Below are 57,671 nucleotides of genomic sequence, written 5' to 3' on the forward strand. Positions count from 1 at the left end.
AGAATATACTAGTTAAAACTAAAATAAGTAAAAGTTACTAAATTAAAAATGAACAATAAAAAACAGTAATGTAAAATCACTACTGTTTTTTATTGTTTCTTATAAGTGAATCATTTGTACTCCTGTCTATATAATTTAAACGAATAAATAGCTCCAATAAAGAATACAAAAGCTTCAAATAATATAAAGATTTGACGGAAATTCTCAATATCTTTACCAACTAAAGAAATAAATATAGCATTCATTAGAATTTGAGTAGTAAACATACGAGAAGTAATTTTTAAATAAATAGTATTTGTTCTTTCAACCGGTTTACCAATTTTTTTGTAAATAATAATAAGTGCAATTACTGAACCCAAAAATAGAAGTGCTGTAAGTCCTACAACGATATTAAAATTGGCTGTACTTTCTAACATCCATTTATTTAATAGATCAATCATTATTATCTTCCTTTCCTACATAAGAGAATATTTTGTTCTTCTTTTTCACTATAATAAAAAAAGGAAAAAGAAAACATCGAACTTTCTTACAAACATTCGTGTATTCTTACAGTTTTGTCATTTTGTAAATGTATTCATCGCCCTGTTTTTCACTATTTTCTTTGGAAAACATAGTGAATTACGAGAAAGGGCGCTACAAAATCAACTTCCGAGAACAAAAATTATGTAAATAAGCTGTTCACTGGATTCCCATAGAAAACTGTGGTGAGATGAGATTTTTGATTTTGAAGTACTTCAAAATCTTAGCTAGATGCCTTTTTATTAAGTTTAATATCTATGACCTAAATATAATAGAATTTGAAGCTTCTTTTTATTTTAAATAAATTGAGTAATTAGGTTATAACGTTAATACGTATGATTGAATATCATAATAATATAATGGAGGTGATGTTATATGGCTCTTACTACAGGACCAATTGAAAACGTAGGAAATCAACCTGCTAATGCAAATAAAGTTAGGGTGAAGATCCTTAACCGTACTGCGGGCCCACTTACTGGAGTAGCTAGAGTTTTTAGACTTGACGGTTCATTAGTATTAATTGAACAGGTAAACTTCAATGTGAATTCTAATGCTTCTACTTTTGCAACTCTAAGTTTAGTTCATCCTACTTTTGGACAAGCATTTGAATATGAAGTTCAAATTGTTCCTAATCAACCTGGTGGACTATATAGTGTTTATGGACTAACAGCTGAAAATGTTATTATTACTGCACAACGTGTTGTGAACGCAGAATTGACACAGTTTCTTTAATTAAAATAGATTGGTGCCTACATGGTATCCAATCTATTTTTGTGCGTATTATTCAGGGAAAGAAAGGTTTTACACAAAAATAAAGACAGTTATGGAAAAGGGAAAAGTCGAGCTATCATCTTGATTTTTATTATTTCTGTCTTAGATTGTATCTGTTTTGTGGCACGGTTTTCTTTGAATGCATTTTATTCAAACTGTTTTTTTAAGTATTTATCAAATATGCATTATTGCATAAGTAAATTTAAATTTATAAGTTAATATTAAACTACTTTTAAATTGTAAAGAATATTTTAATAATCTTTATAGGAGAAGGATATTTCTTGTTAAAAGTGAAATTGTTTGGAATGTGAATAAATAAAAAGTTTAGAAGTGATACAGACTGGATAGAGTCTTGTATTAAATAAACAGAAAAGGGGTAGGGGTTTCTAAAAGGTTTCGGGAGTTAGAAAGCATTTTTTAGTGAATAGCTTCAAATTATATTTTAAAGGGGAAATGGGTATATGAAGTTTCGAAATACAAAGCTTGCTATGATTACACTGTCTTCATTTTTTATTTTAGGTTCTGCATCTCTATCATTCACAGATACTATACACGGTGAAGTAGCTTCTGCATCAGCACAAGAGATTATTGTGAAAAATTATGACGATACATATTATAATAATGCAATAGGAAAAACGGGTTTAGAATTAAAGAAGGAACTGCATAATATTATTGATAATCATACAAAGCTATCATACAGTGCGGTTTGGGAAGCGCTAAGAGATACTGATGAGGACCCAAATAATAAAAATAATGTGATACTCTTATATACTGGTCGTTCGCAAGGGAAACTTACGAATGGATCAGGAGTAAATAACTGGAACCGAGAGCATGTTTGGGCAAAATCTCACGGTGACTTTGGAACGACTGCAGGACCTGGAACAGATCTACATCATTTAAGAGCGACGGATGTATCTGTAAATAGTTCACGAGGGAATTTAGATTTTGATAATGGTGGTGTGAATCATTCTGAAGCGACAGAATGTAAATATGATAGTGATTCTTGGGAACCTCGTGATAGTGTAAAAGGAGATATTGCTAGAATGCTGTTTTATATGGCTGTTCGTTACGAGGGGGACAACGGCGAAATAGATTTAGAACTAAATGAAAAAGTGAATAACAATAAAGATCCATACATGGGGAAACTATCGGTTTTATTAAAATGGAATGAACAAGACCCGGTCGATGATTTAGAGCGAAAGCGTAATGAAGTGATTTTTACAAAATATCAACATAACCGCAATCCTTTTATTGATCATCCTGAATGGGTAAATAAAATTTGGAACTAAGATTTTTAAAGGTATTATATTTTGATAGAAGGGATTGATCATTATGATCAATCCCTTCTTATATTTTTACTAGAATAAATGATTTTTATAGGATTGAAGAGGAGAATAGGATAGATATTTTATCAAGTTAATTATATATGGGTATTTTAGTACGGTCCCCACTCAATATTCACCCCAACAATAAGAAAAACAAGTCCAATGATAAACCAAATGAGTGCAAGTGGAGCCATGAAACGAATCCATTTTCCATAAGAAATCCCGCTTGCTGCGAGAACGCCCATTAAAACACCGGAAGTTGGATTAAGGCAGTTTACTACACCCTCGCCGAGCATAACAGCCTGTACTGTAACTTGGCGTGTAATGTGCATGAAATCAGCTAATGGAGCTAATATCGGAATAAAAATAACCGATTCTCCTGTCCCGGATGAAATAAGGAAATGTAATGCAGCACTACTTACGTACATACCGATAACGCCAAATACAGGGCTTTGTCCTTCAAGAGACTGTGCGAGTTGGTTAACGATAGTATCAAGTAATTTGCCTTGTTCTAAAATGACTGAAATACAACGAGCCATTCCAACGATTAGAGCACCGTAGATAAGATTTTGGCAGCCAGTTAGAAAAGTAGATGCGATATCGTTTGCTTTCATACCACCTATTATTCCGGCTGTAATTGCTATGAAAATAAAAGTAGCGGTCATTTCTGCGTCCGTCCAATGTAGACGAAAAGCGCCTATTAAAAATGCAATTAATGATAAAGCTGCAACGAGTAAAATTAATTTATGACGTATCGTCCAAGGAACTTCCTTTTTCTCTGCTTCTTTTTCGCTTGAAAGAGCGTTACTTGGAAACCAGTTGTCGCCAAGGATGCTTCCTTTATTCGATTTTTTCAAGCGCTTTACATACCAATTAATATAAAGGATAGTGGCAAGTAAAAAAGATATATAGATAGCTGTGCGTAAACCAATTCCCGAAAACATCGGAAGTTCTGCGATCTTTTGTGAAATGCCTAAAGGTGAGGGGGATAAAATAGTAGCGTTAAAACCAGCATAAGTGCCTAAATAAATAATTGCTACGCCAACGATAGCGTCCCATTTTAATGTGCGGGCAACGATGATGCCAATGGGGATAAAACCGATAACTGAGTTAACGATAATGCCAGTCGTTCCGAGAATGGAAAAGAGTGCAGCGACAATACATATGAAAAGTAATTGCTGATTACGAAATTTGTTAATAACATGATAGATTAAACCGTCAAGGGCACCTGTCTTTTCAAGAATTGCAATGGCTCCACCTGTAAATAAAATTAGAAAGATAATAGGAGCAGCAAGTGTCATTCCTTTTTCAATAGCGGTAAAAAAAGAAACAAATCCTACAGGTGATTGTGGAACAGAATGATAGCTTCCCGGTATTGTCGTTGTAACGGTCCCATTTGTAACTCTTTTAAATTCTCCAGCGGGAACGAAATAAGTAGCAATGGCGCAAAGTAAAGCAATAAAAAATAGTAGTACGTACGCATCAGGCATTTTAAACTTTTGTTTACTAGGTTGTTTTTTTGCCTCAGTTTGTATTTGCATAAAATCCCTCCTTCTTCACTTGGTTAATTTTTAATATTCTGAATTTAATCTGTGAAATAGATTATAATAAAGGTAGCTTCTTAAGGCAATAGTTTTTGTATCCTTTTCCCGTACATACAAATTATTGCAATATTAGACAGGGAAACGATAATAAGCCAAGAATATGTTATGTAGAAAGAAAAAGGAAAAGAGGGAACAAGATGTGGAAAACTACAGATCTATGTGATGAATTTGAAAAGGAATTACAAATATGTCGCCAGTCTTTTCGGTCTTTTGGGAAGAAAGAACAATTCCACGGGAAAATTGCAACTGTAAAAGTGAAAGATGATAATGTACTAGTGAAGGAAGGATTGCAAACATTACCAGAAGGAACAGTATTAGTTGTTGATGGCGGAGCGTCTAGGAATTGTGCATTACTTGGTGATAATTTGGCAGCTATTGCGGAAGAAAGAAAGCTAGCAGGAATTATTGTGAATGGGTATGTTCGTGATTCTAGTGAACTAAAGAATATTAATATTGGTATTTTAGCGTTAGGGACAATGCCAAATAGAAGTGTGAAAGAAGGAAAAGGAGAACGAAATATTTCATTGCATTTTGGACAAGTGGATTGGAATCCAAATGAATATGTTTATGCGGATGAAGATGGCGTCATTATTAGTGAAAAGAGTTTACATAGTTAAGAGTTAATAAGTTATTATTCTTAGAAAATAAATCCGATAAAGCATGGACAAAATTCTTTGTCAATAGTAAAATAATACAGAAATTTAAAATTTACAGAATGTATAGGTTTATCGTTTTACGATAACTTAAATGGAAGTAAGTTGTGCCAAGAAAAGTGAATGTTATCACAATGATACGTTCATAAACAAAATTATTTTTTCCTATACAAATATAGCCGCGAATAATGCGGGTAGGAGGTGTTGTACATTTTTGTTCGACACTTACAAAAAGAGAGTGTCAATCGCACGCCCTTGAAGGGCCTTTTTTTGTGTAAATGGTAGTAAGGGAGGAAATTTTGGGATGGCAATGTTGAAAAAGTGGCTGCTTACGTCGTTAATGGCAGTGACACTTGTATTTGTTTCTTTTGCGAATACAGTACATATTACGTTTGCTGAAGAAAATACAGCAAAACTTGCAATTATTGGGGAATCACAAAAAGGCATTATGTTATGTCCGAAAGAAGAGCAAATTAAAGATGGGGAAACAGCTTTAAGTTTGCTGCAAAAGGTCATGGGGGACAAGGTAGAATCTGAAACGATGTCGTTTGGAACATATGTAAAAGGCATCGATGGTTTAATGGCCGGGGCTACAAGTGCTTGGCTGTATGATGTAAATGATAAGTCTGCAGAAGTCGGAGCAGATAGTTATAAATTAAAATCTGGAGATGTTGTTGTCTTTCGCTTTGTTTCAGACTGGAGCAATATAAGCCAGGAAACATTGAAAGAAACGTTAGATAAGTTCGGGACGTGTAAAACAGAAGAACCTAACGGTGGCAAAACAGAAGAACCAGAACCAGAAGGTGAAAATGGTAAACCGACAGTCGATCCAAAACCGGAAGATGAAAATGGTAAACCGACAGTCGATCCAAAACCAGAAGGTGAAAATGGTAAACCGACAGTTGATCCAAAACCGGAAGGTGAAAATGGTAAACCGACAGTTGATCCAAAACCAGAAGGTCAAGATGATAAAAAAACAGAACAACCACAGCAAGAGAACATTCAAGTTCCAAGTGCACAATTAAATGAAGCCATTTCTAAAACATCAGACAAGATGTTACAAGATGGAATTGAAAGTGACTGGGTAGCTGTAGCGCTTTCTCGTTCTGGAAAGAATGTGCCAATTGAGGCAAAATTAAATTATGTTAAGTCAGTAACTGAAAAAGTAGAAAAGCGTATTAACCGTTTTTCAGCGACAGATTTAGCTAGAACAATTATTATGATGAATGCAATGAGTGCAGACCCTAAAAATGTAGGTGGACATAATTTAGTTCAAAAATTGTATGAGTCAGATAAAGTGAATTCTGTTACAGGTTATGCATTTGCTTTACTTGCATTTGATACGAAAAAGTATGAGATTCCAGTTGAATCAAAATGGAACAGAGTTGCTCTAGTGGAAGCACTGTTAAATAATCAGCATACAGACGGTGGATGGACTTATAATAGTTCAGGTAGTAAAGATAGTGCTAGTAGCGTTGATGTAACAGGTATGGTTTTATCAGCATTAGCTCCTTATCAAGAGCGATCAGATGTGAAACCAGCTATACAAAAAGCTGTTGCGTATTTATATAACGAACAGTTGCAAAATGGCGGTTTTTCAGCTGATGGACAAGAAAATTCAAATAGTACTGCGCAAGCAATTATTGGATTATCGCTTGTTAAAGATGTAGATCAAAATCGTCTTCATAAGGCAATGCAAAACCTATTATCATATCAACTTTCAAATGGTGAATTTAAATGGTTACCAAGTGATCAAAATGGTAACGGAATGGCTACAGAACAGGCTCTTTTAGCATTACTTCAATTTAAGGAAATGGGAAAATCTATTTATGATTGGTCTAATGTAGACGCTGGTAATGTAATTAAGCCAAAACCGATTGAAGAGCCAGAAAAGGTCGTTGAACAAGAAAATAATGTAGTAGAAAAAGAAGTTATTGAAGAACCGAAAGAACAAAAACAAGTACAACAAGAAACAAAAGATGAAAATCTAAAAGTAGTTGTAGATAACGAACCGGTTAAGAATAAAAAAATCGGAAACGGTAACAGTCTACCAAAAACAGGAGCATCTTCTCATAGTGCAGCAACAGAAGTAGGTATGGGTGTATTATGTATTGCTTCTGCATATGTATTATGGAGACGTAAAGCAGCTTAACAAAAAATTAGGAGCAAATATTTGCTCCTAATTTTCGTATGAAAGGTGAGAGATAGGATGAGTAAGGTGAAATGGTTCATTTCTTTACTGCTTTCGCTCGGGCTACTTGCCGGATGTGAAGAGGTAGCTGTAAAGCCTGAGAAGAAGGTAGAACCGAAGCAAGAAGAGGTAGCGAAACAAGAAGAACAAAAAGATGAAGCGAAGCCGGAAGAAAAAACAGAAGAAAAGCAAGCTGAATCAGAGCAAAAGCAGCAAGAAGAACAGAAAGAGAAACAAGAACAAAAAGTAGAAGAGAAGCCGAAAGAGGAAAAGCCACAGGCACAACCAGAGGTAAAGAAAGAAGAGAAACAACAGGAACAACCGAAAGAACAACCTGCTGTAAATAAGCAACCAGAGCAGCAACAAGTACAAGAAGAGAAACAACAACCGAAAGCATCAGGAGTAAAAGAAGAAGCAAAGGTTGTGAATCAGCCGAAAGAAACACCGAAGCAGGAGCAAAAAGAAGATCCGAATAAAGCGGAGAAAACGATACCGACTCCGGCAGTACCAAAACCTGAACCACCAAAACCAGATCCAGTACCAGTACCGAAACCGCAAGCAAAACAAGTAACAATCTCGGTAAAAGGAAATAACGGATATATAATGGGTGCGAAAAAGATGGATGTACAAGATGGCGATACTGTGTATAAAGTATTACAACGTACAGGATTAGATGTTGATGCAAGCGGATCTAGAGATAGTATTTATGTAAAAGGTATTAATGATTTATATGAAAAAGATATTGCGGATACTAGTGGATGGAAATATCGTGTGAACGGTGCTTTTCCAAACCATAGTGCTGGTGTAGCTACGGTAAAACCAGGAGATACAATTGAGTGGGTATACGTATTACAATAAGAAAGGCATTCGGTAAAGGGCTATGAAAATAAGTTTTTCTTCTTTACATCCTTTTGTGAATTTTTTCTATTATATCGGGGTGATGATACTATGTATGATGTGTCTTCATCCTCTTTTTTTAATTGGAGCAATAGTATTAATTATTATGTTAAATGTGATGCAAGGAAATAGCGAAAAGATAAGAAAGATGCTACCGAGCACAATTGTTTTCTTCTTTATGGTAATTTTATTTAATTCGTTATTAACGCATAGAGGTCGAACTACGTTATTTTGGTTAGGTGATAGCCGTATTAAGCTTGAGGCGATTATGTTTGGAATAGTAATGGGGTTATTACTAGTTGCAGTTATGTTTACGTTTGCGTCATACAATGATATTATTTCCAGTCATAAATTTTTATATTTGTTTTCAAGAATTTCACCGAAAGTTGCATTGTTAACGATGATTACAGTGAGATTTGTTCCTTTGTTTATGAGAAGATTACAGAAAATAACACTCGTCCAAAAAACGAAAGGTGTACAAGTAGATGCAGGTTCCATTATTGAACGCGTGAAAAATGGTATGCAACTATTGCAAGTATTATTAATTTGTTCATTAGAAGATGCACTGCAAACGGCAGATTCTATGCAAGCTCGTGGATTTGGTGTAACGAAGCGCACGACATATATTCGGTATAGAATGGAAAGACGCGATTGGTACACGCTCAGTTATTTAAGTATTTTATTTATAATTGCTATTATATGTAGTACGTATGGCGGAGGAAAGTTAATCATTTATCCGAAAGTCGAATCGATTCTATTTCAGCAATACGATGGGATGATGTTTGTCGTATTTACGATGTTTATTAGTTTACCAATCATAATGGAAGGAAGGGAATGGATATGGTGGCGCATGCAGAAATAAACAATTTATCATTTGTATATGCTGATGAAAACGAAAAAGCGTTACAGCATATTTCTCTTTCTGTTCAAAAAGGAGAGTTTATTGCACTTGCTGGAGGATCGGGATCTGGGAAGACGACTTTATTAAAACATTTTAAAAAGGAGTTACTTCCAATTGGTACGCGTTCTGGAGAGATATTTTATGAGGGTGTTTTAATAGAGGAAGTAGCTGATTTGTTATCTGCCCAAGAAATTGGCATGGTATTTCAAAACCCAGAAAATCAGATCGTTATGGATACAGTAATTCAAGAATTAGCATTTTCTTTAGAAAATATCGGATTACCATCACATATTATTCAAAAAAGAATAGCAGAGCTTATTAGCTTTTTAGGATTTCAAGATTTATTGCATCAATCTGTTCACACGTTATCTGGTGGGCAAAAGCAACTTGTTAATTTAGCTGCGGTATTAGTTATGCAGCCGAAATTGCTATTATTAGATGAACCGACAGCGCAGTTAGATCCAATCGCTGCAAAAGAGTTTTTAGGATTATTAAAACGGATTAATGAAGAACTTGGAATTACGATTATTTTAAGTGAACATCGTTTAGATGAAGTTATCCCGCTTGCAACACGCGTTGTTTGTATGGATAATGGCCGTATTATGTATGATGGTAGTCCTAAAATTGTTATTACGGATATGTGGGGAGTAGAAACATTCCGTCCATTTATTCCGCAAATTCCAAGGCTATTTTTAGAGTGGAATGTGAGAGATATTCCGTTTACAGTGCGAGAGGCGCAAATGAAAATGAATGATTTTGCAGCGATATCATATGTAAATGAGCCAATAACACAAAGTGAAAAGCAAGAGGTAATTTTAAGCGCAGAGCATATTTCGTTCCAATATGAAAAAAATAGTCCGCTTATTTTACGTGATTTATCAGTTTCGATTGAAAAAGGAAAATGGGTAGCACTCGTTGGGAAGAATGGTACAGGTAAGTCTACACTGTTAACAATTTTAGCAGGATTACAAAAAGCGAGAAGAGGGAAAGTAAAGTGGAACGGAAAAGTAATACATAAAATTGATTCGAAAGAACGTTTTAAAAGTATTGGGTATGTATCGCAGCATCCGTATTATCATTTTACATTTGATACAGTATGGGACGAGGTTTATGAACGTGCACGTGAATTATACGGAGAACAAGGAAAAGAAATAGCAGAAGATACGCTAAAACAGTTTTGGTTGTATTCGCTTAAAGAACGCCATCCGCACGATTGTAGCGGAGGAGAGCAACAATTACTTGCGTTATGTACGACGTTATTATCAAAGCCGACTTTATTATTACTGGATGAACCGACAAAGGGATTAGATCCATGGAAGAAAGAAAGAGTAGGAGAGCTATTTAGGAAGCTACAAAAAGAAGGTACAACAATTGTAATGGCAACGCATGATATTGAGTTTGCAGCGAAATACGTTGATCAATGTATGATGCTATTTGATGGAACAGTCATTATGAATGATGCACCGAAAGAATTTTTTAGCGGCAACTTCTTTTATACAACATCTATTAACCGATTCATTCGAAAAGAATTGCCATATGCATTAACGTGGGAGGATGTGTACGAAGCTTGTCCAAACGATATGTTGCATTCATAATAAGTATCTTTGCAGTAATAATCGGCACATTACTTCTTACGACACTTGTCATGGACGGTTATTACATGTTAAGTAGTTTGTTTATATTAGCGGTTATTATGTTACCTTTCTATATCCGTTTTGAAAGAAAGGCGTTTGTTTCACGTGAAATTGTTCTCGTTGCTGTATTAGCGGCAATTGCAGCAGTAAGCCGGGTGCCATTTTCTATTTTACCAAGTGTACAACCAACTTCTTTTGTCATTATCGTTTCTGCAATTGTATTTGGAAGTGAAACTGGTTTTATGATTGGTGCTACAGCAGCAATTGTATCTAATATTTTTTTAGGACAAGGTCCATGGACACCGTGGCAAATGTTTTCGTGGGGTATGATTGGTTTTATAGCAGGTCTACTTCGTAATACATTTTTTATGAAAAAGCTATGGGGAAGACTTCTTTACGGAGTAATTGTTGGCTTTTTATTTGGCTGGATTATGAATTTCTGGGGCCTTCTCGGTTTTATACGAGAAGCAACGTGGGAAACTGTCATTTCGTATTATATCGCAAGTTTTTACTTTGATTTGAGCCATGCGATTTCGAATGTTATTTTCTTATTACTATTTAGTACTTCATGGATTACGATTCTTACAAGATTTAAAAAGAAATACGGTATATTAGATGAGCATAACGTGACATAGAAAAGCATACTCATATAAGGTAGGGTCGCGACTTACATATTCGTTTGCCTCTTTCATGCTTCTTACATATTGTAAGGAGCATTTTTTTGTCAAAAAATCGATTTAATATACATCCGTTATTATATAAAATTATTTGTATAATGGTAGGTGAGAACTTTTTTCAAAAGTGAGGTGTATAGTTAATGAAGTTAGTTATTCCGAAGCAACATGGTGCATGGGCTATGCTTGTTATTCCTTTTTTATTAAGTGTCATACTTGGGAAACCTACTATTTATCATATTCCATTGTTTTTAGCGTGGTTTTTTATCTATTTAGCCACGTATCCATTTCTTACGTACATAAAGCAAAGACGAAAAAAAGAGTTTTTACAAGCTGCCATTGTTTATTTCAGTATTGCGTTCCTATTTGGGATGATTTCTTTATTATATGAGTGGCGAATTCTTTTATTCGTAATAGTAATGATTCCATTATTTATAGTGAATATGTATTACGCTCGTCAAAAAAATGAAAGAGCACTATTAAATGATATTTGTGCGATTATTGTGTTTTGTATCGGTGGATTAATTAGTTATTACTTTTCAATGAAGCAAATCGATCATACAGCTATATTCATTGCACTTATTTCATTTTTATACTTTTTAGGTAGTACGTTCTATGTGAAAACGATGATTCGTGAAAAAAATAACCCGAAGTATCGTCTTATATCTTGGGGATATCATATCGTATTAACAATAATCATATTTGTGATTAATCCGTGGTGTTCTCTTATTTTTATACCAAGTGCCATTCGAGCAATTGTGTTGTATGGCAAAAAAATTTCTATTATAAAAGTAGGAATTTTAGAAATTGCTAATTCTGTATATTTTTTAATTATAACGGCAATAATTATGAAGTATGCCATTTGAAAAAACTTCCCATCAATTGATGGGAAGTTTTTAATCTTTTTCTAAAATGTGAACGGTGTACTCGCAACGTTGAATAGCTTGTTCAACAGCATAAAGTGATTGTTCAATACGAGCGCGATTAAAATCTTTTTCAACTGTTTCGAGCGCTTCTTCTAAACAATTTTTAGCTTCTTGTAATGATTGAAAAGAATCTTGTACATATCCGCGAGCATTTTGATGCATTTAATAATCCTCCTTGCGTGTTCGTATATGGGTAGTATGAACAGTAAGGAAGAAAATATAATTTGTTATATTTATTTGACAATTAAAGTGGAATTACGTATAGTAAGAATTAAGTGAATATTTTCTTATCCAGAGAGGTGGAGGGACTGGCCCGATGAAACCCAGCAACCGCGATGCAGGTGCTAATTCCAGCAGAACATATTTGTTCTGGGAGATAAGACGAAGATATATACGTAACTTCTTCTTATCGGAGAGGTTTTTTTATTGCAAAAAAACCGATTACGAAAATTTATATTAAGAAGAAAGGGGTTGCGCATTACTGTGACACTCGAAAAATACGTAAAACTGCGTAGTACAGTTTATGAATATATGATAGAGCAAGATAAGCCGATATCATTGTTAGATATTCAAGAACATATCGTTTCGCATCATGAAGGAAAATTCACGAAAAAGATGTTGCATCAATTTTATTTATCAAGATTATTAGACGAACTAAAACTGGATGGGAAAATTACATTAGCTGATGAATATCTCTATGCTGAAAAAGGGGTATTGTATAAGGCGAGAAAAGGGAGCTAAGCTCTCTTTTTTTCTTAAAATAACGGAGTATGTAGAGTAAAAGACTGCTAAAGCAGCCTGATACAGGGAATGGTGTTGAGTGTGTAGTGTCAAAAATTGAATGTGCCTGAAAGAGGCAATTCATATCGGCTGCAAATGAAAAGAGACACCTTCGCCGAATAGGTGTCAGTCGTTTTGTCATATAGACTTGCTATTTGACAGTTATTAGAATAACATACAGGATTTTTGAAGTCAAAAGGGAATTAAAGGAAGGCGTACAATTATGTACGCTTACTTATTAGAAGATATAACGAAATGGATTCCAAAGTACATTGTAGATAAGGGATATGAATATTATGAAGATGGACATGTAGAAGATGTTGAAATACATGATAAAAAAGTGTTTGCTTTCGTTACTGGAAATGCAGGAAATTATGAAGTAGTTATCGATCTCGAAGATTTTTCAGAAAGTAGCTGCGAATGTCCATATGAGAATCTTTGTAAGCATATGGCGGCAGTTGTTTATGATATTCAAGGTGCTGGTGAGAGTGCAGTTAAAGAGAAACTGAAAGATTTAGAAAAAGAAGAATTACTTATATTATTGAATCGATTATTGCAAAGTTCGAAAAACGTACAAATTGTAGAGAAGTTATTAAAGAAGGGGAAACTTTAACGTATAGAGGGAGTTGTTATGTAGTGAACGTACTAATTGTATACGCTCATCCTAATCCTTCAAGTTTTAACGCGGCGATTTTAAATCATGTGCAAAAAGGACTACCGGAAACAAATCATTCAGTTACCGTACTTGATTTATACAAAGAACAATTTGATCCAGTCCTCGTATTTAATGAAGAGAAGAAAAGGCTCGTACATTATGAATGAAGTCGACCGTATTATAAACTGTATTCAGTATGACGGCGAACTTTTTCGGCAGTATGTTACGTGTTTACTTCAATTGAAAAAATGTAGTAAAACATTTCAGCAAATTCAAATAGAGTTAAGAAATGACTACTTGATAAGAGGAATTTGTGAAAGAGAAGTTGATGAGGTAGTACAGGGAAGTAAAGAATATGAAATGCATTTTCTTCCTAAAGCGTTACAGTGGAATTTTTTGAGGGAAAATCCACATCTAATTGAAAAAGTGTGTGAAGATTTTTTTGCATTTGAGTCATTACATCTTACGGAGATAGAGTGGGAGAAGGTTGTAAATTGCGTGGGAAATAAGTGATTTATTATGTAAAAAAGCTAGTATAAAACTAGCTTTTTGTTTAAATAAATAAGAAGCATAGACTAATGATAAAACCCGCATATAGTAAGTTCACAACACAAAATCCCATAATGTCACGAGCACCTAAACCAGCTATCGCTAATGCTGGTAATGCCCAGAAAGGTTGAATTAAATTCGTCCAAGCATCGCCCCATGCAATTGCCATTGCTGTTTTTGCAGCAGGTACACCAAGTTCAGCGCCAGCTGGAATCATAATTGGTGCTTGCACAGCCCATTGACCGCCGCCAGATGGAACGAAAATGTTAACAATGCCAGCACTTAAAAATGTAAAGAGCGGAAAAGTCGTTTCATTTGAAATGCTAATAAAGAAATTAGAAATAGCTCCTCCAAGTGAAAGTCCTTCACTATTTGCTCCAATCATCATGCCCATAATTCCTGCGTAAAACGGAAATTGAAGTAAAATGCCAGAAGCACTTTTCGTAGAGTCTGAAAAAGCGCGAATATACTGAATCGGAGTACGGTGGAAAATAAGACCTGCAATTAATAACATGAAAATCACGATATCGAGAGTAAGGTTAAAACCTTTCGTATAAAAGTAATTGAAAATATAAATGAGACCTAACAATCCAACGCAAAGTGTAATAATAATGCTATTTTCCATCTTTTCAGCGAATGTATTTTTTTCTACTTCTTGAGCAGCGGCTTCTTCATGGAACACGCTAGGATCTACAGTGATCGTATGTTTTTCATCTGGATGCATCGCCTTATTAATGAGAGGCATCGTAATGAGAAAAATAATAACTGGAACGAGAGCGTATGGTGAGAATAACGTTTCTGTTATTGGAATCGCCTCTTTAATACTTCCAGCAGTCGTTTTAATTAACGTTTCACCGCCTGTTGCTAACGTAAGAGGGATAGAGGCAGAAAGACCCGCATGCCAAATGAGAAATCCAGAGTAAGAAGAGGCGATTGCTAGTCTATAATCTAATCCGTCCAGCTGCCTTGCCACTTCTTTTGCGTATAAAACAGATACAACAATTCCAAAGCCCCAGTTTATGTATGCACCAAGTAAACTTACAATTGAAATGGCAATAATGCCTTGTCCATTCGTTTTTGGTAGTCTGGCAGCTTTCGTTAATCCCTTTTTAATAAGAGGAGCATTTGCTAAAGCAGATCCAGTCACGAGTACAAGTGCCATTTGCATAGAAAAGGCGAGGAGTCCCCAAATTCCATTACCCCAGTGATTAATCATTTCTACAGGGGTTTGGTGTGTCGCAAACATACCAAAGAAGATAACAAAAACAGTTAGTAAACATGATAAAATAAACGGTTCTGGCAAGAAGCGTTGCACTAAGGCGACGCAACCATTTGTAAAGGAACGAAACAAAATAGATCACCCTCCTTATGTATATGTATTACAATTATTCGAGGTTGTTTAGGAGATAACCTCCAATATAAAGAAAATTCAGATATTTGTAGGGTGGTAATTTATTGATAGGTTGATATAGAGCCTTGTATCAGGTTCTGCTTTTAATATACTAGAAGAAAACGGTTGGAAATGGGGTAGCACTTATAGGGATAGTATAGAGAAAGGTTACTAGCTGGCTTCAAAACAACTGTTGCAAAATGGTCAAAAAATAAAGTTCATCATCCCGGAAGAAACTTTATTTTCATCTATAGAAGAAATTTTCGACCAATATGAACAGACAATCTTTGTAAGGGAAGTGTTTTAATACATTCTCCAAAAGATGTGGATGTATAAGTTAAACGCTCAATTAAAATTGTAAACTGCTTATAAAATTTTCGATAGGTGTATTTTAGGTAATTGTTTTTTCAATCTTTTCTAATAACGAAAAGATAATTGGTATAGTAGTGTAAATAATGTACTGTAATGAAAAAGCTTCCACTACTGTGGAAGCTTTTCTAAATGATGTGCAATATCAATATACATATTTGAGTAAACCGAATGTATTTCATTACTTGGCGTTGCATTAGAAGAGAAATGAACGATTACCATATTTGTTTTCGGATCGATGTAAAGTGTTTGTCCGTAACTACCTAACACTTCGAAAGCACCTTGTTCATTGTGCGGAATCCACCATTGATTATGATAAGAAATGGAAGCTCCAGGGCCAATTGCAAGTTCACCTTCTTGGACATTTTTTACACTTTCTGTAATAGAAGAAGGGAGAATTTGTTTTCCGTTATATTCCCCATTGTTTAATAGTAATTGCCCGAATCTCGCCATATCTCTAGCAGTTGCATTTAATCCAGCACTAGCTTGTTCTACTTTTGTTTCATCTGTAACGTAATACGCGTTTTCTTCCATACCAATTTGAGACCAAATTCGTTCGTTTACATTTTCAGCTAGTGATTTACCAGTAATAGTTCTAATAATCCAAGCGAGCGTTTCTGTTGATCCGTTATTGTAAGAAAAGGAAGAACCAGGCGGTGCAGTTTCTTCGGCTTCTCGTAACATATCATAAATTTTCATCGGACCGTCGTAATTTTTGCCGCGGGGTAAAATATTGCTAGCTAAATATAATTGTGCATCTTGATTTTCTAGCCCAGGCTGCTCATATCCATGAGTAGGATATTCAGCTGACACTTGCATGTCCATTAATTGCTGAAGTGTGGCATTACCGAACGGTGTGTTTTTTAATTCTTTTATGTAAGTGTCAGCTGTTTTTTCTAAGTCAATACGTTTTTCTTCAGCGAGAGATTGTATAATCGCCCCGGTAAAGACTTTTGCTAATGATGCCATACCATGAGGTTCATTCTGTTTATACCCATTGAAATATCGTTCATAAACAAGTTGTCCATTATGTACAACGACAAAAGCATCTGTTTTGTTATCGTCTAAAAGTTTTTTTAGAGGAGTTGTATTTCCGAATCTACGCTCCACAGCAAAATCGTCTAAGTTTTGCAATGCGGAAGGGAAGTGAGCAATTTGGTCAGGATTGTTTTTTACGTTATTAACTAAAGTGAATTCTTTCATATGGGTATATGACCAACGTAAGTAAGGGTCATTTAACCAGTTTTCTTTTGTCACATTATGTTTTGATGGGGTCGTTTTATTTTGTTTGAAGTAAGTAAACCCAAGCCCTGTAATTACAAATATGAATGTTAGTATAAGTAAGAGTAGGGGAGATTTTTTTAGTTTCATATATGGCCCTCCTTTTTATTTCTACTATAAGTATACGCTCGTCTTGAAAGAAATACAAAATAAGGAAAGTAAACGGGGAAGTTTACTTTCCTTATTAACGTTAAGCGGAAATTTTTCCGTCTGTAGGTTGTTTCTTGAATTTTTGTTTTCGTCCGTGTAATCCATAATATAAAAGTAAAGTGAACGCAACGATAATAGCTGCGATAAAATACATATTATGATAACTGGATTTCGCTGCGACAATACCTAAAATGAAAGAACCAAAGCCAATACCACTATCAAAGAATGAGAAATACGTAGCTGTCGCAGAACCACGTCTATGGTTTGGAGCGGCAGAAATCGCAATCGTTTGGAAACTCGGAATTAATGTTCCGTAACCTAAACCGATTAGCATACCTGCGCCAAGGAACCAAAATGAAGTTTGTGCTTGGCTTAATATGAACATTCCGATTGTGAAAATAATGATAGCAGGGTAAACGAGTACATTTTCACCGAAGCGATCAAAAATCTTTCCTGTAAATGGACGAGAAATGACAACAACAAGTGCGTATAAAATAAAGAAGTAACTTGCAATTTCACTTAAACCGAGTTCTTTCGCATAAATAGGAATAAAGGATAAAATACCACTATAAGAAAAGGCTAAAACAAATCCTGTAAGTGCAATTGGAATAGAAGATGGTTCGATTAAGTCTTTCCATTTCATTTTTTCACGTTTTTGTTTGCTAACAGGTGCTTCGTGTGGAATATCTACAAGTAGTCCTAATAAAAATGCAAGTAATGAAAATACGGAACAAACGATAAATAACACAGTAAACGAAAAATGAGAAATAATTGTTAAACCTAAAAAAGGACCAATTACCATCGGCAGACTCATAAATACGCCGAAATATGCAAGTGCTTCGCCTCGTCGATGAGCTGGCGCAACATCAGTTACGATCGTACCAGTAGCTGTCGTTGCCATCCCGAACCCAATACCGTGTAAGAAGCGAAGGGCAAGTAATAAGAATAAACTTTGCGCACCGAAATACATAACAGTAGCGGCTAAAAATAATGAAAGTGAAATAAATAATATTTTCTTTCTTCCTAAATCATCGAGCCATTTTCCTGTGAATGGTCTACATAAAACAGAAGAAATAAGAAACACAGTTGCAACTAAACCAATTTCCTCAGGTTTTCCTTTTAGGCCGTCTATTACATAGACAGGCAGAGTAGTCATAAGCATGTAAAATGTTAAGAAGAGAAATAGACTACTAAAACAAGTTCCGAGGAAATCCTTCGTCCAAAGTTTCTCACTTTGCATCGTCATCCCTCCAATTTAATCTAAATTTTTAATAATTTGTTGTAACACTTGAAATGCTTGATGTAAATCATCTTCGTTAATACCTTCTAGTGTTTTTTCTTCGAAAGTATCAACTTCTTCTTGCCATATTGGAATCATCTTTATCGCTGTTTCGGATAAAGAAATGAGCTTCTCACGGCGATCTTTACCTTCTGTACGAATAATCCATCCCATCGTTTCCATACGTGTTAACGTACGAGTCATCGTTGGTGATTCAACATTTAAATACTGGCACAATTCTGTTTGCGTACAAGAACCAGTTTGATTAATGCGGAAAATAACAGCCCATTGCGCACTAAATAACCCTGTTGGAGATACACGTTCATTAAATTTCTTCGTAAACTTCCGAGAAGTCTGGCTGACGATGTGAAAAAAATGTTGTTTTTCGTCCATGTATTTTGATCCTTTCAAATTAGTTACCTAGCTAACTATATACTTTTTTATAATAATTGTCTAGTAATAGACATGTTGATTTATGTAAAAAATTCTTATAGGTTTTATGTTGCGAACGTATATTCTGCGTGCTATTCTTTAATTAAGTAAAGAATTTTCTTTCTATTAAATAGAATGGGGGAACTCGTGATGATTAAGCCTGCAACAATGGAGTTTATTTCACTATCGAACGGAGAAACGATTGCATATCAGGAAGTTGGAAGGCGAAATACAGATATTCTTGTACTCATTCACGGGAACATGACATCGTCACAACATTGGGATTTAGTTATTGAAAAGTTGCAAGATCAATACCATATTTACGCTCTTGATTTAAGAGGGTTTGGACAATCAACGTATAATCAGTCGATAGATTCATTACAAGACTTTGCAGACGATGTAAAATTATTTATTGACGAGTTAAAGCTAGAGAAATTCTCATTAATGGGCTGGTCAATGGGCGGTGGCGTTGCGATGCAATTTACAGCAAATCACCCAACTTTTGTAGAAAAGTTAATTTTAGTAGAATCAGTAGGAATGAAAGGATACCCAATCTTTAAAAAAGATACGAATGGGCAGCCGATTGTATCAAGTTTAGTAAAGACGAAAGAAGAAATTGCGCAAGATCCAGTACAAATCGCTCCAGTATTAGATGCGATAAAAAATATGAACAAACTATATTACCGTACAGTATGGAATTTATTAATATATACACATAATCAACCTGAACCGGACCGTTATGAAAAGTATTTAGATGATATGTTAACGCAACGTAATTTCGTAGATGTGAATTATGCGCTCATTACATTTAATATTTCAGATGAACATAATGGGGTTGTAGAGGGAAGTAAACAAATTCATCGTATTAAAGCGCCAACACTCGTCATACAAGGTGATAGAGATTATGTCGTACCGCAAGTAGTCGGTGAGGAATTAGCGAAACATTTGCCAAATGCAGAGTTGAAGGTATTAGAAGATTGCGGACACTCGCCGTTTATTGATTGTTTAGATGTATTTATAAAACATGTAGAGGATTGGTTAGAACAGAAATAATCCCCGAAATGAGAAGTGTTGCATATACTATAACATTTGTATGTATAAGGGGAGATTATCAATGCATAAACCATCCTTAATCGCTTATTCGCCATATAATCATCATATCTATACAAAAATAATGATAGATCCGATGTATATGCAAGTTTCACCAGCTGTAGTTCCTTTACAAATGCAGCAGCCACTAACAGCTCATATGCAACATTACTTATATGGACCTTCATTTTATGAAAATCCATATTTTAAACACTTTCATTACAATGTGAAAGCGCAAGTTTGGGAAGGATAGGAAGCTAAAAGGTTCATTCTTTTAGCTTCTTTTTTATTATGAATATTCGTACACGCATTTGCAGAAACAGTTTATAATGAAAAGTGGAAGCGTGAGAAGGAGAGGGAAAGGGATGTCAATGCGTTTTACTTTTTGGATTATGGTTGGGATTGTAGCAATCTCGGGTTTATCACAAGGAATGCTCTTACCTGCCATTGCAATGATTTTTGAACAAGAAGGGGTTAGTTCAAGTATTAATGGTATTCATGCGACGGCATTGTACATTGGGATATTAGTCATTTCGCCGTTTCTTGAAAAACCGATGCAAAGGTTTGGAATGAAGCCGATTATTGTTATAGGTGGGTTTCTCGTTATTATTTCATTATTCTTTTTTACACAAACATTTTCGTTTTGGGTATGGTTTATCCTTAGATTTCTAGTTGGAGTCGGAGATCATATGCTTCATGTCGGAACACAAACGTGGATCACGACAACATCAGACCCAAGTAAAATAGGGAGACAAGTATCGATATACGGTGTATTCTTCGGAATTGGTTTTGCCGTTGGCCCGTATTTAGCAAGCACTGTGCAGTACGGTCTTGCAACGCCATTTATTATATCTACTATACTTTGTTTAATAGGTTGGCTGTTACTATTACCAACAAAAAATGCATTCCCAGCGCAAGATGAAAGAGAAGTGAAGAGTGAATCATCATTTTCTCGTTATAAACAAGTTGTTGGATTAGGATGGATTGCACTGCTAGGTCCACTTGCATATGGCGTACTTGAAGCAATGCTAAACAGTAACTTACCAGTATACGCACTTCGTAAAGGGTGGTCTGTTTCAGATGTATCCTTCTTATTACCAGCATTTGCAGTTGGGGGTATTATTACACAAATTCCGCTCGGTATATTGAGTGATAAATACGGAAGGGACCGTATATTAACGTGGACGTTTAGCATAAGTACGGGCATTTTTCTACTTGCCGCCGTATTTGATCAATATTACTGGATCGTCTTTGCCTGCATGCTTTTAGCGGGTATGGTTATTGGATCGTGCTTCTCTTTAGGGCTTGGATTTATGACTGATTTATTACCGAGACATTTACTACCGGCAGGTAATATATTATCCGGAATCGCTTTTAGTTTAGGAAGTATTATGGGACCTGTATTAGGCGGCGTATTTATAGAAAAAATACAGTATACAAGCTTTTTTATTGCGGTTATGATTATAATGGGAATTCTCGCAATGTTATATATGGTCTACATGAAAAATCAATTTGCATCAAGAAAAATAGAAAGTAGGTTAGGGCATGACAAAACAACCTAATAAAAAGAAATTTGAAGTACTTGAAAATGAAACAATTACAGACTGCTTAGCACGTATGGAACAAGAAGGCTACGCTCCGTCTCGTCGTATGGAAGAGCCAATCTTTCATGAAGTAAAGAAAGACGGCAAAACAGTAGTTGAGCCGTGCGGTAGGAAGATTGTTTTTGAAGGGAAATTGAAATAATCCAATAACAAATTCTCTTTATAGTATAGAGCCATCCAATAGTTGGGTGGCTTGTTTTTTTATTAATCAATGCAGGAATTGAATAGAATGAATCTCTCGTTCATTTCTCCTAATGGGCTTCTTTATATGGGACAAAAGATTGCTACTTTTTTCGTATATTGGTAAAATAAGTTCTTGGGTCTTACTTATTGTTATCGGTATAATGTTTGTCGCTTGAATGAAAGAAATTAGTTACAAAAATTTCGCACTATGCAAAGGGGTACAGCAACGATCCCTTTTTTGGAGGCACTTTAAACATAAAGCGAGAGAAGAGGCTATATGAACGATTCTCCTATCTTGTTTAAATATTAAACGAGTTATTGCAATTGGAATAGGTATATCAAACTATTCGACATCCTGATGGATCATCTTTTTCTAGTAACCTATCACTTCTGATGGAATCGATAGATTGCTAGAAAGCGGAAAACAATTATTAGTATATTCCGAAGCAGGTGTAACAGAGTGTCCTTCCATAATTAAGGGTAAAACCAAAATACGTTGTTTTAAAGAATGATTTGTTAGAACTGGTTATAAGGAATAAAACAGAAAAGAGGATCACATGTTAGATACTTTACAGAGAAGTAAAAAGTTTTTTTTAGTATGTCTTATTTTTTTAGTGCTTTTAACCGCTTGTGGTAATACAGATGTTAAGACATCTAAAGCTTCATTACCACCGGCTGAATCCAATATAGATACATCATTAAAAGCACCAAATTGGGTAGAGAAAAGTCCTATCCAACAGTCTCCTAATTTTACGGAAGATAAAAAAGTACAATCGGTTGTGAATTTAATAGCAACGGGTGATAATTTATATCATGACGCAGTAATTAAAGATGGCAAACAAAAAGACGGTTCATATGATTATAATTATATTTATGAAAATATCAAAAAAGCTGTTAAATCAAGTGATCTTGCTATAGTGAACCAGGAGACTCCGATTGCCGGAAATAATTTAAAAGTACAGGGATATCCGACTTTCAATACACCTGAAGAAGTAGGCCAATCTTTAGTGGACACTGGATTCAATATAGTGACGCAAGCGACAAATCACGCTATGGATATGGGTATTAAAGGTGTTGCGAATACAAGAGAATACTGGAAGAAATATCCGGATGTTATCCCGGTAGGTATTAATGAGAGTAAAAACGAGCGTAATGAAATAAAAACGATTACAAAAAATGGTATTCGTTTTGCGTTACTAAATTATACATATGGTACGAATGGAATTAAAATTCCAGCTGATAAGTCTTGGGCTTTAAATTTAATTGATAAAAAAGCGATACAAAATGATGTGGAAAAGGCAAAGAGTAGCTCTGATATGGTGATTGTTATGGTGCATTGGGGAGTAGAATATACCTCAACACCTTCAAAGCAACAAAAAGAAGTTGCTCAATATTTAACAGATTTAGGTGTAGATGTAGTAATTGGAAATCATCCACATGTAATTCAACCAATTGAGTGGAAACAAAATAAAGATGGACATGAAACGCTAATCTATTATTCTCTTGGAAATCTTATTTCTGCGCAAGAAAAATTAGAAACATTAGTTGGAGGATTATCTTATGTACAATTTGTTAAGTATGAAGATAAAACTTTTGGTATACGACAAGCGGCAATCGTACCGACAGTAACCGACTATGCCGATGGTAAGAAACAATTTAAAATTCAATTTTTAAAAGATTATTCGGATGAAAATTCTAAAAAACATGGAATTAAAAAATTTGTCGGCCCCGTTTCTTTGAAGGATTTCAAGGAGATTCCTAGAGACGTGTTGGGAAATTGGTATAAAGACTAATAAACAAAAAGGGAATGAGATACAATTAAGAAATTTATAATTTTAGCATTGGTATTAGCAATGGGATGGAGTCTTGCTGCTTGTAGTGGAAAACAAACATCTCAGGCAACTACTAATAATAACAATAAAAATAAAAATGAAATACATGCGAAGAAAAAAGATGTTTTACCTATCTCTGATGTTAATGATTGGAGAATTATCCTTGTAAATAGAGAGCATATGTTATCAAAGGAACTAGGAATTGAATTAACAAGTATCACTCAAAATGCGAAGCCAAATATGAAAATAGATAGTAGAATTGCAACTTCCTATCAGGATATGGTAGCAGCTGACAAAAAAAGAGGGAATCAATCTTTATTTAAGATCAGGTTATCGAGCTATAAAATTACAACAAACTTATTATGATGCTTCAGTTAAAAGCTATAAATCTCAAGGTTTGTCGGATAAAGAGGCTAGTGCTAAGGCATTGGAATATCTTCAGTATCCTGGTGCAAGTGAACATCATACTGGATTAGCGTTAGACATTATTTCAGTTGAATGGCAAAATACTGTAGAAGATTTAAATGCAAAATTTGAAACTACCGATGCATTCAAATGGTTAGATAAGAATGCTGCAGAATATGGGTTTACTCTCCGCTATCCAAAAGATAAAGAGAATATTACTGGCATTAAGTATGAGCCATGGCACTATCGTTATGTAGGAAAAGAAGTTGCCGTTTATCTAAAAGAAAAAGGGTTAACTTTAGAAGAATATAACGAAAAAATTAAGTCTGGTAAGTAAAAATATGCTTTAATTTTATTAAATATTATGCACTGCTACAAGAAAAGGTGAATCTGAGGATGTGTTAACCTTCCACCTAGTATTGTAAAAACTGAGTATGATAATTTGAGCACGTACGAACCAGTTATCGTGTAAAAAGATGTATGTATTAAGAAATTAAAGTTAAGGATCTGATATTCATATCAGATCCTTTTTCTATTGTTCTTTTAAGAGCGACTGAGCCAAAATATTGGAATGAATATAGAAACAAAACAGCCCAAGAAATAGTATAACGAATCAGGGAGCCTACTCGTACGCTTCATTGGGATTATCCAGAAATAGTTGTTGATGAAATAAGAAAGAACTGGTCTTACTCTCAAGCAAGGATTTAATACGAATGAATTGGATAAAAGGTAGTAATAAATACATAGTCATATTGATTAAAGTTTCACTTTATTGAAGAAAAATGCGAAAGCCATTCATAAAATATGGAAATGTTAAAATCCCTTTGATAAAATAGCAATATGTAAAAATAATTATTTGTTAATTCTTAATGTAATGAATATTCATGTTTAAATATACGGATTTAACTACATAGTTATTGTGCTAAAGGGGGAGAAAGATGTTAGATGAATTGTACAATGCTTTTTTAAATGCGTCTGGTTTTACAGAAAGTGCGAGGAAACGAGATCGGTATGATGATTTACATGATTATTTAAAAGATAAAGAAAGAGAGTTAAAGCAATTCATTCAAGAGGCTGAATCAGCGAAGAGAGAGTATGAGAGTAAAAGTAATGGCTTAGAAGCTAATAAAATTCCGGCAGTTGAATTTGAACAAAAACGTCATGAAAAGGATGAAGAATTACATACATTAGTATCCTATTTTAAAAGTGCATTAAGCGATGTTGGATCTGCAAAAAGTACAGCTTATGCAAAGTATTTGGAATATAAAGCGAAAGCAGAATCGGAGAAAGCGTCAGCATACGCTGCAGCGACCAAGGCTTTTGAAGAAAAGAAAAAGGAATTTGAAAAACTTATCCATTAAGCATACAAAGAATGGAGGGAACGAACATGAGTGGTAAAGAGGTTGAAATTATAGGAAGTAACACTGCAAGTGCCATTTCTTACGCACAAAACATTGAAAATGGTATGAAGGATTCTTTAAACCAAGCGAAAGACTTAAAAGCATATGTCACAGGTGCGAAATGGAATGGAAAAACGAGAGATGCATTTTTAAGTTATCTTGATTTGATCATTCAATATAATTCAGAAATGGTAGAGGCATTTGAAGGACATACGAAAGCTTTGAAAGAGTTAGATAAAAGCATTCAAACGTACGGAGATAAATCGGAAGTAAGGGCGATAAAACAACTGTGATGGAGAAACGAGGGATAAAAGAATGGGGAAAGAAATGAGTTTTGCACCTGCTGAATTATATGTTCTCGCAGGTGCAGCTGGGGTTACCGATATATTTGGATTGCCAAACCGTGACGCAATTATTTTACTTGATGCAGAATGTGTCACGAAAGCAACTACGAGTTTAAAAGAAAAAGGCCTACTTACAAGTGAAAATGGAATTACCCCTGCAGCTTTTCAAATAATTGAACTATTAAAGGAATATGAAAATTGTCATGAATACACGAGAATGAATAATGTATTAATTGGCTTTTTAAAAGAGGATAAAGACCGAGTGGCTGTATTAACAGAAATAGAACCAAATAAAAAATACGAGATCGACTACATACCAAAACCGGACGTATATTTTTCATTATTAACACGCATTCCTTTCTTATTGAGAGAACCGAGGGAAATAGAAGATACATTTTTCTCAAAGAGAATGACAGAGGCAGAACAACAAACATTTGAGGAAAAAGATTTATCAAATAAAGACGTTATAGCGATAGAAACGTATACGAGGCCTCGAAGTAATAGAGGAGGAAAATGGGAATGTTTCTTATATTTTACTGAAGGAGAAGATTTCGTTCAAATCGATGTAGATCGTAATCGATATGACTGGGTGAGCCTCTATGCGATTAATAAGAAATTGTATGACGTGTTAAAAATGCCATATAAAAAGTTAATTGACCCGAGACAATTCTCGTTAGGAGGTATTCAATAATGCAAGTATCAATGGGAGATAGTGGTTCTGGTGGTGGAGAAGAAGTATTAGTTAATTTTCAAGAACTACTTGATATAGTAATGAAGTTAGAAAATATATATAAAATCCATGTAGACGTCATTGGAACGAATATTGAGAGTTTATTAAGCTGTGATTTTTATCAAAAAGGTGAAGCGATGAGAGTAATTGAAAAATATCCTGATATATTACACAAAACACTAGAATTGGCTGAACACTATTCTAGGTCAGCGACAGTTGTAGGAAATGTATGTGTAGAAATGCTTGAAAAGGACGAACAATTACGTGAAATATTAAGTAAGTTGTAGAAATCACCATACGGCTGGGGGGATGAAAACGAGATGGATGTGAAATATAGACCTGAACCATGGCAAAACATGGGGGATGGTATGAATCGAATTACAAAAGATGCACTCATGAAATTACGGGAAGCAAATGAATCATTAAAAAGAATTGATGGAAGAATACGAGATTTAGACTCGGATGGTAGTATCCATTTTAATCCTAAAGATCAATCGCAAAAAATCGGGGAATTACTTGATAGCTATTCGACATTACAAAAATATTGCGGAGAAGCAGGGCGATTAGTCTCTGAACATATAGATAAACCTTTTTTAATAGAAATGGATAAATTCGCTCAAAAAATGAGAGATACATCTATTCTCAGTTTTGAAACAAATAACCGAATTGGCTCTACAACAACGACAATATTACCAGGTGCGCATGCAGGCTACGGAAGTGTACCACAAACAATACAGAAGAAGAAAGATAAAATAACAGTAGAAGATATTTTTAGAGATTCACCTGCATTTGATAACGTACTGAGAGGGGAATACAAAGAACTAAAAAAACAAAATCCAGATGCAAAATTAAATTATGAAGAATACAAGAAAGTAGTCCCATCCACACGAGGATTTGAATACAAATCGATAGAAGATGAACAGAAAAAACTAGAAATGGTGCGAGACATAGGAATAGGCGTAGGAATCATCATCACAACAATCCTTTGTCCACCACTCGGGGCCGCTGCCGCAGTAGTATACGGAGGTGTACAAATAAAAAGCGGGATCGACGGAGAAGACTGGGGAACACACCGGAAATTGAGCCAAGAAGAACGCACAGCAAACATCATTTTTGGCGGATTAGATGCAATCCCAGTTGTTGGAGCAGTAGGAAAAGGAGTAAAAGCATTCAAAGGGACGAGTGAATTAGCTGATTTAGCCAAATTATTAAAATTTAAAGAAGGAATGCCTGGTTTTAATCCAAATTTGGGTAAAAATGTGGTACAATCGCTTAAGGAAAATAAGACTTTAAAGAATGCACTAGATGCTATGAAAAATACTCCTATTCCAGTAGCAGTTAGGACGGTGGATACTGGAATAGGAATGAAGCTTCCTTATATAGAATCTTCAACTGTTGGAGAAGTAGCTGGAAAGTTTTCAAAGGCAAGTACGGCAGCTAAGGATGACGCTTATCAACTTGCTAAGGGTACGGGTGATATTGGAACACCTCCTCGATACGGGGAAAGAAGAATCTCAAAGGAATTATATGATGAATTAAGAGATGGAACGCCTACTGCAAAGCTACGGGAAAAAGTTAATGAGGGCATTGAGGATAAAATAGGAACGCCTGACCCTGCTTTACCTGGTAAGTATATTACAGACAGACTTCAAGCTGATCATATCGTATCAATGAAAAATATAGCAAAGATGGAAAATTTTGATAAATTAACGAAAGAACAACAACTTAAGGTTTTAAATAATGAAGAGAATTTTCTAGGATTAAGTGAAGCAGCCAATAAATCTAAGGGGTCTAAATCTTATTCTGATTGGACAATTTATAAGAAAGAAAAAATTGAAGTTGATCCTAAGTTTAGAGAAGAAATGATAAAGAAGGAAAAAGAATTAGAAATGAAATTACAAAAACAAATTGATGATTTTGTTGAAGGAAATAAAAAGGATATAGATAAATAAAGGAGATAGAATTATGGAACAAAAACTTGGTTTTTTAAGAAAATATAAAAGAAATGCACAACTTATATCATGCCATGAGATTAATAAACTTGATAGTGGGAAAATACCAAATTCATGGTATGAATTGTTTCAAGAAGAAAATGTAGACAAGAGAGTTGAGAGTATTTTATCGATATGGAAAGAGCAAGTAGGAGTGGAATTAAGAAACACTATTTCTTATTTGTCTAGGCACCTTGAAGAAGTAGAGCTTATGAACACAAATGGTAGATATTCAATTTTATACACTATTAAAACAGATAATGGGGAAATTCTATATTATGAAGGGGGAAATCCCAAAGATGAGTTTAATAATGAAGAATTAGAAAAATCTTGGGATAAGATTCCTTCAACAATACGAAATTTTTATCGAACTGTTCATAATGGTTTCTATTTTTATGCGAGTCAATCTATGGGTTTAGTTCCTTTAGAAAATGTAACTTTTTTTGATGATGATGAATGGGGTATTATTGAGGAGTTAGAAGAACCTTTACAAATTGATTTACAAACTACTTTTGGTTTCTTTAAAAGTGGTATGGGTGGTTATGTTGCAGTAGATTATAAGAATTCTAATAATGATAATGCGACTTTATGGTGGACGAATAAAGAGCCTAGATATAATATGAATTTTTGGGACATTGTTGATGAATGGATAGTAATTGGATTTGAAGTTTAGTTTAAAGGTTCTGTTGCAAAGTTTTTATATAAACAAAAAAATCCTAATTTAGTAGGTAGAGTTTATACAACTTTGAATAGATTCTCTAATTCATTGTACGTCGAAAAAACGAAGTACGAGCTTAGGTGAGATGACATTTTACTGGGTGATGAATATAATCACATGGAAAGTTATATTAAACTAAGAACCCGTACAAACTCGTCAATTTTAACTTAGTAGTTGTCATGGCATGTAAAAGGTGTCGTAATGTTAATACAAAACTTACAGATCTTATAAATCTTACAAATTTATGCTACTTAAAAACATATGAACTTAAAGCACTTGATTGTCTACGAAAGGCAACAAGTGCTTTTTTTATAGATAGGCATACTATAAAATTTTAAAAAATATTTTTGTAAATTAAAGTTAACACAAATTACTAGTATTATATAATTAGTAAAAGTTGTGGACACGGAAACCGTAACCCCATTCGTTAAAGGTGTAGAAATAATGCCAGATGGAAGTGTCGCTAGAACTGGAACGAACTATAGCGGGAAATTCCAAGAAGCCCATGATGCCTCAAAGGCGAGTATTCAGAGTAGGATCTCGAATTTGGAGAGTGGTGGGGTTAAGGGTACGGGTAATAAGGAGGAAACCTTTACTGTTCCTAAATGGAGTAATGACGGCAAATATGATAAGGTTAGAGGATATAGAGGTAGAGACCTGACAAAGTATGATGAAGAGTATTTAGTTGACCCTAGACTTGTAGTTGAAATGAACTTTAAAGGGAAAACTAATTCAGGAACTAATGCTGCAGGATGGGAGAGAAATGCAAAAAAGTTTTTCAACACATTACTTAAAAGTAATCCGGAGTTTTGGAGTGTAGAAAATACGGCGTTGATAAAGCGAGGTCGAGTTCCAATTGTTGATGAACAATTTATAAAACATTTTCCGCAGTATAAGGAGTATATAAAAGACCCAATGAGGCATCATCATATAGGAGAAGGTGGTCAAGCTGTAGCTTTACCAAAAACTTTGCATCCTGGATATGGTGGTATTCATAATGTAGAGAAGGAATGGGGAATTACTGGAATAGATAATGAAATTGCAACTAGATTAGAAACTTTTATAAATAATTTAAGAAGGTGAAAAGATGATATTACCAGAGGAATTTAATGATAAATGGGATGTTAACAAAGATGGTCCACTAATTAAATTTAATTCCAAAGATTTAATGAGCACAAATTTTTCGGATGATGTGAAGAAGTTTTTGTCTATAGGAGGTTTACCAGAAACTCCGCCACCATATTTAGAGTTTACCTCGTCACAATCTTTAATAAGATCTATTACAAATGTATTTAATATGCCAGAAGAGTTTCAAAAATATTGGTTTTTGGGATCAACTAGTTCTGGCGATCCGGTATGTATAATTGAGAAACAAGAAAATATAGTGTTTCTTAATAATAGTGATAATTATAAAGAAGTATTTATTAATTCTTCTATAAACCAATTTGCAGAATGTTTATTAGTGTATTCAAAAATGATTGATAAGGCAATAGAGGTAAATGGTGAGGATGCCTTTATTGATAATGATATACCAGAATCTGTGATTAATTGGTTAAAAGAAGAATTAAAAAGAATTGACGCCAAGTGTATGGAAGAGGAATGTTTTTGGGTTACTGAGATTGAGAATTTGTATGAATAACTATGGCATTTTATTTAAAATAGGTTATGGTTTTTTTAGTCTATGGTGTATTGCAGAAGGACAAGAGTGCATGTAGTAACTTTATAAGTGTTACTAACATGACTTTTTAAATTATATTTGAAAATGAAGAAGAACTTGTTTTTGAATTGGAAAGAAAAAGAATAAGCTATTTAAAAGTAAAGACCTCATGATGGTTGTACCATTATAGAGTATTATGTGCAATGATAGAACAGAAAACGAAGTTCGCTCTTAGGTGAGATGACATTTTACATGGCGATGAATATAAACACATGGAATGTATATTAAACTAACGAACTCGTACAAGCTCGTAAGTTTTAATGTAATACTTGTCACGATATATAAAAGGTGTCATACTGTTACAATAAAACTTACAAATTTTATGCTACTTAAAAACATATGAACTTAAAGCACTTGATTGTCAATTAAAGGCAACAAGTGCTTTTTTGCGTTTTAGCGTAGAAATTTAAAAGAGCACTATAATTTTATAAGTGCATTAAGTGTTAAATTTTTATTGTTGTTTTATAGACTGTAGTGGCTATGTACAGTGTACGACGATAGTAGAGGAAAAATAAAGGGTTGTGTTATTTTTTGAAGTCATCGTAAAGTACGTTTTAACGGATGGACGTTATGCATACGTTATCCGCAAAAAACAGGTAAACGTTACAGGGACTTTAATTGCTGTAACGGGAAGGGGCTCAATATGGGAGAGAAAGTAGTTGGTTATGTACGAGTTTCAACGGAAGGACAAGTGCGTGAAGGGTATAGCCTAACGTATCAAGTAGAAGAAATTGAACGGTACTGCATCGAAAATAAACTACAACTGCTTCACATATACGAAGATAAAGGAATCAGCGGAGCGAAAGTAGATGAAGATGGATTAACAGTTGAACGTGAAGGTCTACAAGAGCTATTGTCGGATATGGCATATCATCAAGTGCGCAAAGTTATTGTACTAAATACATCTCGGTTATGGCGCTCTGATATGGCAAAAGTGTTAATACAACGAGAGCTAAAGAAACACAAGGTAGATGTGAAAGCAATTGAACAACCAAATTATAGTATATACACGCATGACCCAAATGACTTTTTAGTAAATGGTATGTTAGAGCTATTAGATCAATATCAACGTCTTGAGATTGTATTAAAGCTAAGTCGAGGCAGAAAGAAGAAAGCAGAACAAGGTGGATATGCGGGGGGCGGTGTGATGTTTGGTTATAGAGTAAAGAAAGAACAAAAGGTGTTAGAAGTAGATACGGAGAAAGCAGTGGTTGTACGTAGACTATTTGAGTTAAGACACTTTTTTAAACATTGGTCGCTGACTCAATTGGCAGAACGACTGAATAGGGAAGGTTATCGTACAGAGAAAGGAAAACAATTTACGAAAGTACAAGTGAAACGCATGTTAGACCGAGAGAGTTTTTATCGAGGGATATATACATACGGGCAAATACAAACAAACGGTAAACATCCAGCAATTATATAATAGTCGTACTTAAAAAAATCACTCATTTTACTATATGTACTTATGAAATTATGAAAATGGATAGGCTTGCGTACCTATGCGCATCGGAAGATGAACGCTCGAACTAAGGTTGCCGACGTTTTTATATATGACTAAATCATTGAATAGAGGGATGAGTTATGCATAATAGACAGAACTATTTGTATGTAGGAGTAGATTTACATAAGGAGCATCATACGGCTGTTATTATTAATTGTTGGCAAGAAAAATTAGGAGAAATACAATTTGATAATAAACCATCTGCATTTTCGAAGTTTTTATTAGAAGTAGAGACATATGTGAGTGCTGGGATAACTGTTGTATTTGGTTTAGAGGATGTTGGTGGTTATGGAAGAGCGTTAGCGAAATATTTAGTAGATCATGAACAAGTAGTGAAAGAAGTAAATCCAGCTTTATCATTTTTAGAGCGAAAAAGCCATGTGACGACACAAAAAAGTGATAGTTGGGATGCGGAATGCGTAGCCCGTATACTAATAAATAAGTTAAATCAATTACCAGATGCAAAGCCAAACGATTTATTTTGGTCGATACAACAACTAGTTTCAAGAAGGAATGCATTAGTAAAAGCACAAAGTGCGTTAAAGAACCAATTACATATTCAATTAAACCACCATTATCCAAGTTATAAAAAGTTTTTCTCAGAGTTAGATGGAAAAACAGCATTAGCATTTTGGCAGCAGTATCCGTCACCCTTTTGTTTAGAGGGTGCGAATATAAAGCAATTAACAGCTTTTTTATTAGATGTTAGCAACAATACATGTTCAGTAAAGAAAGCAAGCGACATATTAAAAACTTGTAAAAGAAGATGGACAAACAATGAAAGAGTATCAAGAAACACGAGACTTTTTAGTAAGAAGTATTGTACGGGATATTGAGTTTAAAAAGAAGGAAATGAAATACATCGAAAGAGAATTAAAACGGTTAGTAAATCTACTAGATTATCAATTAGAGACGATGCCGGGAATAGAACTTGTAACGGCATCAGCATTAATTGCAGAAATTGGGGATGTAAGGCGATTTCCAAATGCCAATAAATTAGCACGATTTGCGGGGATTGCGCCTGTTTACTTTGGTTCTGGTGGGAAAGGTAAGACACACAAAAGCAAACAAGGAAACAGGGCGCTACACGCTTTATTTTATAATTTAGCAGTACAGCAAGTGCAAGTAGCGAAAGGAAGTAAGTTACCTAGAAACCCAGTGTTTCATGCATACTATCAAAAGAAACTTAAAGAGGGAAAAACAAAAGGACAAGCATTGGTATGTATTATGAGAAGGCTTGTAAACATTGTATATGGCATGATGAAATATAAAACAGCTTATGAGTTGCCAGTAGTGGAAGAAAAAGAAGTAGTTTAATAAGGGTTTACATGGTTTGCTTTTTTATTGTGAGGGTTTAAGATTACAACATAGGGTACGGGTAATCCTGTTCATAGATCTGAAATTGACGAAGTAATTAAAAATAATGACGATAAAGACGGAAATTTGATTAATAGATCAATTGTGCCTAAGGGATATGATAGTGTTGAAGAGTTTAAAGAAGTTGTGGGACTAACAGAAACATATTCGAATACTAAAACGAAAATGAGACTAGATAAGAATTTACATATTAGTCCAGATGAGGCACAATTTAAGGAATGTACAAGGAAATTAAAAGAAGCGATTGATTCAGGCAAGATTTCAAAAGAATTGTTTTCTCCAGATCAATTAGCTCAAATAAATGCTGGTAAGGCAAGAATAAAAGGATTAACTTGGCATCACCATCAAGTCCCTGGCAAGATGCAATTAGTTATTTCAAAAGTACATAAAGTAAATCACTTAGGCGGAAATAAATTATGGGGAGATGGAATTAGATGAGAAAAGTAGATTGGCAATTTGCTGATGCAACTGTAAGTGAAGATTTTGTAGGGGAAATTGGTAATGAAATAGGTGTTAAATTTCCAAACGATTATATAAAATGTGTAGCTGTGAATAATGGTGCTAATGTGGAACCAGAAATATTTAATGTGAATAATCATGAAAGAGTTTTTGGGAATTTATTATCTTTTGATGAAAATAGTGACGAATATATAGTTGAAGTATATAATGACTTTAATGGTACATTACCTAAAGAATTAATTCCGTTTGCATTTGACCCAGCAGGAAATTTAATTTGCTTTGATTATAAAAATCATGAAGAAAATCCAATTGTTGTTTTTTGGGAACATGAAGATGCATGGGAAAAGGAAGCGCTGATGGAAAGTGAAGGGATTACGGCAGAAGAAGCAGAGAAAATCGCAAGAGAAAATGTATTTTACATTGCAGATACATTTACTGATTTTTTAAGTAAATTACACGATTAAAAAATATAATGATGAATGAAAAATAAATTTTATGTGAAGTGGATAGAAAAAATAATAGGGTGTTTGAAAATAGATACTCCATGATGGTTGTACCATCATGGAGTGTTACGTACAATGATAGAACAGAAAAAGAGGTGCGAGCTTAGGCGAGATGACATTTAAACGCATGGAAGAGACATAAAACTAACGAACTCGTACAAACTCGTAAGTTTTAACGTAGTAGTTGTCACGACATATAAAAGGTGTCAAACTGTTACAATAAAATTTACAAATTTAATGTTACTTAAAAACATATGAACTTAAAGCACTTGATTGTCTACTTGAGACAACAAGTGCTTCTTTTTTGCATAGAAATTTAACAGATCACTATAATTTTATTATGTAAACTTTTTACATAGTTTTCTATATAACTAACGAGAAGAGAAATGTTTACTATTACTTTCATTTCTGTTATGAAAATTCTACAATAGAAAACAGAACGTATATTTGGTATAATCAAAACATACTATATGAAACGATGTACATGAGTTTGAGATTTATGAAAAAAGGTAAGTAATACATAATAATAAATACGCTATAGGATTCAGTTCATATTATACAAATCAATCGTTAGAAAGGAACAGATGTAATGAATCAAATTTCATTTGAAGATTTATTTGAAGAAGAAAAAGAAAAGGTGGAGGTAGCTGAGGTATGTAAGGTACCAGCCCCTTTATCACCATTACAAAAAGATATTTTAGAATTAATTGATTCTGAAGAAATAAGTGCGCTTGAGCTATGTGAACGATTAATACGATCTGGTAAAATACCCGATGAAAGATTCACTACGAATAAGCCTAAAGCATATGGACAAGTATGTTTACTATTAGAAGGTTTTGTTACAGAAGGAAAACTTATTTTTATCAAAGATGATGAGAAAAGAGATAGGGTATATAAATTGAAAGAAGAAGTTTGAGATGTATAGTGGGAGATGAATGATTGGTTCCCTTTAACTTGCAGCTCCGTTAGTCTAGTAATGTCCACAAAAAAGGTGTCAATCTCTCCTAGATTGACACCTTCATACTTTTAACATCTTACATACTTACGCTTAAAACCAAGTCTTCCTCTATCTAGTTCTTTCTGAATACTTTCAGAAGCATTTAACAAACTGCTTTTTTTATTATCACGTTTGACTTCAACTATACCAACTTCTTTTGCAGTCTCGACTGCTTTTTCATGTAGTGGTACATATGATATTGCCACAGTGTTTAGGAAATTATTCATAGCGGATTTTGTTCGTTCTGGAGAATGATGAATTGTATCTTTCACCATTTCAAGCATATCGGAAATTTTACTTTCGGAAAACTCATTGTCTTTGCGATTTCCTAAAAGCCAACAGTAGCAACTCCATCCGGCAGACATTTTAAGCTCGTCCCCACTTGCAATCCATTTATCAGCAACATCTTGTGCAATATTTGACTCCGATAAAGTTACTGCCACTACATAATCAGATAGCATATAAAAATATGCCCCGTCTATCCAGCGATCAAAATCAGACTCACTCATAGCTTTTGGATCGGCAATAATACCTGCAAAGTACATAGCATCGTAGTTACCTGTGGCATAAAGCTCTTCAGCTAACTCTTGATTTAATTTTATTTTTTTAGCGATTGGTTTCATAGCACCTGTAGCTACTCCGAATACTGGCTCATGCGCACCGTTAGATATGTATATTTTTTTCGTTCGTTCCTTACCTAGAGCTTCAAGTTCTTGCATAACTGTTTTAAGATCCATAGTTGTGCAACTTCCTTTCTTCATGTGAAAGCCTTTTTAAGCTTTTCGTATTTCATATGTTAATACTAATTGTATTCAAGAGGTATGTCTACTTTCTAAAGGTATCAAAACCAGTTAGTAATTTTGAAGGTTTTGATTTTGTGACTGCTACAAGCTATCTATAATGGTAAGAAGGTCACTGTAAGGAAGAATGAAAAGTATGTATAGTTTTTCCAGTGAATATTTGGTATGATGGTGAATGGGAAAAATATACAAGTTGTTAGTGGTTCATAAAAGGGGGATTGAATTGAAAAGAACACCTGAATTCGTATTAGGTTTAATTGGTGGCATTTTGGGAATTATTATTTCCATAATATTAATAGTTGTAGCGTTTAATATTATGGAAGGTGTTGATTACGAACTTTTAGCTTATTACTCTATTATTTTAACGGTTCAAATAGGATTGTTCATTTTATCGTGTTTAGTAAACAAGGTTAATAATAAAGTTTATGGAGTTTGTATGATTGTGATTCCTATAGTTATGTTATTTATGTCATTATTCTTTTTACTTATTCCGACAATTTTACAAATTATATCTGGTTCATTTGCATTTAGGACATTAAAGTTAGAATCGAATGTAAGCTAAATATAATTATTAACGTCTGAATATTCGGTTTTTTAAACATTTTCGTTTGCAGTTCAAATTAACATAAAGTACAAAGTTGTACGCTTTAGGAGGAGAAATAGATGATTATTTGGTCTGGTTGGGGTTTTTTAGTCGCAATTATTGTAATTATTAATACTCTTTTGGGTAAGGCTATCTTTGGATCTATAACGGGGGACGCTACATATTTTCAAGACCATAGTTGGCCAATGGCGGTAATGTTTATTATATCAGGGGTTATGTCTTGGTATTTAGGTAAATATATTAATAAGCCAGATGGGAAAGTTTATATAGATACCGAAACTGGTGAAAAAGTTATGTTTAACAAAAAACACTCGCTATTTTTTATAAAAATGGAATATTGGGGACCAATTTTAGGAGTTATTGCGATTGTAACTTTAATTACAAGATAAAAAAAGAGGATGGGTATAGTAAGAGTAATCTATTCAAGTAGAAGGAGAAATCAGTCATGAATGCAAAGAAACTACTAGGGGTAGCAGTTCCGGTCATGTTGTTATTTGGTTGTGGAGTTTCTGAGAAAACGAACACTTCTAAACAGGAGAAAACGGAAGAGTCTAAAGTAAAAGAATCGAAGTCTAATAGTAAGAAAGAAAAAGTTTCAAAGGAAGACTATCCTAATAAAGTGTATAAATTAGGAGTAGAGTTTGATAAGTTGTTTGCGGAGCATAACAATATTACAAGAGAGGTTTTTGACGGTAAGAAAAAGAAATCAGATATAGTAGATAGTGTGAAAGAATTAAATAAAGTGTTAGATAAATTTGAGTCGATAGATCCCCCTGCAGAGTATGTAAATCAACAAAAGGATTTTGAAAAAGCAATTGGTTATTTTAGAGAGTCTTTTTCTTTAATAAATGAAGTATTCACCCGAAAAGAAAAAAGAGAAAAAGGCGATAAGACTGATAAAGAGTTAATGGAGAAATCCGAAAAGTTAGTGAAAGTAGGAGATATTTACTGGCTTAAGGCATTCAAAGATCTTGAAGGGGATATTAAAATCGGTGACGGTACAGTATCTGTGAAAGATTTGAAAGAGTTAGATAAGAAAGCTGGAATTAATACGGATAACGTTATGAAGAATGTGAAAGATGGTACGGAATTAATCGGTAATTGGGGATTCAAAGGAACAGACGGTTTCATTATGTCACTTATTCTAAAAGGTGATAAGACATTTGAAACATATGGTAAAGGTGAGTATCCAAATAAAAAGAATTATATTGAAGGCACTTGGGAATATGATAAGGAAGTTTTTACAATCTATTTACATCTCAATAAACGTTTAGTAGACGGTGTAGAAGATACAATTCAAAAAAAGAAAATAGCATATAAAGTTCAAGATTATGATGGGGAAAACTTGCGATTATTTAATGAGACGTCATTTAATACAATTAAGTATGTGAAGCAAAGTTAAAGTTATGTAGGACTAGGTTTAAATGGCCTAGTCCTTCATTAAAGTGCGAGTATGTAAATAATATGTTATCTTTCGTTCTGTTTACTTAGTATCATGTTATTCTTTAATAGAGTAATAAATGGAGTTTTGCATTAAATATATGAGGTTGGTTACAAATGATAAAAAAATTTACTAGATTAGTATTAATAGTGGTTATCCCAATCAGTCTTATTACAGGTTGTGGGGCTGCTGAAAAAACTGAAGCACAAAAGCCGAAAGCGGTACAAACGGAGAAAAAGGACTATATGGATTACTCATATGGTAGCAAAGGTATATTAGTAAGTGGCAAAGCGAAAGAACGGCAACAATACGAGATTGGATATATGGATGATAATAAGTTAATTGGGATTGATGAAAATATTGAAGACTGCATTATTTTAGATAATAAAGATGAAGCAGGTCTCATTTGGAAACAAATAGAGCGAGGATCTATTATTGAAGTGCAATACGGTAAGGATCGCAATGATATCGTAGGCGTGCAATTCGTAGGAGATCGTGAGTCATATGAAATTAGTGATAAGTTTGATCGGAATACGATAAATGAGATTGTTGAAAACGTTAAAGGGAATTTGTAATAGATGTATTTCGATAGTATAGGATCTCTTATTATGAAATTGTATGCCAGTTATTTGTCTAAGTTTAAATTGATTATTTTGACGGTATTTGTAATTAGTTGTAAAATAATGTTTGTTGACGAATTTTATAAAAAGTATATTAGATGAAATTCATCTGTAGGGATGACATATAAATATTTTCTTAATGGGTATAAAATAAAATAATTAAAATATATAAATAAAAAGAAAATATAATAGAAGTACATAGTAGATTCATATTTTTAAAAATTAATGTGACAATAAAGGGAGGTTGAGATACATACACGGTGGGAGTGTGTATGTATTTATTATAATAATGAATAAGACAATCAAACAACAAGTAATCGCACTATCAACAAGTCTAGTGATTTTAGGGAGCGTACCTTTATCAGCATCAGCAGAAGAGATAAACAACTCTCAAACTGATCAACTTAATATTGCCCAAGGAGAACACGGAACGAGCGGATTAAATTATTCTAATTTCAAGTTGGAAGTTCCTAATCATGTACAAATTAACGAAGCAGAAGTATCTGAAAATGAAAAAATGCTTTTAGAAGAATATAAGCATAAACATGATGAAACAGAAGAATTAAACAAAATGCAAAATGCTAAGAAGGGACAAGTAGCAGAAAAGGAAGCTATTTCAAACATTGAAAAGGCATTTGAATCTGTAGATGGTCGAAATGATGGATCTGATCGTCAAATGAAACCTGTTGCAAAGCCAAGAGGTATTCAATATAGTGCACAGAGTACGAAGAAATATGGAACACTTGCAGGAGTTCCATTTGTGGAGTGGATTGTTCCAGCAGGAAATCCTGATATTCGTCCTGCAAATCCGATGAAAGCACGTTACATTACAATTCATGAGACCGCAAATACAGCCGCTGGTGCTAATGCTGAAAATCATGCGAAATATTTATACAAGCAAGCAACTGAAGGCACTTTCCGAACAGCTTCATGGCATTTTACTGTAGACGATAAACAAATTTATCAACACTTACCAACAAACGAAAATGGTTGGCATGCAGGAGATGGAGATGGATCAGGAAACAGGGAGTCTATCGGTATCGAGATCGCGGTTAACCAAGATGGTGATTACAATAAAGCTTTAGAAAATGCAAAACGACTTGCAGGTTATTTAATGAACAAAGAAGGAATTGGTGCAGATCATATTTACAAGCATCAACAATGGAGCGGGAAAAAATGTCCTGACATTTTAATTTCACGTGGTAATTGGGCTGGTTTCGTACAAGGAATTCAGTGGTATGCAAATATAAATGCGCAGATTGATACGCCTTTACAAGATAAAAATGACTCATTTAATCCAAATGAAAATAATCCAGCTGAACCTAGCATGGAACTAGTGGTAAATGGTAGTGGTATCAATGTACGTAGTGATGCGGGTATTGAACATCGTGTTGTACGTAAAGCTTCAAACGGAGATCGTTACAAAGTATTAGCGGTTAAAAATGGTTGGTATAAAGTAGGTAATGGAGAATGGATTTTCTATGACCCAAGCTGGATTAAAATTAACTACAATGTACCAAAGGAAGAAGTACAAAAGCCTAAGGAAGAAGTACAAAAACCAAAAGATGATATTACAGGTGGCTGGTTTGAAGAGCATATTCGTAAATTAAACAGTCTAGGTATTATGCAAGGCGAAGGTAATGGTGTATTTGCGCCATATCGAAATGTAACGAGAGCGGAGTTTGCAAAATTAATCTCGAATGCTCTTAAACTACCAGAGGGAAATAAGTCATTTGTAGATATTAATGAGGCACATCCATCACTTCATGACGGTATTAAACGTTGTGCAAGTGCAGGAATTATTAATGGTCGTGGTGAAGGGATTTTTGATCCTAACTCACCAATTACTCGTGAAGAAGTATCTATTATGATTGACAAAGCATTACGATATAAAGGAATTACAGGTGAGTTAGTAGCATTACCATTTACAGATAAGCATTTAATAACATACAAAGAATCGGTTCAACGATTATACAGTCTAAAGGTAGTTAATGGTATTGGAAATAATGAGTTTGATCCTCGAGGTACAGCAACTCGTGGTCAGGCAGCTGCCTTTATTGTGAAGATGTTAGATTCAATGCAAAAATAAAAGGAAACTTTAATCAGTGAGGGCCACTCGCATTGCAATCGAGCAGTTTATTCACCGAATTTTGAAATGAGAGTTGTACTGTCCGCAAATAGCAGAATAAATGGTATGTAGAAGCTGACATTGGTAGAAGTAAAAAATAAGAAGAATTTGAAAGGAGCTATCCAAAATAATAATTTGGAATAGCTCCTATTTAGTAGGAAGAACAAATTGTATGTAATGTAGAATGCCCTTCCAAGCCCCTCATAAGCCCCTACCAAGTAATAAATCACTAAGAAAAAACAAAAACAAAAACAACTACAAGAACAAAACAAGCGCGAAAAAATGAAACCGGCGTTGTAGTAGTAAAAAAATTGTAATTCGAATGCCAAAACCATTCCCGTATGCCTATCTTTATAATGAAGGATTAAAATTTTCCTATTTACTAGCAAAGAGTGGAGGGAAACATATGGCGGTATACCGTAATGTGCAGGTGAACTTTTGGCAAGATGAATTCATATTAGATTTAACGCCAGAGGAGCGTTATTTTTACATATATTTGTTAACTGGTACGAAAACAAAGCAATGTGGAATTTACGTATTACCGAAGCGTGTGGCAGAGCTTGAAACAGGCTACAGTATGGAGACTGTTGAGAAGTTGCTAAACAGTTTTGTTGAGTATGGAAAGATTTTATATGATACGGAAACGAAAGAGGTATTCATAATAAATTGGTTACACTATAACCCTATTTCAAATACGAATGTGGAGAAGTGCGTATTACGTGAGTTAAAGACTATAAAAAGTAATAAGTTCATACATATATTTTTACGTAAATGCCTTGAAGAAGAATACAAGATTCCATTATTATTGCAGCATTTTGGTATGCCAAAAGAAGAGGATAATAGTAGTTCACAAGTAGTTATTGAAGAGAAAGAAGAAGCGGAAGAGATAGAGGTGGAAACCATAGAAGAGGACGTTCCAAATAGTGAAGTTTATAAGTTTTATGAACAAAATATTAGTAGTTTATCCCCATATATTGTGAAGGAATTGAAGAATTGGATACAAAGACTTTCTGGAGAGAAAGTGTTAGAGGTACTTAAAATTGCGTTTGAAAATAATAAGAAAACGTTAGCTTATGTGAGGGGGATTTTGAGGAATTGGTGTAGTGAAAAATTAAAGGATTTTAGTGGGGAGAAGTGCGTAATGGGAAGTTTAGAGAGAAGGAAATGTATTTTGAGTAGTGTATTTTAATTTACATTAACTTAACATAGAATGTATGTTCGTTTTTTGTGGGATTTATGCTATACTACCATTAAATAAGGGTATTTTTATAATAGATAAAAAGATGCGGGGGGTACAAAGTTTGACTACTAGTACATCTGAGTTGTTTCAATATATTAATATGACAGAAGAACAGAAACAATTATCACAACGATATTTACAGACAAAAGAAGAAGAGATTTTAAAAGATATTCAACTAACGACAATTCGTGATCAAAAAAGAAGCGATTTTGCGGAGCGATTTATAAACGATTTTAGGAAAGTGCATAAACAAGATCCGGATTTTTTTCGATTATTTTACCATATACTCGAGGAGCAATTATTAAATGTTCTTGTAGTCCGTTTTGCGCATGTCAGTTTTTCTAAAATGAAGATTTATTTAGAAAAAAGTGCACTTCCTTTGGACAAACTTGTAGCAATCGCATGCAAATATTTATCCAGTATTTCAAGTTATGTGAATGAAGCAGATGTTTTTCTTAGAGAGTTAACAAGAGAGAATCCGAACTATATAGAGGGACAATTACATACTTTACCAACTAACCAGCAAGTAACATTACTTCTTGTAATGTTTGATGTAGATTATGAAAAGTTTCGTACATATAGTTCTTTATTGAATGAGAGGTTAGAAGAACATACAGAATTTATATTGAAACTGCTAGGGGAAGGGGAAAAGGTTGAAGCAGTTAAACGGTATTTAAAAGGTAAAGATGATAGTGAAGTATTTATAGGTGGGAATTTACCGGAACATATTTGGCGGCTATTATTTTGTGTTCATAAATATTCGAATGTTGCGAGGCGATATATTGAAATATTGGCGAAGAAAAATGTTTGGGGTTTTATAAACTATGCAACACGTTATATGTGTCACACTCTCGGTCAGTCTCAAAACTACAAAAAAACTGGTAGTGTAAATAGAGAAACATATGAAGAAATTCAAAGTTTTTGTACACAGTTTTGGATTTCTAAGGAACGATTTTTTGCGCATCGTCTAAGGCAACATGATTTGAATAGTGAGGATTTTTGTAAGACGTATGAATATGAATTGCTATGCTTTATGTTGGAGGAAGATCCTGAATTTATTCAATGTACTTTGCAATATGTAAGTAAAATGAATTATCTCATCATCGCACGCACGTTAGCTGAAAAAGGATATGAGCTAAATATAGGGAAAATGCGAGAAGAATTTTTTGTTGCTGCTTTGCAAATAAAATTGTCTACAGTGCGGGATACATATCGTGATTATTTACTAGGGAAATTGTCACTTGAGGATATGGAGCAAATACTTAAAAATCCGAAATATAGAAGTATGTATTGGGGTATGCCGGTGTTAGAGGTTGCGCTTCTTTGGGATATAGATGATGTAGCGAAGAGGGAAGCTGTACTTACACTACAGTTTGGAGATGAAGATAGTGTTAATTTATACGAACTTCTTTACGAATGTTCTATCAGGGGAGTAGAACCGAAACAAGTATTAGAAGATCTGCTTTCGTATGGATTAAGTAAGGAAAAGCTTATCGCTTATGCAGTTGAAGAAGCTGCATGCTACAGTGAAGAGCGAAATAAGGCGAAGGAAGCGCTTGTTTGTGTAATTGTAAAAGAACAAGCGTACATCATTGAACGATTTGATGAGTATTCTGCTGTGGCCAAAGCATATATTTTAGAAGAGTTAGCAAAGGATAACATGATTAAAATGCGTCCAATTTTAATTAAAAGCTTAGGAGATTCATCTAAAAAAATGCGTGAGTCTGTAGTTAAACTGCTTTCAAAAGATGTAGAAGCTGCAGCAGATGTAGCAGTTGAACTTCATAATAAAAAGAAAATTGTTCGTGAAAATGTGATGAAAATACTTATAGAGTATAAGCTTGAAAAATATACGAAACTTGTACAGGAAGCTTTGCAAGAAAGTAAAAATGAATCTTTCGCAGGAAAATTCTCGTTTTTATTTCAAACGGAGGAAAAAAAGATAGAAGAACTATGTGCACGTATTTTAACTGAACAAACAAGAAATTCACTTCTGCAATTGATTGGGGATGAGCCACAAATCCGTTTACGTGACTCTGATGAAATTGCTGATGCTGCAATTCCGTTAGCCTATTTACAACAGTATATTTCAGATGCTGTTATTGAGAAGAAAGAAACAGCAGAAGTAATTGGTAGAGCTTTAAATGAAGAGGACTTAAAAGAATATGTGCAAACAATATATCAAATATGGATTTCTCAAGACGCAGATGTGAAGAAACGTGGAATTCTTTCGTTATACGGAATGTATAGTGACGACAAAATGGTCGACATACTTATAAAGCAAATTGATGAATGGGTGCTTCAAATGAGAGGAAAGATAGCAGCGGATGCCGTTCGTACTTTAGGTTTGTCTTCATCTAAGCTTGCACTTATGTCTATTCATGCAATAGCATTTAAATATAAACATAAGCAAGTACGTAATGCAGCAAAAGAAGCGCTAAGTCTTGCTGCGAAAACACGTGGTATAACAGAGGAAGAGCTGGAAGATCAATTGGTGCCGGACCTTGGCTTTACTATACATGGTGAAAAAATAATTGATTTCGGGAATCGAAGTTTTACTGCTATCTTAACTACAGAGTCAAAAATTGAATTAGAGACAGAAGAAGGAAAACGTATGAAGTCACTTCCAAAGCCGAATGCAAAAGATGATGTAGAAAAGGCTGAAGAGGCTAAAAAAGAATTAGCCTCTTTAAAGAAGGAACTCCGAAATACTCTTTCCATGCAAAAACAACGATTGGAAACGGCACTTTCATTAAAGCGTTATTGGTCACATAATGCATGGAAGTCTGTATTTATGGATAATCCAATTATGAAGCAATTTTCTATTTCACTCATTTGGGGTGAGTATAAGAAAGGGAAGTTGCTAAAGGCATTCCGTTATGCAGAAGGTGGCGTGTTCTGTACAATTGACGGGAAGAGTTATGAACTTTCATCTGGCACTGTTATTGGTTTCGTTCATCCATTAGAATTGCCTGAGGCGGAGAAGGAATTATGGAAAGAGCAATTAGAAAGTGCGGGAATTGTTCAGCCGTTCCTACAAATTGAGCGTCCAGTGTTTGTAGTAGAAGAGAATGATGGGAGTGCTATTGAGAGATTTGGCGGTATTTTACTAAATGGTCGTTCGTTATTCGGTAAGATGACGAAGCTTGGATGGATCCGTGGGTCTGTTCAAGATGGCGGTGTATATTATACATTTTACAAAGAAGATACTCGTACCGGATTAGGCGTGCAATTGTCATTTAGCGGAGCGCCGATTGGTTATGAAGATGAAGAAGATGTATGTGTATTTGACATTCAATTTTATAAAGCAGGTACAGTGAATCGTGGTTCATATGAATACGATGAGATTGATGATGAAAGACGCATTGTACCAAAAGAAGTAGATAAACGCTTCTTTAGTGAAATGTTATATGATGTGCAAGTAGCGACAGATTCAAATCTTGGGCATAATGAAAGTTGGCGTAGCGAACGATAAGAAAACCCCCTTCATTGGTAGGAAAATGAAGGGGGTTTTTCAATGTTTCAAAAGGTTCTTTCATAATAAAAGCGAATTAGGGGGAAGAGGATTTTTATCTTTTTAGAAGGGATTGGTATCATGATCAAATAGATGATTGGGTAAATGGAGAGTATCATAAGACTACACTGAATACAGCGGGAATAGAAGGGAAAATGTTAACGTTACAGCCACGGTAATGATAGAAAAGACTTTTACTATATGTAAGAGTCTCTTTTTTTGTAAACGCGACAAAATTTGACAAAAAAATTTGCAGGAACTTGTTATAATTTCTGTTGGAATATTTTGTTTAACGAGAAATGGGTGTATAGCGTAAAAGATTTCGATGTCATACAAATACATTTTTTGTTTTACATTCAAGGATTTCATAAGAGAAGAATTACAAAAATGAATGACATGGAGAAGTCATAGGGGGAGAGGAGATTTAGCATGAGTATTAAAGTAATAAGAGCAACAGGGGTAATGGGAGGAGCAGCAAGAGTTGCTGTAAAGGTAGATAACGAAGTAGTAATGAAACTTGAGAATAACGAAGAATATACGCTTCCTTTTGAATTAGATGAAGCGAATATTAAAGTAAAACAATTCTTTTTTGGAAGTAAAGAAAAGAAAGTAAAGGATGGCGATGTAGTAGAAATTAAGATAAATAGTATTGCCATGCTATTACTAATGGTGTCAATGATGGCTGTTTTATTTGGTTCGTCAATTGGTATAAATATTGTTGTTTTTGGTGTAATAGGAGCTTTAGTTACATTAGTATACGGATTGAATAACTGGTTTCGTTTAGAGGTTAAATAATTATTGTATATATATTTATTTCAGTTGATTTACTATACATGGGATGAAAATATTTTTAAGTGGGAAATGGGGAGAATCAGTATGAAGAAAATGGTTGTAATATCTAGTTTGGCGCTAATAGTAGGTTTAACAACTGGTTGTAGCAGTGAAAAAACAAGTGGACCTAAAACAGTATCTGTAAAAAAAGAAAAAGAGTTAGTAGCGAAAGATATTTTTAAAAAAGCAGCTGACGGATTAAAACAAGAGGAATATCTTACATTGACATCTCTTATGTCAATGAAGGGGAGCGGCCAATCAGAAGAAATTAAAATGAAAATACAAATGGAGCCGAAACTGAAGAATTCTAGAGCTGAAATGAAAATAAGTGGTACAGATATTGTAACGTATGAAGTAGATGGAAAGGTCGCTGCTCAAGTGAAAAACCCTGATACAGGAGAGTTAGTTACGATACCTAATGATCAATTTAATGTAAATGATGTAATGGTCAGTAAAAATTTACTTAATGAGTTAGACTTACCGGAAGCTTTGGCTAAGAAAATGAAAGCAAAGAAAGATGGAGACACATATAAACTTACACTTGAATTAAAGGGAAAAGAAGCGGTAGATACGTTACAAAAAATTAATGGAGATATGAAAAAATTAACGGAAGGATTTAATATGGATGCGTTTAACATTGAATATATAATAACAAAAGATTATAAATTTGAAGAGATGCGAACAACTATAAAAGTGAGTGAAAGTAACTCAGATAAAAAAGCTAGTACAGATAAGGAAAAATTGGATGCAGTTGTGAGTATAAAGATTGACTCATATGAAAAGTTTGATTCAATTAAGTTACCAGAAGGGATTCAATAATTTCAATCGTAAAAGGATAAAAAGGAGCGGAAATCTGCTCCTTTTTTATTTTTCCTACTATTTTTAGAAGATTTATATGAATATAGTTGAACGGCACTTCATTTTTTTTCTGGAATAAATGTGAAACGTTGTATAAAATAATCAAGAAAGCCAAAAATTATAGGGGGAAAGTTGTGAAGAAAAATAAGAGTTTAATAAGTTTTTTAGGAGTGTTTATTATGTTGTTTTCTTTTTGTTTTCAAGGAAATGTACAGGCAGATGTAAATACTGTTCAATCTGGAAAAATCAAATCAGGAAACGTAACAGTATGGGAAGTTGGAAATGTAGCGAAAGTATTAGCGGATGTGGAGCGCTTAAATTTAAATACAGTAAATGTACCGATTCAAGTAGATATCCCAAATGTGACTTCTACTAACATGGTAATTAATCAAGCGCAAAAGCAACAAGCTATTATTTTAATTCAAGAATTATTAAAGCGTAATATTCAAGTTATAGTGGAACCGTTCCCATATATTCAGCAGGGGAATGTTGGAGAGACAGAATGGAACCCAAGTAACATTAATGATTTCTTCTGGAATTGGAAGACGGTTATTCTGCAAGATATTTTTAACTCCATTACAAGTAAATACAATGTGTATGGACTAAAGATTGCTTCTAATTTCGTGAATATGGAGTATGCAGAAGGATACTGGAGCGATACAATTGATTTTGTTCGTAATCAGTATAAAGGAAATGTTTTGTATCAAATGAACTGGTGGTTAACAGCAAGCTGGGATCCTTCTTATGAAGCGAAGTTTATAGAGAAAATAAACCGTCCGTATTTAAAGAAGGTAGATATTGTTAGTATCGATAGTTGGTTTGAAGTTTCTGGAAAAAGAAATCCGTCATATGAAGAAGTGAAGCAAAGTTTATTTGCGACGACAGTATATAACCGTGGACAAAATGTTGTTCAGCAATTGGAACAATTACATAATGCAACAGGAAAGCCCGTTTATTTTGGTGGATTTAACGTTCCAGCGCGTGAACTTGGACTGCAAAATCCGTGGAATCCAGATGTTTCTAATGTGTTTTCGAAAGATGTACAATTAAATGGATGGCGTGCTTACCGCGATGTATTAGAACCGAAACCATATTTTAAAGGTTTTTCAATTTGGTTTATTGGCTCTAATGATAGTACACATCCGTATCAAATACATAGTAAAGAAGCGGAGGCAGTTATTAACGGCTGGTACCGAAAATAATTTTTACAAAATAGGTAAGTTTTGAAGTTTACTACATATATTTCTAGTGAAAGGCCTTTCACCATCTTATCACCTAGGGGGCAATCATAATGAAATTTTTGTCTTACCTTACAGTAATTTTGGTGATTCTCGGCGGTTTGAATTGGTTGTTTGTAGCGTTAGATTACAATGTAGTTGAGAAATGGTTTGGTTCTATGCCGGCGCTTGTGGACACTATTTATTGGCTCATTGGTCTTTCTGCTATTTATCAAATTTTTGATCGGTTCTTCACGGATAATTAGCAATTATACTTTATTACTAGAGTGTTAAGTACGATTATGTACTTAACACTTTTTTGTATGTTTATAAAAATAGTTTGCACATGCAAGCGATTCCATTGCGTCTTGCGCCGTAATAATAGAAAACAAATTGACCACGTATTATATTTTGGGTTATAATTCAGAAAGTTTAAAAATTAATAAAAATGAGAAATAGGGAGGTTATGAGGGTAATGGAGAGAGTCTATAATTTTTCAGCAGGACCATCAATACTCCCTTTGCCAGTTTTAGAGAAAGTGCAAAAGGAGCTTGTAAATTATAACGGGACAGGCATGTCTATTATGGAAATGAGTCATCGATCTTCTTATTTTCAAAGTATTATAGAGGAAGCGAGTAACTTACTTCGTGAATTAATGAGCATCCCTGATGAGTATGATGTTTTATTTTTACAAGGCGGTGCGTCATTACAATTTTCTATGATACCACTGAACTTAATGAATACGTATAAAAAAGCTGGATACGTACTAACTGGCTCATGGTCTAAAAAGGCACTGCAAGAAGCCGAAAAAGTTGGGGAAGTACAAGTGATTGCTTCTTCCGAGCAAGAGAAGTTTACTACGATTCCTAAACTGGACGGTTTACTAAGCGATGAAAAACTAGATTATGTACATATTACAACGAATAATACAATTGAGGGGACAAAATATGTGGATATTCCACATATAGAAAGAGTGCCGCTCGTTGCGGATATGTCTTCAAATATTTTGTCAGAACAATATGATGTTTCGAAGTTTGGTCTTATATACGCGGGAGCACAAAAAAATTTAGGACCAGCGGGCTTAACGATTGCTATTATAAAAAGAGATTTAATTGGGGGAGCAGATCGCTCTTGTCCGACAATGTTAAATTATGAAACTTACAGTAAAAATAACTCCTTATATAATACACCGCCATCCTTTAGTATTTACGTAACAAAACTTGTACTAGAGTGGTTGAAAGAGCAAGGCGGAGTATCTGCGATTGAAGAACAAAATAGAATGAAATCTTCACTTATTTATCATTTTTTAGATGAATCTAAATTGTTTACTTCACCAGTTGATCCTGCGCATCGATCACTTATGAACATTCCATTTACAACACCGTCAGAAGAACTTAACAATGAGTTTTTACAAAAAGCGAAGGAACGCGGCCTTGTTACGTTAAAAGGACATCGCTCAGTTGGCGGTATGCGTGCCAGTATTTACAATGCGATGCCAGCACACGGCGTAAAACGATTAGTAGATTATATGAAGGAATTTGAGCTTGAGAATAGATAGGGAGATGGGGATATGTTTCGTGTTCAAACGTTAAATCAAATTGCAGAAAAAGGCTTGCAAGTTTTTACTGAAGAACGTTATGAAGTAGGAGATAGAATTAATCATCCAGATGGAATTTTGCTTCGTAGCTACTCTTTACATCAAGAAGAGTTTTCAAAAGACTTAAAGGCGATTGCAAGAGCTGGCGCTGGTGTAAATAATATTCCTGTCGAGCGATGTACAGAAAAAGGAATTGTAGTATTTAACACGCCGGGGGCAAATGCAAACGCTGTAAAGGAACTCATTATTGCCAGTCTTATTATGTCTTCACGTAACATTATTAATGGTGTAAGTTGGACGAAAAACTTAGAGGGTGAAGAAGTACCACAGCTTGTTGAATCAGGAAAAAAACAATTCGTTGGATCAGAAATTGCAGGGAAACGTCTAGGTGTTATCGGACTTGGCGCAATCGGTGCTTTAGTTGCGAACGATGCGTTAGCGTTAGGGATGGATGTTATCGGATATGATCCTTATATTTCAGTTGAAACAGCTTGGCGTCTTTCTACACATGTGCAAAGAGCATTTAGCCTTGATGAAATTTTTGCAACGTGTGATTATATTACACTGCATATTCCTCTTACGAATCAAACGAAGGGGATTATTGGGGAACACGCTGTAGAGAAGATGAAAAGAGGGATGCGCTTATTTAATTTCTCTAGAGGAGAACTTGTAGATGAAAAGGTTCTTCAAACAGCATTAGAAGAAGATATTATTACACATTACGTAACGGATTTCCCGAATGAAAATGTAATAAAGATGAAAAATGTAACAGCGACGCCTCACCTTGGCGCATCAACGTCTGAATCGGAAGAAAATTGTGCAGTAATGGCGGCGCGTCAATTACGTGAATATTTAGAGACAGGAAATATTCGTAATTCAGTAAACTATCCAAACGTAGAATTGCCGTATATCGGAAAGAAACGAATTACAATTATGCATCAAAACGTCCCGAATATGGTAGGGCAAATTACAGGATGCTTAGCGGAACATCATATTAATATTGCCGATATGATTAATCGTAGTAAACATTCTTGGGCATACACAATGATTGATATCGATAACGGAATTGATGATATAATAAAAGAGAATATTGTGGAAAATATAAGCAAAATTACAGGTGTTGTAGCCGTTCGAATGATTGTGTAAAGGAGAGAGGAATGTGGCAAAAATCCGACCGTTTCGGGCCATTCGTCCAGTAGAGGAAAAAGCAGCACAAGTTGCAGCTTTACCGTATGACGTATTAAATAGTGAAGAGGCAAGGGAAGTTGTAAAAGGGAATCCATATTCTTTCTTGCATGTTGATAAAGCAGAAATTGATTTAGACCCTGAACTGTCACCGTATGATGATCGCGTGTATGAAAAAGCGGGCGACAATTTAAAGCAATTTATACGAGAAGAAGTGTTCATACAAGATGAAGAGCCAGCGCTATATATTTATGAACTGACGATGCAAGGAAGAACGCAGTCAGGCCTTGTCGTTTGTACATCTATTGATGAGTATGAAGATGATACAATTAAAAAACATGAAAGAACACGTCATGAAAAAGAGTTAGATCGTATTCGCCACGTAGATGTGTGTGACGCAAATACAGGTCCGATCTTTTTAACGTACCGTACAAAAGATGAAGTAAAGCATTTAATTAGAAGCTGGAAAGAAGAGCATGCGCCAATTTATACATTTACAGCAGAAGACGGTGTTAAGCATGTTGCGTGGAAGATTGCAGATGAAGATGTAATTACGACTTTAGTAAACGCATTTGAAGATATTCCTAATTTTTATATTGCAGATGGGCATCACCGTTCTGCATCAGCTGCAAAAGTAGGACTTATGCGAAGAGAACAATATCCAAATTACACAGGAGAAGAAGAGTTTAATTTCTTCCTATCTGTTTTATTCCCTCATGATGAGTTATCTATTTGGGACTATAACCGAGTTGTGAAAGATTTAAATGGCTTATCAGAGGAACAGTTTTTAAATCAAATTACGCAGTACTTTTATGTAGAAGGAGCACCTGTTTCTCCGTATAAACCAAATGAGCCAAAAACATTTGGTATGTATGTAAATGAGAAGTGGTATAAGCTTACTGTGAAAGAAGAAACATTTGATGCGAATGATCTTGTTAGAGGTTTAGATGTATCTATCCTGCAAGATCATTTATTAAGCCAAGTACTTGAAATACATGATCCGCGTTCTGATTCACGTATCGATTTTGTCGGAGGAATCCGCGGATTAGAAGAACTAGAACGCCTTGTGAACAGCGGCGAATACAAAGCAGCATTCGCATTATATCCGACATCTATGGAAGATTTATTAGCAATCGCAGATGCCGGAGAAGTCATGCCGCCGAAATCAACGTGGTTTGAACCGAAACTGCGTAGTGGGTTGTTTGTTCATTCTTTAAAGTAAATATTGACTTCTATAGTTTTGAAAAACCGAAATGATTTGAGTTTCGGTTTTTCTTATTTTGGCTCAGTTAACGTTCCATGTTGATTTTCATGTTAAGATTGAAATATGTAACAGCAGGTCGCTACAAAAAAATGGAGGAAATACGATGAAAATGCATCTTCAAAAAAGTTTTTATGTTGAATTGAAAAATGCAATTCGTTGTCATTATAACGAACTTTTAACTAGGTGCGGTGTTGACACAATATATGGGTACTCCATATTAACAGACGATTGTGTCAATAGCATTGGACCAGTGGCTAATGAAGAAAGACTAATCAAAGTTAATAAATCGGACCCTTTATACAATTATTATAGATACGGAGCTGTTGAGTGGAGCGAATGGGACGATTTTGGAATGTTTGATGAAGTGACAAAAATTATTAAGAAATATCATAATATTGTCGAAGATGACTTTAATATACGAGTAAATACACTGTTGAAAGAAACGTTAAATGTGTTAATGGAACTTGAATCAGAAGGATTGTTTGGAGACAGAGATGATAATCGATTTATTGTCATTTGTGTAACTGATTCTTCGAACGAAATCATGATTGAATCAGCTCGATTGCTTAATACATTAAAGACATACGAAGAATATGCTTCAGAATTTGCATAAGAATAAATATAAGTAAAACTGCTCTCTATAAGAGGCGATTTTCATTTGATCGAAAGTCACCAATTAATAGTAACGATTCGTTGTGACGTAACAATTGAACAATTAGAACCTGATGAAAAAAACGTACAAAGATAATTGCGATGTTTACATGTGTGAATCAAGTTGGAAAAGAAGTTATGAAGGGAAGTTTTTCGGGGATTATTCTTTAATAGGAGAAGTAATGAATAAGTGGGTTCTCCATGCCTCTCAGGCTTAGCGTTTTAATTCCCCCATAACGTATATTCTGTTCTTTTCTTAACTATTAGAAAATAGTTGAATAAGCTCGTCAACAAAAAGGACATTCCTAGTATTACAAGAAATGTCCTTTCCACTAAATTATAAGGTATTTTGCTAACGTTCAAATTCTAAAATTAGTTTACTAGTTTGACCTGTAAACTGATAATTATAGGACCCTCTCAGATTTTCTAAGTTACCGGTAGCTTTAATAATTGTTCCTGGGGAATCTAAATTTCCTTTATCAAATATTCCTTGCTCTATAGCTGTGAATGTCCCTTGTTGCCCCTTATAAATTCCTTCAAAGTGTAAAAATCCAGAAATTTTAGCCGTAGCCAAGTGACCATCATTTATATTTGAGTCTAGATAATATAATAAGTATTCAACAAAAGCTTTTCCTTTTAATTCTCCATCAATATCATATTCAACATGGGCAATATTAATAGGGAAATCTTTTCTAGTATCATCAATTAGTTTTTCATCCCATTTACTTACTGTAAATGTTACTTCCATACACGTAAATCCCCCTTTATCATTAGATAAGTAATCTTCATATCATTTGAAAAGTACCAATTCACAGTCATATCTTATAGGAGTGTTTTTTATTTATTTGAGTCCTGTCATATCGTTATCTGCTCCTCCCCACGAAGGACTTACTGTCGCCACGGTATCTCCTGGCTGTAATCTCTTTGGTTTTTTTAACTTGTTAACTCCGCTCCTACATAATGTAATGGACTACGATTATACAAACTGTATCATTGAAAAACATGATGTATGACATTAGTTTCTTCATCATCAATCCGTTTACCTGCTGGGATTCAAGAATTCAGTCTTAGTGTTGAATATAGGAATAACCGATTTATATTTGAAAATCAAAGTATGCAACATTGCATGAGGAAAACGGTTGTTATTTTTACTACCTGTAACTATAATGATTACAGGTTGGTCGATACCAATCAAAAAAATAAAATCATCGTGAATGGAGATGTTTCATAATGGGTATGAAAAAATTAATTTTAGCAGGTGCTTTAGGGATCGCAGCATTATCAGGAACAAATTTACCAGGACTAGAAGTAACAAAAGCGAGTGCAGCTTCTATTGAATCGAATTTCTCGACGTTAGAAGGACGAGTAGTAGAAGTAGATAACGGTGTAATTGTTGTAAAATCTAAGCAATATGAGGAACCGGTTAGTGTGTATATTGATTCACTTTCAAATGTGAAAGTAGGAGATGAAGTAAAAGCTACTGGATCTATGATGCGTAATTTTACAGAATATATGGTTGCAACTGCAGTTGAAAATACAACAAACAAGTTAGGTATGCACATGAAAGAAGATGGCTCACCTAATTATGTAATTGGAGAAGTATCAAAAGCAAGAACGATGGAAGATGAGGGAGACGGTGCTACTAAATATGTTGTAGTTGAGTATCCATCGCTAAATGGGAAGAAAGCTATTATTGATGTTTTCTTAACAAAGGGACAAGTATTTAATGTGGGTGAGAAAGTGAAAATTGATATGAAGTATGTAGGCTGGGGGGGTATTTCTATTAACTGGAACACAGTTGACCATATTGAAAAAGTTCATGAAGCAAAGACGAACGCTGAAAATAATGATGGTGTATGGATTTGGTCTTAATTAAAATCCTGTAAATAACAAATGTATCATGTAGTATCCAGCAAATGGTGATGTGTATGACCATTTGCTGGATACTTTTTTGCTTTGTATTTTTTGAGAATAAGGGATATCCGACTAGAATATGATGTTTAAATCGGAGCGAGTTAAAAAATACAATAATGAAAGAGGTGTTTATATATGGAGCGAGATGAGAATTATTTACGAGCTAAAAAAAGAGTGGAGAATTTAAAAGCGTTTTACATTCATTTAACGGTCTATATATTAGTTAACTTAATGCTTTTTTTCATAAATATAAGCTCTGATTCAAGTAAATTATGGTTTTTATATCCACTTGGAGGTTGGGGGATTGGTATCGTTATACACGGTTTAACAACTTTTCCATTTGGGATATTCGGAAAAGAATGGGAAGAACGAAAAATTAAAGAGTATATGGAGAAAGATAAGTGAAAAAATCAGAGATTTATGAATATAAATCTCTGTGAGCACACGTTTGATGCGAAGCCTATTCTATAGCTTCGCCTATTTGTTTTGTACTCGAAGTTAATGCGAGTACGTGTTCCTATTCATTTTTAGCATGAATTGCATGTGAAATCAAAACTTTAGTTGTAGTACATAATAAATACAGTTATTTTACTTTCTTAATTACAAGTGGATATAGGATAAAGTTGATTTATCATCCTATATTAAAATAAAAAACAAACCACTGTTCGATTTGAATATTCCACGATATAATGGTGAGAGTTTATGACAGAATAAATATTTACATAAGAAGTGAGGTACTGTATGAAAAAAAGAACGACAGACATTATTTTTATTATTATTGGTGCATTTCTTTTTGCTTTAGGTGTCAATTTATTTGTTATCCCGAACGAGTTTGGTGAGGGTGGGGTAACAGGTATCACGATTATTACGTACTATTTATTTGAATGGTCACCAGGTTTAGTTAACTTAATTTTAAATGCGATTTTGTTAATAGTCGGTTATAAATTTTTAAATAAAATCACAACAATTTATACGATTATCGCTGTAGTGACTAACTCGCTATTTCTTCATTTAACAGAAGGCTGGACGATTGCTTCGGATGAAATGCTTGTAAATGCCATTTTCGGAGGAATATTTATCGGGTGTGGTATTGGTCTTATCATTCGCGTTGGCGGAACAACTGCAGGTACTACGATCTTAGCAAGGATGACACATAAATATTTAGGCTGGAGCATTAGCTACGGTCTACTGTTCTTCGATTTAATCGTTGCATTTTCATCTTATTTCATCATTGGTGCAGAAAAACTGATGATAACAATTATTATGCTATATGTAGCAACGAAAGTGATGGAATTTGTAATTGAAGGGTTAAATCCGAAGAAGGCTATTACGATTATTTCTGATAATCCAGATGAAATTGCCGGAAAGGTGACAACCTTAATGGGGAGAGGGGTTACTGTATATTCAGGGCATGGCTATTACACGAAAACGCCGAAGGAAATTCTTTATGTTGTTATTAATAAGCAAGAAGTAGTGAAGCTAAAGCGGATTGTTCAAACTACGGATCCGGCGGCGTTCATCGCTATACACGATGTTCGTGATGTGTTCGGAGAAGGATTTGTTGATATTTCGAAGGCTTAGAAATTGTTTTTGATTAAAATAATCTTAATACTAAAACGTAAGAATCTATTTTGAATAATCTTTTTTCAAAATAGATTCTTTTTCTTTTTCTTGCAAAAAATCCAATTGTTTCTTAATGTAGTGATGTAGAAGGATGAACGAGAGAGGGTTTAATGAAGATGATACATATTTTATTAGCTGATGATGATAAGCATATTAGAGAGTTGTTGCATTACCATTTACAAAAAGAGGGGTTTAAAGTTTTTGAAGCAGAAGATGGAAAGGTAGCGCAAGACGTTTTAGAGAAGGAAAATATTCATCTTGCGATCGTAGACATTATGATGCCGTTCGTTGATGGCTATACGTTATGTGAAGAAATCCGGAAGTATCATGATATACCAGTTATTTTATTAA

The 57,671-nt window shown here is 34.3% G+C and carries 57 protein-coding genes, 4 pseudogenes and 1 riboswitch (1 of these 62 cut by a window edge); of the genes and pseudogenes, 52 read left to right on the forward strand and 9 right to left on the reverse strand.

What is annotated here, in order from left to right:
* Window positions 1-110: 110 nt before the first annotated feature.
* The gene (locus HMPREF1014_RS08250; RefSeq protein ID WP_000566272.1) at window positions 111-440 is read right to left on the reverse strand and encodes a hypothetical protein; all 330 of its coding nucleotides are present in this window, start codon (window positions 438-440) and stop codon (window positions 111-113) included.
* 454 nt (window positions 441-894) lie between these two features.
* Here HMPREF1014_RS08250 and HMPREF1014_RS08255 point away from each other — a divergent pair, with 454 nt between their 5' ends.
* Both HMPREF1014_RS08255 and HMPREF1014_RS08260 read left to right on the forward strand, forming a co-directional pair.
* Window positions 895-1,251, forward strand: a complete 357-nt coding sequence (locus HMPREF1014_RS08255; protein WP_001229417.1) for a hypothetical protein — start codon at window positions 895-897, stop codon at window positions 1,249-1,251.
* A gap of 500 nt (window positions 1,252-1,751) precedes the next feature.
* Entirely contained in the window at window positions 1,752-2,579 is an 828-nt protein-coding gene (locus HMPREF1014_RS08260; RefSeq protein ID WP_000672200.1) for an endonuclease I family protein, read from the forward strand.
* Between the two features lie 146 nt (window positions 2,580-2,725).
* On the opposite strand, the gene HMPREF1014_RS08265 is transcribed toward HMPREF1014_RS08260, so the two are convergent.
* The gene (locus HMPREF1014_RS08265) at window positions 2,726-4,156 is read right to left on the reverse strand and encodes a YfcC family protein (RefSeq protein WP_001166972.1); all 1,431 of its coding nucleotides are present in this window, start codon (window positions 4,154-4,156) and stop codon (window positions 2,726-2,728) included.
* A 200-nt stretch (window positions 4,157-4,356) separates the two neighbouring features.
* Between HMPREF1014_RS08265 and rraA the strand changes: the two genes are divergently transcribed.
* From rraA to HMPREF1014_RS08300, 7 genes are all read left to right on the forward strand, one after another.
* Window positions 4,357-4,836, forward strand: coding sequence for a ribonuclease E activity regulator RraA (gene rraA, locus HMPREF1014_RS08270; protein WP_000266033.1), 480 nt, complete (start codon window positions 4,357-4,359; stop codon window positions 4,834-4,836).
* A 340-nt stretch (window positions 4,837-5,176) separates the two neighbouring features.
* Entirely contained in the window at window positions 5,177-7,024 is a 1,848-nt protein-coding gene (locus HMPREF1014_RS08275; protein WP_001241056.1) for a DUF4430 domain-containing protein, read from the forward strand.
* Between the two features lie 57 nt (window positions 7,025-7,081).
* A complete protein-coding gene (locus HMPREF1014_RS08280) occupies window positions 7,082-7,921 on the forward strand; it encodes a DUF4430 domain-containing protein (protein ID WP_000048905.1) in 840 nt (279 codons plus the stop codon).
* Window positions 7,922-7,943: 22 nt separating this feature from the next.
* A complete protein-coding gene (locus HMPREF1014_RS08285; protein ID WP_009326692.1) occupies window positions 7,944-8,822 on the forward strand; it encodes an energy-coupling factor transporter transmembrane component T in 879 nt (292 codons plus the stop codon).
* Window positions 8,795-10,456: an ABC transporter ATP-binding protein gene (locus HMPREF1014_RS08290; protein WP_009326693.1), complete on the forward strand. Its 1,662-nt coding sequence runs from the start codon at window positions 8,795-8,797 to the stop codon at window positions 10,454-10,456. The genes HMPREF1014_RS08285 and HMPREF1014_RS08290 overlap by 28 nt, the downstream gene beginning before the upstream one ends.
* Window positions 10,429-11,130: an ECF transporter S component gene (locus tag HMPREF1014_RS08295; RefSeq protein WP_000044916.1), complete on the forward strand. Its 702-nt coding sequence runs from the start codon at window positions 10,429-10,431 to the stop codon at window positions 11,128-11,130. The genes HMPREF1014_RS08290 and HMPREF1014_RS08295 overlap by 28 nt, the downstream gene beginning before the upstream one ends.
* A gap of 182 nt (window positions 11,131-11,312) precedes the next feature.
* Window positions 11,313-12,035 (forward strand): YwiC-like family protein, encoded by a 723-nt coding sequence (locus tag HMPREF1014_RS08300; protein ID WP_000779980.1) that lies wholly within the window; start codon window positions 11,313-11,315, stop codon window positions 12,033-12,035.
* Window positions 12,036-12,065: 30 nt separating this feature from the next.
* Here the strand turns inward: HMPREF1014_RS08300 and HMPREF1014_RS08305 are convergent, their stop codons facing one another.
* Window positions 12,066-12,257 carry a hypothetical protein gene (locus HMPREF1014_RS08305; protein WP_000554032.1) on the reverse strand — a complete coding sequence of 64 codons (192 nt, stop codon included), beginning with the start codon at window positions 12,255-12,257 and terminating at the stop codon, window positions 12,066-12,068.
* A gap of 122 nt (window positions 12,258-12,379) precedes the next feature.
* Window positions 12,380-12,478: riboswitch (SAM riboswitch) on the forward strand.
* A gap of 100 nt (window positions 12,479-12,578) precedes the next feature.
* On the opposite strand from HMPREF1014_RS08305, the gene HMPREF1014_RS08310 reads away from it, so the two are divergent.
* From HMPREF1014_RS08310 to HMPREF1014_RS08325, 4 genes and pseudogenes are all read left to right on the forward strand, one after another.
* Complete coding sequence (locus tag HMPREF1014_RS08310; RefSeq protein ID WP_000171476.1) at window positions 12,579-12,836, forward strand: hypothetical protein; 258 nt, start codon at window positions 12,579-12,581, stop codon at window positions 12,834-12,836.
* Between the two features lie 262 nt (window positions 12,837-13,098).
* Window positions 13,099-13,488 carry an SWIM zinc finger family protein gene (locus HMPREF1014_RS08315; RefSeq protein ID WP_000271496.1) on the forward strand — a complete coding sequence of 130 codons (390 nt, stop codon included), beginning with the start codon at window positions 13,099-13,101 and terminating at the stop codon, window positions 13,486-13,488.
* Between the two features lie 23 nt (window positions 13,489-13,511).
* Window positions 13,512-13,679: pseudogene (locus HMPREF1014_RS08320) on the forward strand (NAD(P)H-dependent oxidoreductase); the annotation flags it as partial.
* A gap of 10 nt (window positions 13,680-13,689) precedes the next feature.
* A complete protein-coding gene (locus HMPREF1014_RS08325; RefSeq protein WP_001006471.1) occupies window positions 13,690-14,043 on the forward strand; it encodes a hypothetical protein in 354 nt (117 codons plus the stop codon).
* A 40-nt stretch (window positions 14,044-14,083) separates the two neighbouring features.
* Here the strand turns inward: HMPREF1014_RS08325 and HMPREF1014_RS08330 are convergent, their stop codons facing one another.
* From HMPREF1014_RS08330 to HMPREF1014_RS08345, 4 genes are all read right to left on the reverse strand, one after another.
* On the reverse strand, window positions 14,084-15,430 hold the full coding sequence (locus tag HMPREF1014_RS08330) for a short-chain fatty acid transporter (protein WP_000490009.1): 1,347 nt from the start codon (window positions 15,428-15,430) through the stop codon (window positions 14,084-14,086).
* 519 nt (window positions 15,431-15,949) lie between these two features.
* Entirely contained in the window at window positions 15,950-17,209 is a 1,260-nt protein-coding gene (locus HMPREF1014_RS08335) for a serine hydrolase domain-containing protein (protein WP_000768750.1), read from the reverse strand.
* A gap of 100 nt (window positions 17,210-17,309) precedes the next feature.
* Window positions 17,310-18,509 (reverse strand): MFS transporter, encoded by a 1,200-nt coding sequence (locus HMPREF1014_RS08340; protein ID WP_001190318.1) that lies wholly within the window; start codon window positions 18,507-18,509, stop codon window positions 17,310-17,312.
* A 15-nt stretch (window positions 18,510-18,524) separates the two neighbouring features.
* Window positions 18,525-18,941 carry a MarR family winged helix-turn-helix transcriptional regulator gene (locus tag HMPREF1014_RS08345; RefSeq protein WP_000343675.1) on the reverse strand — a complete coding sequence of 139 codons (417 nt, stop codon included), beginning with the start codon at window positions 18,939-18,941 and terminating at the stop codon, window positions 18,525-18,527.
* 189 nt (window positions 18,942-19,130) lie between these two features.
* Here HMPREF1014_RS08345 and phaZ point away from each other — a divergent pair, with 189 nt between their 5' ends.
* The 20 genes and pseudogenes from phaZ (at window position 19,131) to HMPREF1014_RS08455 (ending at window position 35,752) form a co-directional block, all read left to right on the forward strand.
* Window positions 19,131-20,033, forward strand: a complete 903-nt coding sequence (gene phaZ, locus HMPREF1014_RS08350) for an intracellular short-chain-length polyhydroxyalkanoate depolymerase (RefSeq protein WP_000594845.1) — start codon at window positions 19,131-19,133, stop codon at window positions 20,031-20,033.
* Window positions 20,034-20,094: 61 nt separating this feature from the next.
* Window positions 20,095-20,322, forward strand: coding sequence for a hypothetical protein (locus HMPREF1014_RS08355; RefSeq protein WP_000549500.1), 228 nt, complete (start codon window positions 20,095-20,097; stop codon window positions 20,320-20,322).
* A gap of 112 nt (window positions 20,323-20,434) precedes the next feature.
* Window positions 20,435-21,631, forward strand: a complete 1,197-nt coding sequence (locus HMPREF1014_RS08360; RefSeq protein ID WP_000062798.1) for an MFS transporter — start codon at window positions 20,435-20,437, stop codon at window positions 21,629-21,631.
* On the forward strand, window positions 21,615-21,815 hold the full coding sequence (locus HMPREF1014_RS08365) for an NETI motif-containing protein (protein WP_000166303.1): 201 nt from the start codon (window positions 21,615-21,617) through the stop codon (window positions 21,813-21,815). The genes HMPREF1014_RS08360 and HMPREF1014_RS08365 overlap by 17 nt, the downstream gene beginning before the upstream one ends.
* Window positions 21,816-22,413: 598 nt before the next feature.
* A complete protein-coding gene (locus tag HMPREF1014_RS08370; protein ID WP_000887606.1) occupies window positions 22,414-23,649 on the forward strand; it encodes a CapA family protein in 1,236 nt (411 codons plus the stop codon).
* A 48-nt stretch (window positions 23,650-23,697) separates the two neighbouring features.
* Window positions 23,698-24,430, forward strand: a pseudogene (locus HMPREF1014_RS08375) (M15 family metallopeptidase).
* A gap of 601 nt (window positions 24,431-25,031) precedes the next feature.
* Window positions 25,032-25,454 (forward strand): hypothetical protein, encoded by a 423-nt coding sequence (locus HMPREF1014_RS08380; protein WP_000883470.1) that lies wholly within the window; start codon window positions 25,032-25,034, stop codon window positions 25,452-25,454.
* Between the two features lie 26 nt (window positions 25,455-25,480).
* Window positions 25,481-25,786 carry a WXG100 family type VII secretion target gene (locus HMPREF1014_RS08385; protein WP_000014535.1) on the forward strand — a complete coding sequence of 102 codons (306 nt, stop codon included), beginning with the start codon at window positions 25,481-25,483 and terminating at the stop codon, window positions 25,784-25,786.
* Between the two features lie 22 nt (window positions 25,787-25,808).
* Window positions 25,809-26,528, forward strand: a complete 720-nt coding sequence (locus tag HMPREF1014_RS08390) for a DUF5081 family protein (protein ID WP_000514120.1) — start codon at window positions 25,809-25,811, stop codon at window positions 26,526-26,528.
* On the forward strand, window positions 26,528-26,854 hold the full coding sequence (locus HMPREF1014_RS08395; protein ID WP_001198201.1) for a hypothetical protein: 327 nt from the start codon (window positions 26,528-26,530) through the stop codon (window positions 26,852-26,854). The genes HMPREF1014_RS08390 and HMPREF1014_RS08395 overlap by 1 nt, the downstream gene beginning before the upstream one ends.
* Window positions 26,855-26,887: 33 nt before the next feature.
* Window positions 26,888-28,519, forward strand: a complete 1,632-nt coding sequence (locus HMPREF1014_RS08400) for a hypothetical protein (protein WP_000382734.1) — start codon at window positions 26,888-26,890, stop codon at window positions 28,517-28,519.
* A gap of 13 nt (window positions 28,520-28,532) precedes the next feature.
* Window positions 28,533-29,231 carry an SMI1/KNR4 family protein gene (locus tag HMPREF1014_RS08410; protein ID WP_000435838.1) on the forward strand — a complete coding sequence of 233 codons (699 nt, stop codon included), beginning with the start codon at window positions 28,533-28,535 and terminating at the stop codon, window positions 29,229-29,231.
* Between the two features lie 489 nt (window positions 29,232-29,720).
* Window positions 29,721-30,359 carry a hypothetical protein gene (locus HMPREF1014_RS08415; RefSeq protein WP_001112749.1) on the forward strand — a complete coding sequence of 213 codons (639 nt, stop codon included), beginning with the start codon at window positions 29,721-29,723 and terminating at the stop codon, window positions 30,357-30,359.
* 4 nt (window positions 30,360-30,363) lie between these two features.
* Window positions 30,364-30,915, forward strand: a complete 552-nt coding sequence (locus HMPREF1014_RS08420; protein WP_000602771.1) for an SUKH-4 family immunity protein — start codon at window positions 30,364-30,366, stop codon at window positions 30,913-30,915.
* A gap of 721 nt (window positions 30,916-31,636) precedes the next feature.
* The gene (locus HMPREF1014_RS08430) at window positions 31,637-32,419 is read left to right on the forward strand and encodes a recombinase family protein (RefSeq protein ID WP_000504228.1); all 783 of its coding nucleotides are present in this window, start codon (window positions 31,637-31,639) and stop codon (window positions 32,417-32,419) included.
* A 158-nt stretch (window positions 32,420-32,577) separates the two neighbouring features.
* Window positions 32,578-33,814, forward strand: a pseudogene (locus tag HMPREF1014_RS29685) (IS110 family RNA-guided transposase).
* A 126-nt stretch (window positions 33,815-33,940) separates the two neighbouring features.
* Window positions 33,941-34,312 (forward strand): HNH endonuclease, encoded by a 372-nt coding sequence (locus HMPREF1014_RS08445; protein ID WP_000610642.1) that lies wholly within the window; start codon window positions 33,941-33,943, stop codon window positions 34,310-34,312.
* A complete protein-coding gene (locus HMPREF1014_RS08450) occupies window positions 34,309-34,797 on the forward strand; it encodes an SMI1/KNR4 family protein (protein WP_001233207.1) in 489 nt (162 codons plus the stop codon). Before HMPREF1014_RS08445 ends, HMPREF1014_RS08450 begins: the two co-directional genes overlap by 4 nt.
* Window positions 34,798-34,974: 177 nt before the next feature.
* Window positions 34,975-35,182: pseudogene (locus HMPREF1014_RS32570) on the forward strand (hypothetical protein).
* Between the two features lie 243 nt (window positions 35,183-35,425).
* Window positions 35,426-35,752, forward strand: a complete 327-nt coding sequence (locus HMPREF1014_RS08455) for a DUF3895 domain-containing protein (RefSeq protein WP_001071909.1) — start codon at window positions 35,426-35,428, stop codon at window positions 35,750-35,752.
* Window positions 35,753-35,862: 110 nt separating this feature from the next.
* Here the strand turns inward: HMPREF1014_RS08455 and HMPREF1014_RS08460 are convergent, their stop codons facing one another.
* Entirely contained in the window at window positions 35,863-36,570 is a 708-nt protein-coding gene (locus HMPREF1014_RS08460) for a DNA alkylation repair protein (protein ID WP_000364670.1), read from the reverse strand.
* Between the two features lie 286 nt (window positions 36,571-36,856).
* On the opposite strand from HMPREF1014_RS08460, the gene HMPREF1014_RS08465 reads away from it, so the two are divergent.
* The 15 genes from HMPREF1014_RS08465 to HMPREF1014_RS08535 all read left to right on the forward strand — a co-directional run bounded on the left by HMPREF1014_RS08465 (window position 36,857) and on the right by HMPREF1014_RS08535 (window position 53,745).
* On the forward strand, window positions 36,857-37,195 hold the full coding sequence (locus HMPREF1014_RS08465; RefSeq protein ID WP_000831724.1) for a DUF4064 domain-containing protein: 339 nt from the start codon (window positions 36,857-36,859) through the stop codon (window positions 37,193-37,195).
* Window positions 37,196-37,296: 101 nt separating this feature from the next.
* Window positions 37,297-37,626, forward strand: a complete 330-nt coding sequence (locus HMPREF1014_RS08470) for a hypothetical protein (protein ID WP_000587855.1) — start codon at window positions 37,297-37,299, stop codon at window positions 37,624-37,626.
* Between the two features lie 56 nt (window positions 37,627-37,682).
* On the forward strand, window positions 37,683-38,639 hold the full coding sequence (locus HMPREF1014_RS08475) for a DUF3994 domain-containing protein (RefSeq protein ID WP_000992204.1): 957 nt from the start codon (window positions 37,683-37,685) through the stop codon (window positions 38,637-38,639).
* 155 nt (window positions 38,640-38,794) lie between these two features.
* The gene (locus HMPREF1014_RS08480; RefSeq protein ID WP_000591634.1) at window positions 38,795-39,253 is read left to right on the forward strand and encodes a hypothetical protein; all 459 of its coding nucleotides are present in this window, start codon (window positions 38,795-38,797) and stop codon (window positions 39,251-39,253) included.
* A gap of 334 nt (window positions 39,254-39,587) precedes the next feature.
* Complete coding sequence (locus tag HMPREF1014_RS08485) at window positions 39,588-41,387, forward strand: S-layer homology domain-containing protein (protein ID WP_043306386.1); 1,800 nt, start codon at window positions 39,588-39,590, stop codon at window positions 41,385-41,387.
* Window positions 41,388-41,832: 445 nt separating this feature from the next.
* Window positions 41,833-42,615 (forward strand): DnaD domain-containing protein, encoded by a 783-nt coding sequence (locus tag HMPREF1014_RS08490; RefSeq protein ID WP_000312123.1) that lies wholly within the window; start codon window positions 41,833-41,835, stop codon window positions 42,613-42,615.
* A gap of 112 nt (window positions 42,616-42,727) precedes the next feature.
* Window positions 42,728-46,141, forward strand: a complete 3,414-nt coding sequence (locus tag HMPREF1014_RS08495) for a DUF4132 domain-containing protein (protein WP_000213793.1) — start codon at window positions 42,728-42,730, stop codon at window positions 46,139-46,141.
* Window positions 46,142-46,609: 468 nt separating this feature from the next.
* Window positions 46,610-46,975, forward strand: a complete 366-nt coding sequence (locus tag HMPREF1014_RS08500; protein WP_000025026.1) for a hypothetical protein — start codon at window positions 46,610-46,612, stop codon at window positions 46,973-46,975.
* 81 nt (window positions 46,976-47,056) lie between these two features.
* Window positions 47,057-47,830, forward strand: a complete 774-nt coding sequence (locus HMPREF1014_RS08505) for a DUF6612 family protein (RefSeq protein ID WP_000738991.1) — start codon at window positions 47,057-47,059, stop codon at window positions 47,828-47,830.
* A 173-nt stretch (window positions 47,831-48,003) separates the two neighbouring features.
* Window positions 48,004-49,071 (forward strand): glycoside hydrolase family 113, encoded by a 1,068-nt coding sequence (locus HMPREF1014_RS08510; protein WP_000739764.1) that lies wholly within the window; start codon window positions 48,004-48,006, stop codon window positions 49,069-49,071.
* Between the two features lie 89 nt (window positions 49,072-49,160).
* The gene (locus HMPREF1014_RS08515; protein WP_000670803.1) at window positions 49,161-49,352 is read left to right on the forward strand and encodes a DUF378 domain-containing protein; all 192 of its coding nucleotides are present in this window, start codon (window positions 49,161-49,163) and stop codon (window positions 49,350-49,352) included.
* 209 nt (window positions 49,353-49,561) lie between these two features.
* Window positions 49,562-50,644, forward strand: coding sequence for a 3-phosphoserine/phosphohydroxythreonine transaminase (gene serC, locus HMPREF1014_RS08520; protein ID WP_000442936.1), 1,083 nt, complete (start codon window positions 49,562-49,564; stop codon window positions 50,642-50,644).
* Window positions 50,645-50,656: 12 nt separating this feature from the next.
* Entirely contained in the window at window positions 50,657-51,829 is a 1,173-nt protein-coding gene (locus HMPREF1014_RS08525; RefSeq protein ID WP_000490230.1) for a 3-phosphoglycerate dehydrogenase family protein, read from the forward strand.
* Window positions 51,830-51,842: 13 nt separating this feature from the next.
* The gene (locus HMPREF1014_RS08530) at window positions 51,843-53,090 is read left to right on the forward strand and encodes a DUF1015 domain-containing protein (RefSeq protein ID WP_001063068.1); all 1,248 of its coding nucleotides are present in this window, start codon (window positions 51,843-51,845) and stop codon (window positions 53,088-53,090) included.
* 145 nt (window positions 53,091-53,235) lie between these two features.
* Complete coding sequence (locus HMPREF1014_RS08535; RefSeq protein ID WP_000781770.1) at window positions 53,236-53,745, forward strand: DUF4303 domain-containing protein; 510 nt, start codon at window positions 53,236-53,238, stop codon at window positions 53,743-53,745.
* 390 nt (window positions 53,746-54,135) lie between these two features.
* On the opposite strand, the gene HMPREF1014_RS08540 is transcribed toward HMPREF1014_RS08535, so the two are convergent.
* On the reverse strand, window positions 54,136-54,531 hold the full coding sequence (locus HMPREF1014_RS08540; RefSeq protein WP_000454080.1) for a DUF3224 domain-containing protein: 396 nt from the start codon (window positions 54,529-54,531) through the stop codon (window positions 54,136-54,138).
* A 482-nt stretch (window positions 54,532-55,013) separates the two neighbouring features.
* Here HMPREF1014_RS08540 and HMPREF1014_RS08545 point away from each other — a divergent pair, with 482 nt between their 5' ends.
* The 4 genes from HMPREF1014_RS08545 to HMPREF1014_RS08560 form a co-directional block, all read left to right on the forward strand.
* Complete coding sequence (locus tag HMPREF1014_RS08545) at window positions 55,014-55,655, forward strand: F0F1 ATP synthase subunit alpha (protein WP_000525523.1); 642 nt, start codon at window positions 55,014-55,016, stop codon at window positions 55,653-55,655.
* Between the two features lie 177 nt (window positions 55,656-55,832).
* Complete coding sequence (locus HMPREF1014_RS08550; protein ID WP_000438994.1) at window positions 55,833-56,102, forward strand: 2TM domain-containing protein; 270 nt, start codon at window positions 55,833-55,835, stop codon at window positions 56,100-56,102.
* A 336-nt stretch (window positions 56,103-56,438) separates the two neighbouring features.
* On the forward strand, window positions 56,439-57,278 hold the full coding sequence (locus HMPREF1014_RS08555; protein ID WP_000747492.1) for a YitT family protein: 840 nt from the start codon (window positions 56,439-56,441) through the stop codon (window positions 57,276-57,278).
* A gap of 152 nt (window positions 57,279-57,430) precedes the next feature.
* Window positions 57,431-57,671 carry the 5' end (the start) of a response regulator transcription factor gene (locus HMPREF1014_RS08560; RefSeq protein WP_009326701.1) on the forward strand. Its footprint extends 437 nt past the window's final position, so 241 of the gene's 678 nt are visible here — the first part of the coding sequence; its start codon is at window positions 57,431-57,433; its stop codon lies beyond the right edge, outside the window.

Origin of the sequence: Bacillus sp. 7_6_55CFAA_CT2 (assembly GCF_000238655.1) — a bacterium.
GTDB lineage: Bacteria > Bacillota > Bacilli > Bacillales > Bacillaceae_G > Bacillus_A > Bacillus_A cereus.

What these genes read in the sequence shown, in the direction of transcription:
- HMPREF1014_RS08250 (WP_000566272.1), bottom strand. Translation starts at nt 440, where the DNA reads ATGATTGATCTATTAAATAAATGGATGTTAGAAAGTACAGCCAATTTT.
- HMPREF1014_RS08255 (WP_001229417.1), top strand. Translation starts at nt 895, where the DNA reads ATGGCTCTTACTACAGGACCAATTGAAAACGTAGGAAATCAACCTGCT.
- HMPREF1014_RS08260 (WP_000672200.1), top strand. Translation starts at nt 1,752, where the DNA reads ATGAAGTTTCGAAATACAAAGCTTGCTATGATTACACTGTCTTCATTT.
- HMPREF1014_RS08265 (WP_001166972.1), bottom strand. Translation starts at nt 4,156, where the DNA reads ATGCAAATACAAACTGAGGCAAAAAAACAACCTAGTAAACAAAAGTTT.
- rraA (WP_000266033.1), top strand. Translation starts at nt 4,357, where the DNA reads ATGTGGAAAACTACAGATCTATGTGATGAATTTGAAAAGGAATTACAA.
- HMPREF1014_RS08275 (WP_001241056.1), top strand. Translation starts at nt 5,177, where the DNA reads ATGGCAATGTTGAAAAAGTGGCTGCTTACGTCGTTAATGGCAGTGACA.
- HMPREF1014_RS08280 (WP_000048905.1), top strand. Translation starts at nt 7,082, where the DNA reads ATGAGTAAGGTGAAATGGTTCATTTCTTTACTGCTTTCGCTCGGGCTA.
- HMPREF1014_RS08285 (WP_009326692.1), top strand. Translation starts at nt 7,944, where the DNA reads ATGAAAATAAGTTTTTCTTCTTTACATCCTTTTGTGAATTTTTTCTAT.
- HMPREF1014_RS08290 (WP_009326693.1), top strand. Translation starts at nt 8,795, where the DNA reads ATGGATATGGTGGCGCATGCAGAAATAAACAATTTATCATTTGTATAT.
- HMPREF1014_RS08300 (WP_000779980.1), top strand. Translation starts at nt 11,313, where the DNA reads ATGAAGTTAGTTATTCCGAAGCAACATGGTGCATGGGCTATGCTTGTT.
- HMPREF1014_RS08305 (WP_000554032.1), bottom strand. Translation starts at nt 12,257, where the DNA reads ATGCATCAAAATGCTCGCGGATATGTACAAGATTCTTTTCAATCATTA.
- HMPREF1014_RS08315 (WP_000271496.1), top strand. Translation starts at nt 13,099, where the DNA reads ATGTACGCTTACTTATTAGAAGATATAACGAAATGGATTCCAAAGTAC.
- HMPREF1014_RS08325 (WP_001006471.1), top strand. Translation starts at nt 13,690, where the DNA reads ATGAATGAAGTCGACCGTATTATAAACTGTATTCAGTATGACGGCGAA.
- HMPREF1014_RS08335 (WP_000768750.1), bottom strand. Translation starts at nt 17,209, where the DNA reads ATGAAACTAAAAAAATCTCCCCTACTCTTACTTATACTAACATTCATA.
- HMPREF1014_RS08340 (WP_001190318.1), bottom strand. Translation starts at nt 18,509, where the DNA reads ATGCAAAGTGAGAAACTTTGGACGAAGGATTTCCTCGGAACTTGTTTT.
- HMPREF1014_RS08345 (WP_000343675.1), bottom strand. Translation starts at nt 18,941, where the DNA reads ATGGACGAAAAACAACATTTTTTTCACATCGTCAGCCAGACTTCTCGG.
- phaZ (WP_000594845.1), top strand. Translation starts at nt 19,131, where the DNA reads ATGATTAAGCCTGCAACAATGGAGTTTATTTCACTATCGAACGGAGAA.
- HMPREF1014_RS08355 (WP_000549500.1), top strand. Translation starts at nt 20,095, where the DNA reads ATGCATAAACCATCCTTAATCGCTTATTCGCCATATAATCATCATATC.
- HMPREF1014_RS08360 (WP_000062798.1), top strand. Translation starts at nt 20,435, where the DNA reads ATGTCAATGCGTTTTACTTTTTGGATTATGGTTGGGATTGTAGCAATC.
- HMPREF1014_RS08365 (WP_000166303.1), top strand. Translation starts at nt 21,615, where the DNA reads ATGACAAAACAACCTAATAAAAAGAAATTTGAAGTACTTGAAAATGAA.
- HMPREF1014_RS08370 (WP_000887606.1), top strand. Translation starts at nt 22,414, where the DNA reads ATGTTAGATACTTTACAGAGAAGTAAAAAGTTTTTTTTAGTATGTCTT.
- HMPREF1014_RS08380 (WP_000883470.1), top strand. Translation starts at nt 25,032, where the DNA reads ATGTTAGATGAATTGTACAATGCTTTTTTAAATGCGTCTGGTTTTACA.
- HMPREF1014_RS08385 (WP_000014535.1), top strand. Translation starts at nt 25,481, where the DNA reads ATGAGTGGTAAAGAGGTTGAAATTATAGGAAGTAACACTGCAAGTGCC.
- HMPREF1014_RS08390 (WP_000514120.1), top strand. Translation starts at nt 25,809, where the DNA reads ATGGGGAAAGAAATGAGTTTTGCACCTGCTGAATTATATGTTCTCGCA.
- HMPREF1014_RS08395 (WP_001198201.1), top strand. Translation starts at nt 26,528, where the DNA reads ATGCAAGTATCAATGGGAGATAGTGGTTCTGGTGGTGGAGAAGAAGTA.
- HMPREF1014_RS08400 (WP_000382734.1), top strand. Translation starts at nt 26,888, where the DNA reads ATGGATGTGAAATATAGACCTGAACCATGGCAAAACATGGGGGATGGT.
- HMPREF1014_RS08410 (WP_000435838.1), top strand. Translation starts at nt 28,533, where the DNA reads ATGGAACAAAAACTTGGTTTTTTAAGAAAATATAAAAGAAATGCACAA.
- HMPREF1014_RS08415 (WP_001112749.1), top strand. Translation starts at nt 29,721, where the DNA reads ATGCCAGATGGAAGTGTCGCTAGAACTGGAACGAACTATAGCGGGAAA.
- HMPREF1014_RS08420 (WP_000602771.1), top strand. Translation starts at nt 30,364, where the DNA reads ATGATATTACCAGAGGAATTTAATGATAAATGGGATGTTAACAAAGAT.
- HMPREF1014_RS08430 (WP_000504228.1), top strand. Translation starts at nt 31,637, where the DNA reads ATGGGAGAGAAAGTAGTTGGTTATGTACGAGTTTCAACGGAAGGACAA.
- HMPREF1014_RS08450 (WP_001233207.1), top strand. Translation starts at nt 34,309, where the DNA reads ATGAGAAAAGTAGATTGGCAATTTGCTGATGCAACTGTAAGTGAAGAT.
- HMPREF1014_RS08455 (WP_001071909.1), top strand. Translation starts at nt 35,426, where the DNA reads ATGAATCAAATTTCATTTGAAGATTTATTTGAAGAAGAAAAAGAAAAG.
- HMPREF1014_RS08460 (WP_000364670.1), bottom strand. Translation starts at nt 36,570, where the DNA reads ATGGATCTTAAAACAGTTATGCAAGAACTTGAAGCTCTAGGTAAGGAA.
- HMPREF1014_RS08470 (WP_000587855.1), top strand. Translation starts at nt 37,297, where the DNA reads ATGATTATTTGGTCTGGTTGGGGTTTTTTAGTCGCAATTATTGTAATT.
- HMPREF1014_RS08475 (WP_000992204.1), top strand. Translation starts at nt 37,683, where the DNA reads ATGAATGCAAAGAAACTACTAGGGGTAGCAGTTCCGGTCATGTTGTTA.
- HMPREF1014_RS08480 (WP_000591634.1), top strand. Translation starts at nt 38,795, where the DNA reads ATGATAAAAAAATTTACTAGATTAGTATTAATAGTGGTTATCCCAATC.
- HMPREF1014_RS08485 (WP_043306386.1), top strand. Translation starts at nt 39,588, where the DNA reads ATGAATAAGACAATCAAACAACAAGTAATCGCACTATCAACAAGTCTA.
- HMPREF1014_RS08490 (WP_000312123.1), top strand. Translation starts at nt 41,833, where the DNA reads ATGGCGGTATACCGTAATGTGCAGGTGAACTTTTGGCAAGATGAATTC.
- HMPREF1014_RS08500 (WP_000025026.1), top strand. Translation starts at nt 46,610, where the DNA reads ATGAGTATTAAAGTAATAAGAGCAACAGGGGTAATGGGAGGAGCAGCA.
- HMPREF1014_RS08505 (WP_000738991.1), top strand. Translation starts at nt 47,057, where the DNA reads ATGAAGAAAATGGTTGTAATATCTAGTTTGGCGCTAATAGTAGGTTTA.
- HMPREF1014_RS08515 (WP_000670803.1), top strand. Translation starts at nt 49,161, where the DNA reads ATGAAATTTTTGTCTTACCTTACAGTAATTTTGGTGATTCTCGGCGGT.
- serC (WP_000442936.1), top strand. Translation starts at nt 49,562, where the DNA reads ATGGAGAGAGTCTATAATTTTTCAGCAGGACCATCAATACTCCCTTTG.
- HMPREF1014_RS08525 (WP_000490230.1), top strand. Translation starts at nt 50,657, where the DNA reads ATGTTTCGTGTTCAAACGTTAAATCAAATTGCAGAAAAAGGCTTGCAA.
- HMPREF1014_RS08535 (WP_000781770.1), top strand. Translation starts at nt 53,236, where the DNA reads ATGAAAATGCATCTTCAAAAAAGTTTTTATGTTGAATTGAAAAATGCA.
- HMPREF1014_RS08540 (WP_000454080.1), bottom strand. Translation starts at nt 54,531, where the DNA reads ATGGAAGTAACATTTACAGTAAGTAAATGGGATGAAAAACTAATTGAT.
- HMPREF1014_RS08545 (WP_000525523.1), top strand. Translation starts at nt 55,014, where the DNA reads ATGGGTATGAAAAAATTAATTTTAGCAGGTGCTTTAGGGATCGCAGCA.
- HMPREF1014_RS08550 (WP_000438994.1), top strand. Translation starts at nt 55,833, where the DNA reads ATGGAGCGAGATGAGAATTATTTACGAGCTAAAAAAAGAGTGGAGAAT.
- HMPREF1014_RS08555 (WP_000747492.1), top strand. Translation starts at nt 56,439, where the DNA reads ATGAAAAAAAGAACGACAGACATTATTTTTATTATTATTGGTGCATTT.